Origin of the sequence: Pseudoruegeria aquimaris (genome assembly GCF_900172235.1) — a bacterium.
GTDB lineage: Bacteria > Pseudomonadota > Alphaproteobacteria > Rhodobacterales > Rhodobacteraceae > Pseudoruegeria > Pseudoruegeria aquimaris.
In genome coordinates, this window is record NZ_FWFQ01000020.1 from 1 (window position 1) to 54,473 (window position 54,473).

The window sequence follows — 54,473 nt, forward strand, 5'->3', positions numbered from 1 at the left end:
ACAGCGGCGAGATCACCGCCCATTCCGCATCGCTCACATCGTGTCTGCCCGTCATGCTCACCTCCGTTTCCGAAAGTGAATCATCACACCGCCAAAAACGGAATCCCGTTTATGAGTTCACGACCTAGGCGCGCCCAGCCTTCCAGGCCTCGAAACGCTTCAGCGCATCCGGGTCCGTGGGCGGGTAGAGCCCGATCACGGCCCGCCCCGCGAGCACCTCCTGAAGCACGAACTCTTCGAACAGTTCCATGCCGATCGCCTCTTCCGAGATCTCGTCGGCGAGGTGGCGCGGGATCACCATCACCCCGTCACCATCGCCCACGACGATATCGCCCGGGTAGACGGCCACGCCGCCGCAGCCGACCGGCAGGTTGATGTCGATCGCGTGGTGCTTGGTCAGGTTCGTCGGGGCCGAAGGCTTGGCGGCGAAGACGGGCATCGACAGCGCCGCCGCGCCTGCGGCATCGCGCACGCCGCCGTCGCTCACCACCCCGGCCGCGCCACGCACCTGAAGGCGGGTGAGCAGGATCGAACCGGCGGAGGCGGCGGAGGCGTCCTGGCGGCAATCCATCACCAGCACATGGCCTTCGGGGCAGGTCTCCACGGCGACGCGCTGCGGATGGTCCGGCTCGCGGAAGGCTTCGATCGGATCGGTGTCCTCGCGGGCGGGAATGTAGCGCAGGGTGAAGGCCGGGCCGACCATGCGCGGCTTGCCCGCGCCCAGCGCCGAGACCCCCTGCACGTAGCAGTTCCGGTATCCTCGCTTGTAGAGAAGCGTGGCGATGGAAGCCGTGCTGGCGGCTTTCAAACGGTCAAGCGTTTCGGGATGCAGCGGCACCTCGCTGGCGGGTTTCGGATCGGCCATGTCACACACTCCGGAATGGGAACAGCAAAGAGGAACGGCGGCGCGAGGCCCAGGTTTCGCGCCGCCGCCTAACGCCCGGAGGGAGACCGGGCGTCGGACAACCGGGGCATCCCCCGGTTAGAGGAAATCATCCCGACGCGGGGTGAAACAGTCGATCAGCGTGCCCGGCTCGAGGCAGACGCAACCGTGGATCTGGTTCGGCGGGATGACGAAGCTGTCGCCCGGCCCCACTTCGCGCTCTTCCTCGCCGAGGAAGAACCGGAAGCGGCCACTCTCCACGTAGGTGGATTGCACGTGGGGGTGATTGTGCTTGGCGCCCTCGGCGCCTTCCGCCTCGAAGCGGAAGGCCACCACCATCAGTTCCGGGCGCTCCGAAAGCACCTGCCGGCTGACGTTCTCACCCGTGGGCACGACTGGAAATTCGCTCATGGTCTCCGTCTCCGCCTCAGCTGAACAGCATGCCGCCGTTGATGTCGACGTTCGTGCCCGTCATGAACGCCGAGTCGTCGGTGGCGAGGAAGGTCACGAGGTTGGCGATGTCCTGCGGGGTGCCCTGGCGCTTCACCGGGGAGGCCGCCTCGACGTTGCGGCGCACTTCATCCTTGGTGAAGATGTTGTGGAAATCGGTGTCGATCATGCCGGGGCAGAGCGCATTCACGCGGATCTTGGGGCCCAGTTCCTTGGCCAGCCCGCGGGTCATCGTCATCACCGCGCCCTTGGACGTGGCGTAGGCCACGGCGCCCGGCCCGCCGCCGTCGCGGCCCGCCTGGCTGGCGATGTTGACGATGGCGCCTTCCTTCATGTGGGCAAGGCAGGCCTTGATCATCATGAAGGTGGAGGTGAGGTTGAGATCCATGACCGCGTTCCAATGCGCGAGCGGCATCTCGGCGATGGTCTTGCGCTCGATCAGGCCGCCGGAGTTGTTCACCAGCACGTCGATGCCGCCGAAGGCGGCGACGGTGGCATCCACCAGCGCCTGAACGCCTTCCGGCTTCGTCAGATCGCCCTGCACGGCGATGGCCTTGCCGCCCGCCGCCTCGATGGCGGCCACGGTGGCATCGGCCCCCTTGCTGGAGGCGAAGTAGTTGATCGCCACGTTGGCGCCCTCGGCCGCGAGCGCCTTGGCGCAGGCGCTGCCGATGTCGCGCCCGCCGCCGGTGACGATGGCTGTTTTTCCTGCAAGTTTCATTCGATTTCCTTCCTTGAGATCGGGGCGGGCCGGGGCGTCAGATGCCGGTGGCCGCAAGCTTCTTGATGACCACCTTGAAGGCGTTGTCATCGGAGTCGGTGAAATAGAGATCGCAGTCGTAGCCCTGGTCATCCATGAAGCTGAACACGCGGCGCGGCGCCGACAGCGGATAGGGCACGAGCAGCGTCGCGATGCGGTGGCGCGTGGCCTCGGGATAGGAGGCGATCAGCCGGGTGCTGACGGGCAGCCCCTCGTATTCGGCCGGATCGACGCCAGGAAAGCCGGTTTCCTGCGAAAGCTGCGGCTTGCCGGCCTCCGACCAGATCACCTCGCCGTAGAAGCCGGCGCGCTCGCCCTGGTAGCGGAAGGTGCTTTCGCCCAGCTTCATCGGCGCGTTGGCGTGCAGCAGCCATTGCAGGGAGACAGGCGTTTCGGCGTCCACGCTGTCCACGAAGACGAAATACTGCCGGTTGACGAAATAGACTTCCCGCGTGGCCAGCGTCACCTCGGGGCTGAGGGTGCGGTAGGCGGCGGTGGCATCGCCCTTGATGTAGATGTGATCGCCCCGATCCTCGGCCACCTCGATGCGGCCCGTGGAGCGCATGGCTTCGGCCTTGTCGCGGCCCGCATACTGGCCCTTGCCGTTGATCAGGATCGCGTTCTTGGATTGGGTCTGCCGCCGCCAGACCTGGTGCATGGTGGAGTTGAAGGCCACGTAATGCCCGGACTGGATGGCCAGATCCTCACCGAAGGCCGCGAGGCAGAAGGCGTTCTGATCCCCGTGGCTGTGGCTGATGGAGCCGAAGGGCGAGGATTTGAACACGAATTGAACATGCTCGTCGGGGCTCTGCATCCGGTGCTGGATCGCGGCCCAGCCGATGCCCCGGAACCAGCGGAGGCTATCCTCGTCGGAGGGCGGCGTGGCCTCGATGATGGGGAAATCGCTCCGGTAGAGCATTTCGTCGAAACGGAAATCCCACCAGCCCCAGTTGTAGAAGGCCATCTCCGTGCCGGGGTTGGTGCGCTTGATCTCGTCGTAATACCACTGGTAGGCGCCGTTGCCGGTGACGCCGGCGAACTGGCGCAGGTTGTAGCCCAGTTTCACTGCGGGAAGATCGCCCATGGTGCTGTCGTCGCCGAAGGTGGCGCGGCGGGTGTCGGGCGCCTTGGTGTAGAGCGGCATGTCCCCCGTCTTCTGGAAGAAGGGGCGCTTGTAGATGTCGATGCCGGCCCAGCCCCTCAGCAGGTTGGCGGCGTCGATCAGGTAGGCCATGCCCGTCATCCAGTAATGCGGACCTTCCGCCCAGCCGCCGTCCGCATCGCCCCAGGGCGAATAGACGGTGAAGAGGAATTCCACCGCGTAGTTCAACCACTCCTCGGCTTCCTCGGCCTCGTCCAGAAGCGCGATGGCCGCCGGCACGATCACCGCGGAGACCGCACGCACCGCGTGGCTGTCGAAGGGGAACAGGTGGATGCGGGCGTGCTTGATGATGTGATCGGCCGTTTCGCGGGTGCGGATCAGAAGCGCTTCGCGCACCGTGGCGCGCTCGTCCTCGGACAGCACGTCGAACAGCCAGTCATAGCCCCAGGCCAATGCGAGGTTCACCCGGAAGGCCCATTCGTCGGTGTAGCTGCGGGAGGTGGTGCCGGCGGGATCCCATGCGGCCGCGGCCAGCAGCCACTCCTTGGCGCGGGCGATCATGGCCTCGTCTTCGGTGACCTTGCCGCCGATGGCGAGATGCCGGATCGCGTAGAGAAGCTCCTGGCAATCGATGTAGGTTTGCCGCCAGACATTGGCGACGCGCTTGTGGCCGGGGTAGCCCGCGGGCTCGGCCATGATCTCGCGCTCCATCCAGGGCAGGACGGATTTGGCATAGAATTCATCCCAGGCACAGTGGCTGGCGTCTTCGGCGACCGCCGCCTTGAAGCCCTCGAGCCGGTCGGGCGAGAGCCAGAGCCGCGGGTGGGCGCGGGTGCCCTTCGCAAACCGTTCGGACCGGCTCGCCAGCGGCGTTTCCGGCAAGCCTTCGGCCACGGTGAAACTGCGCGTTTCACTCCACTCGGTGACCGGCGCCCCGCTTTCGGGATCGCAGACGGCATAGGCCCAATGGTAGGCGCCCGGCGCAAGCGGGGCATCGGGCGTGAAGAAATTCAGATCGACCGGCCCGAACAGCTTGGTTTTCTTCGCCGGGAAGGTGGGATCGGAGGAGATCCGCAGCACGTAGGTGGCCTCATCCTCGATGACGGGCAGCCAGGAAAACCGTGGCGGGTTCTCGGCGATGACGGTTTCGGCCGTGGGGCCATACTGCATCGTCAGGCGGCCGGCGCGGGGTTGATCGAGTGCGGGCTGCTGGGTGTCGGGCATCGGGGCGGGTGTCCTGTGGGCGCTGGAGATCTGGAATGTGCTCGGGAGGGGAAGGGCCGGCCTTCGCAGGCCCTTCCCGATGGTTGTGCGCGGGCGGTCAGCCCTTGCCGTACTGGCGCTTGTAGGCCGAGTTCATGGCGTCCAGAACTTCCTGGAAGCCCATCTTGTTGAGCGTGGCGATGTAGTCGTCCCAATCGGCTTCCACGTCACCGTTGCCCAGCACCCAGCCCTGCTGGCGTTCCAGCATGTAGGTGCGGATGGATTCCCAGTACTTGTCGTAGACCTTCTGCTCGTCTTCGTTGAGCGCCACGCCGAGGAACTGGTCGATCAGGTAGTCGCCCTGGTCATAGAGCGCGATGCCTTCCAGCGCGTATTTGTTGGACCACTGGCGTTCGTATTCGTAGTCCTGGTGGTAGCCGCGCGCCTGGAGCTGGGCGCCCACTTCGTAGAGCTGGTTGTTGACCGGCTTGCCGTTGGTGAGCAGTTCCTCGGTGAATTTCGGCTTGCCGTCCACCATCGTGTACTGCTGGCCTTCCACGCCGAAGTTGGCGAGGCGGCGGCCTTCCTCGGTGAACCAGAAGTCGAAATACTTGATCGTCTCGACCGGGTGCTTGTTGGTGTAGCCGATGGCCCAGCCGTCCGGCTTGATCGGGATCCGGCGGTGCTCCTCGATGCGCTTGCCCGAGATCGAGGCCGGCGGCGCCATGGCCTTGAACTGGAAGCCGGGCACCTTGTCGGCGAGGCTGTCGTTGTAGCCGGAGGTGGAGGCGAACCAGTCGTGGGTCGCGCCGCCGAGGTTCTCGGAGAGCAGATATTCACGCGCGGAGGAGCCGCGGGTGAAGACTTCGGGGTCGATCAGCCCTTCGGCATACCAGCGCGCGAGGTTCTTGATGCCTTCGCGGTAGCCTTCCCCGGCGTAGGGGTGCTTCAGCTCACCGTTGTCCACGTAGAAATCGTGGTAGGTGTCGGAGCCGGACGAGCGGCCGTCCCACAGGGTGACGAGGCGGATCAGCTCCGGCCATTGGCGCGCGAAGTAGGGGATTTCATCCTTCAGGCCGTTGCCGTTGGGATCGCCGTCGCGGAAGGCGATGAGCACTTGTTCGAATTCTTCCACCGTCTGCGGCACTTCGAGGCCCAGCGCGTCCAGCCAGTCGTAGCGGATGAAATAGGCGCGGCCGTATTTGCCGTCCGGCAGGTAGGGAATGTAGTAGATCTCGCCGTTGGCGGCCTGGATCGCCGAGCGGATCTCGGGGCGCTCGTCGAGGAAGGCCTTCAGGTTCGGGGCGTGCTCTTCGATCAGATCGTTCAAGCCGATGAAGGCGCCTTCGGGGCCGTATTGGTTCACGAAATCCTTCAGGCGGCTGGAGCCCACGATGTCGGGCACGTTGCCCGTGGCCAGCATCAGGTTCAGCGCCTCGGTCTTGCCGGTGTTCTCGTCGGTGCGTGTGTTTGCGCCCACCGTGGCGTCGCGCAGGTGGATGCCCGTCCATTCGCTGGCCACCTTCTCGACCGGCCAGTCCTCGTTGTAGCGCGGATAGCGGGCGTGGTTCATCTGGATGGTCAGGGTCAGCGGCTCGTCCACGATCCGCAGGTGGCCGTCGGCGAGCGCCAGCCCGGTGATCGCGGTGCCGGCCAGCAGCACCGAGGCAAGTGTCAGTTTTCGCATGTTTTCCTCCCAGTTGCGAATGTTGGTTATTCTTTGACGCCGCCGAGAAGGATGCCCTTCTCGAAATAGCGCTGGATGAAGGGGTAGACGATCAGGATCGGGATGATGGAGCAGACGATGATCGCGGCCGTCACCGTTTCCACGCTGTAGGCGGCATCCACCAGCGACGCGCCGAACTCGTTGTCGTCGGAGAGCGTCACGATGGTGTGGCGCAGATAGACCTGCAGCGGGATCTTCTCTTCGTCCTGGAGCAGAACCATGGCCCAGAAGAAGCCGTTCCAGCGCGACACGATGCAGAAGAGCGAGACCGTGGCGATGGCGGGCTTGGAGAGCGGCACGTAGACCTTCCAGAGCACCTGGAACTCGCTTGCCCCGTCCATCCGCGCGGCTTCCTCGAAGCTTTGCGGAATGCCTTCGAAGAAGTTGCGCAGCAGGATGATGTTGAAGCCGTTCACCGCGAAGCCGATGATGATGCCGAAGTAGCTGTCCAGCAGCCCCAGGTCCCGCATGTTCAGGAAGAAGGGGATCATCCCGGCGTTGAACCACATGGTGAAGGCCACCAGCAGGTTCCAGAACCGCCGCCCCTTGAGCTGCGGCCGCGACAGCGCATAGGCGCCGGGGATGATGATGACGAGGCTCATCAGCGTGCCGCCGATGGTGTAGATGAAGGTGTTCTTGTAGCTGATCCAGAACATCGGCTGGCTCAGCACGTGCTTGTAGGCCTCCAGCGTCGCCCCCACTGGGGTGAGCACCACGTTGCCCGCGCGGGCCTCGAAGCCGGAGCTGAAGGACACCGCCGCGATGTAGATGAACGGATAGAGCGTGGAGATCGCGAACATGCCGATGAGGATCATGTTCAGGACCACGAACAGCTTGTCGCCGCGGCTGTAGAGGTTGAAGTTCGTCATGTGCTTTCCCCTCTCACCACAGCGACGTGCGCGAGTAGCGCTTGGAGATGCTGTTGGCGCCGATCACGAGGACGAAGGCGACAACCGCGTTGAACAGGCCCGCAGCCGCCGCCAGATCGTACTGGCCGCCCTGGATGCCCTGGCGATAGATGAAGGTGTTCACCACGTCGGCGGTCTCGTAGGTGGCCGGCTGGTAGAGCAGGATCACCATCTCGAAGCTGACTTCCATGATGTTGCCGATGCGGATGATCAGCATGATGATGATCGTCGGCAGGATGCTGGGAATGGTGATCTTCCACATCATCTGCCAGCGGCTCGCGCCATCCACCACCGCGCTTTCGTAGAGCGTCGGCGAGACGCCGGCGATGGCGGCGAGATAGACGATGGACTGGAAGCCCGCCTCCTGCCAGATGCCGGTGCCGATGAAGATCGGGCGGAACCATTCGGGTTTCGTCAGGAAGTAGATGGGCTCCACCCCGAACCAGCCCAGCATCGTGTTGACGATGCCCGCCGAGGGCGAGAAGGCCGTGATCACGATCCCGGCGATGATCACCGACGAGATGAAATGCGGCAGGTAGACGATCGTCTGGGCCGTCTTCTTGAACATCTTGTGCAGGATCTCGTTGAACATCAGCGCCAGCAGGATCGGCACCGGAAAGCCGAACAGCAGCGTGTAGAAGCTGATGATCACCGTGTTCCGCAGCGCCCGGATGAACTGATCGTTGGAGAACAGCGTCTCGAAATGCTCGAAGCCGACCCAGGGGCTGCCCTGGATGCCGCGGAAGATGGAGTAATCCTTGAAGGCGATCTGCAGGCCGTACATCGGCTTGTAGAGGAAGACGAGAAGCCAGATCACCATGGGCAGCAGCATCGCGTAGAGCTGCCACTCGCGTTTGAAATGCGCCACCACGGCCTGGGCGCGCGTGGGCTTGGCGTAGCCCGGCGCCCGCTGCGCGGGCTCGGCCGGAACGCCCGTCTGCTCGGGAATGTCCGTCATTGGTCGTGCACCTGTCCGGCCAGAGCCTTGCCGCTGTCGGCATCGAAGATGCGCACCAGATGCGGCGGAATGGTGAAGCGGGCCTTGCCGTCCATGGCGAGGCTGCGGCCGATGGTTTCGGCCCGGATCACGAAAGGTTTCTCACCCAGCGTGGCGTGAACGAGCGCTTCGGAGCCCAGCGTCTCCACGAGATCGACATCCACTGCCACCCCGGCCCCGTCCTCGGTGGTGAGTGTCACGAATTCCGGGCGGATGCCGAGGGTCACGATGCGGCCGGATTGTCCGCGCAGCTCCGGAAGATCGGCGATCTCGAGGCTCTGCCCACCGAATTCGGCGCGCGGGCCGGTGTCGCCGGCCACGACCTTGGCCGTCACCATGTTCATCGGCGGCGAACCGAGGAAGCCGGCCACGAAGGTGTTGGCGGGATTGAGAAACAGATCCATCGGCGAGCCGATCTGCTCGATCCGGCCGTCGTTCATAACCACGATCCGGTCGGCCAGCGTCATCGCCTCCACCTGGTCGTGGGTCACGTAGATCGAGGTGGCGCCGAGCCGCTTGTGCAGGCGCTTGATCTCGGCGCGCATCTGCGTGCGCAGCTTCGCATCGAGGTTGGACAGCGGCTCATCGAAGAGGAAGACCTTGGGCTGGCGCACGATGGCCCGCCCCATGGCGACCCGCTGGCGCTGGCCGCCGGACAGATCCGCCGGGCGGCGCTCAAGATACTCGGTGAGGCCGAGGATCCCGCTGACTTCCTTCACCGCCGCGGCGATCTCGTCCTTCCGGGTCTTGCGGATGCGCAGACCGAAGGCGATGTTGTCGGCGACGTTCAGGTGCGGGTAGAGCGCGTAGTTCTGGAACACCATCGCCACGTCCCGATCCTTGGGCGCGATGCTGTTCATCACGGTACCGTCGATGGTGAGCGTGCCGTCGGAAATCTCCTCCAGCCCCGCGATCATGCGAAGCGTCGTGGATTTGCCGCAACCAGAGGGCCCCACGAGCACCACGAATTCGCCCGGAGTGACCTCCAGATCGATTCCATGAACAACCTGAAGCCCTCCATAGGCTTTCACGATGTGATCCAGGCGAACACCGGACATTCCATTCTCCTCCCTGCGGCCCGCAACCGGCCGCGTGCTGATTGCCCCTAGGCTTGACGAAAAAAAGCGATACGTCAATACTTGTATACAAGAAAGAATACTACGATGGTATGCAAGTGGCCGAGACATCTTGAGAGTCTTCGGAAAATCAGGCCACAACCTCACCGGCTCCGGGGGGTGGAACGCCACGGGCCCTAGGGTTAAGTGGTGAGCGGAAAGGGAAGGAACATGGCGAACGCAGGAACGGCTCAGAAGGCGCGCAGCAGCGTGGATCGAATCGTGGAGCGGCTCTACGACGACATCCGCCACATGCGCCTGCTGCCGGGGACGCGCATCTCCGAGACGGACATCGCCGCGCAGTTCGGCGTCTCGCGCCAACCGGTGCGCGATGCCTTCAATCGCCTTGCCAACATGGATCTGATCATCGTGCGCCCGAAGAAGGCGACCGAGGTCAAGAAATTTTCCGTTGCTGCCATCGAGCGCTCCCGCTTCGTGCGGGCCTCCGTCGAGAAGGAAGTGCTGCGGCTGGCGGCGCAACGCTGCACGGAAGCCGATGGTTTCCTGCTCGATTCGTGCATATCCCTGCAACACAAGGCGATGTCCGAAGGCGACAACGCGGGTTTCACGCAGCTCGACTACGAGTTCCACAAGACCCTCTGCGATATTGCGCGCGTGCCATATGCCTTCGACGTCATTCGCGGTGAGAAGGAAAAGGTGGACAGGCTCTGCATGCTCCAGCTCTCCAAGGAGAACCGGATGCCGCAACTTGTGGAAGATCACGAAGCCATCGCAGAGGCGGTGAAGGCCGGCGATCCGGAGGCCGCCGCCGCGGCCGGCGCCACCCACCTGTCACGCCTCGACGACACCATCGCGGCGATCCGAATCACGAGCGCCGCCTACTTCGACGACAGCGAAGACTGACCCCTCTCCACCCGCCCAAATGATCGAGAAGACACCAGCAAGGCCGCCCCCTCCGGGCGGCTTTTCTGCTGTCTACCAAGCACCCCCCCAAGGCCGCGCAGGCGGCGGCTCCAGGCCGAAAAAGTTGATGTTCAGGTGGAAATTTTTCTTGTATGCAAGTTTGGATACAAGCATGATGCCGCCTAGCGAAGCTCTGCCCGACAGGCTCCGCTGCCTTGCTGAACCTGCGCCATCGAGGAGGAGGTGCCAGAGCCGCACGGCCGCCATCGGCCGGGGCAATGAACTTTTTTCTTGGCGCATACTTGGATACTAGCATACTACAATAGCCGGCGCGACGGGGCCGATCAGATCCCGCTTCGCCGGAACGTCATCACCGGGAGGAAAACGATGAACGTATTTACCAAGATCAAACTGACCGCGACGGCGGCCACGCTTTCCCTGACATGCGCCGCGACGGGCGCTCTCGCGCTCGACATGCGCGGCTGGAACATCCACGTGGAGGACTACCCCGTCTCCATCGCCATGGAATCCTTCATCGCCGAAGTGGCCGAGAAGACCGGCGGCGAAGTGACCGGCAAGATCTACCACAACGGCGTGCTGGGCTCGCAGCCCGACGCCATCGAGCAGGTGCGCCTCGGGGTCATCGACTTCGGCGAATTCAGCCTCGGGCCGATGGGTCAGTCCGTGCCGGAGACCAACGTCGTCTCGCTGCCCTTCATCTTCCCCTCCATCCCGGAGATGTACAAGATGATGGACGGCGAAGTGGGCGAGGCCATCGGCAAGGGCATGATCGCCAAGGGCATCGTGCCGCTGGGCTGGTATGACGCCGGCGCGCGCTCCTTCTACAACTCGGTGCGCCCGATCAACACGCCCGCCGACGTGGAAGGCCTGAAGGTGCGCGTGATGAGCAACGACCTCTTCGTGAAGATGGTGGAAGCCATGGACGGCAACGCCACCCCGATGGCCTTTGCCGAGGTCTACCAGTCGATCAAGACCGGCGTCGTGGACGGCGCGGAGAACAACCCGCCCTCCTACGAGTCCACCAACCACTACGAAGTGGCGAAATACTACTCGCTCACCGAGCACCTGATCATCCCGGAATGCCTCTGCATGAGCCTGAAGACCTGGGAGAAGCTCACCCCCGAGCAGCAGGAGATCGTGATGGCCGCGGGCCGCAAGAGCGCCGAACTGCAGCGCAAGCTGTGGCAGGAGCGCGAAGCGGCGAGCCTTGAGAAGGTTCAGGCCGGCGGCACGATCATCAACACGATCGCCGACAAGGCCCCGTTCCAGGCTGCGATGGCCCCGGTCTACGAAGCCTTCCTGGCCGAGAACCCGGATCTGAAGCCGATCGTCGACCTGATCCAGGGCAACTGATCCGCTTTCACTTCGTGGCGAAGCCCGGCAGCGGGCTCCGCCTTTCCCGTTCCCCTTCACCTGGAGATCGCGCGTGACCGCTGAACCGCTTTTCGTGCGCCGGATCGAGCGCCTGCTCGACCTGATCTGCTCCCTCTGCACCCTCGTCGCCTCGCTGGCGCTGGTGCTGCTGATCGTCACCTTCGGCTGGCTCGTCTTCGGGCGCTACGTTCTGAACGTGACCCCGACCTGGGTCGAGCAGCTGGCGCTGCTGCTGATCTGCTACATCGCCTTTCTCGGCGCCGCGGCCGGCGTCCATGAAGACAGCCACATCGGCGTGAGCCTCTTTCGCGACATGCTCCCCGCCCCTGCCCAGAAGCTGCTCTTGATACTGATCGACCTCGCACTCGCCGGCTTCGGCGCCGTGATGCTGGTGGCCGGGATCAGCCTCATGCAGTTCGGCGCCGACACGATGCTGCCGATGCTGAACATCCCCGAGAGCGTGCGCACGCTGGCGATCACCTCGCTGGGCGGGCTGCTCATCCTGTTTGCCGGCACCCGCGGCCTTCTGCGCATCTTCCGCTTCCGCGCCTGGGCGCCGGACCACTCCATCAAGGAAACCTGAGCGTGGGACTTCTCATTCTTCTCGGCACCTTCGCCGTCGGCGTCGTGATCGGCGCCCCCGTCGCCTTCGCCATGGGCATCGCCGCAGCCGCGGCCTTCTGGTTCGAGGGCTTTCCGATGCTGATCACCTTCCAGCGGGCCACTGCCGGCGTGTCGGTGTTTTCGCTGCTGGCGATTCCCTTCTTCGTCTTCGCCGGCGAGATCATGCTCCACGGCGGCATCGCCAAGCGGCTCGTCACGCTCGCCAGCGCGCTGGTCGGGCACCTGAAGGGCGGGCTGGCGATGGTCAACATCTTCTCGTCCATGCTGTTCGGCGGCATTTCCGGCTCCGCCGTGGCCGACATCTCGGCGCTGGGTTCGCTTCTCGTGCCGGTGATGAAGGAACGCGGCTACCGGCCGGATTTCGCGGTGAACGTCACGGTCACCAGCTCGATCGCCGGGATCGTGATCCCGCCCAGCCACAACATGATCATCTTCGCCGTGGCGGCCGGGGGCGGCATCAGCGTCTCCAAGCTGTTCCTGGCGGGCGTTCTGCCCGGTGTCCTGATGTGCTGCGCGCTGGCCGTGGCGGCCTGGATCCTGTCGATCAAGCACAACTACCCGGCGGAGCCCTTCCCCGGCTGGGCCGTGGTGGGCCGCGCCGCGCTCGACGCGGTGCCGGGCTTCTTCACCGCCGTGATCATCGTGGGCGGCACGCTTTCGGGCATCTTCACCGTCACCGAATCCGGTGCCTTCGGCGCGATCTACGCTGTGCTTCTGACGAAGTTCTACTACCGCAGCCTGCCCTACGCGGCGTTCCGGGCGGCGGTGATCGGCGCGGTGAAAACCACCGCCATGGTGATGATCCTGATCGCCTTCGCCAGTTCCTTCGCCTATCTCCTCGCGCTCTACCAGGTGCCCGAGAAGCTCAGCCGCGGGCTGGTGACGATCTCCGACAACCCGATCATGATCCTGCTGATGATCAACGTGATCCTGCTGATCCTCGGCATGATCATGGACATGGCGGCGCTGATCCTGATCTGCACGCCGATCTTCCTGCCGATCGCCAAGGGGCTGGGCATGGATCCGACGCAGTTCGGGATCATGATGCTGATCAACCTCGGCATCGGGCTGTGCACCCCGCCGGTAGGCACCTGCCTGTTCGTTGGCTGCGCGGTTGGCAAAATCAAGATCGAGGAAGCGCTGAAGTCCATCTGGCCCTTCTACCTCGCCATCCTCGCCGCTCTCGTGCTCGTCACCTACGTTCCGGCGGTCTCGCTGTGGCTGCCGTCGATCCTTGAGTAGCGGCGGGCCGGCCGGCCCCGCAACGACCTGGCAGGGCCTTCTGGCCCTGACATGGCCCATGACCCTGCGGGCGATGATGTTGCACGGCATCGTCGTCATCGATGCCTACCTCGTATCGGCGCTCGGTGAAGCAGCGCTTGCGGCGATGGGGCTGGCGAGCGCCATCGCCGGCCTGCTGCTGGGGGCACAGGCCGCTTTCGCCAATGCCGGACAGATCCTCGTGGCGCAGGCGTTCGGCTCCGGCCGCGCGCTTGCGCAGCAGACGGTCTTCCGCACCAACCTCCTGATCAGCGCAGGCGTCTGCCTGCTCGGGCTCACCATCGTGAGCCTCGTTGCCGGCCCGGTTCTTCGGGCCTCCGGCCAATCCGAAGCGATCCAGGGCGCGGCCCAAACCTACCTGACCATTTTCGCGCTGGTGGTGATCGCCGAAGCCCTCGGCCAGAGCCTCTCGGCGCATTTCACCGGCTGCGGGCGCACGCGCATCCCCTTCTACAGCTACCTGCTGACCCTGCCCGTCAACGTGGCCGTCAGCTACGCGCTGATCCACGGGATCGGCCCCCTGCCCGCCCTCGGCCTCGCCGGGGCCGCCTGGGGCAGCGCGGTGGCGGCGCTGCTGCGCGCCGGCTACCTCGCGGCCTTCGCTTTGGGCGACCTGCGCAGGTGGCCACGCGGCGCCGGATACGAAGGCGGAAGCCTTCGCCGCGCCCTGACGCGCAACCTCGCCTTCTCCAGCCCCGTGGCGGCAACCTTCTTCAGCGCGCAGGCCTCGGCCAGCGTCTGCATGCTGATCTACGCGCGCTACGACCTCTACCAGTTCGCCGCCCTCACGTTGATCCTGCCGTGGATCCACGTGGCAGGCACCTTCGGCATGTCCTGGGCGCAGGCGACGGGGGTGACGGTGGCGCAGCTGCTGGGGCAGGGCATTCGCGGAGAGCGGCTGTCGGCCTTTCTGCGGGTGGCCTTCCGGGGCGCGATGATCGCCGCCTGCCTCGTGGCCACCGCCTACGGCGTCATCGTCCTGTCCGCCGGATGGATCTACGGCGATCTCCAGCCGCAAACCCGCGCGGCGCTTCTGAGCTTTCTGCCGGTGCTGCTGCTTCTGCCATGGCCCAAGAACTCCAACGCGATCTGCGGCAACTCCCTGCGCGCCGGTGGCGAGACCGTCTACGTCATGGCGCTGTTTCTGTGGTCCCAATGGCTGTTCAAGGTGCCACTGACGGCGCTCGTCGTGCTGGTGCTTCAGTGGCCCGCCGGCTGGGCGCTAGCCATTCTGCTCGGCGAGGAACTGGTGAAATTCGCGCCCTTCCACCTGCGCCTCAAACGCGGACGCTGGCGCGACCCCGACAGGGCGGGGGCCGGTTGACACCATGCACGCCACCGCGTTCATATCTGCCAAGCAAACACCGGGCGAAAGAGGAACGACCATGCCGACGGCACTTCGGACGCCCCATTCGCACCCGGCCACCCAAAGCGCCGCCGGGCGGCTGCCGGCCCTCGACATCGCCCGCACCCTCGCGATCATCGCCATGGTCATCTTCCACTTCGCCCGCGATCTGGAGATATTCGGCCTCGCGCCGCCGGGCATGACGCTCCAGGGCGGCTGGGTGCTTGCGTCGCGGCTGATCGCAGGCAGCTTCCTCGTGCTCTCGGGCATCAGCCTCGTGCTGGCCCACGGCGCGGGGATCCGCTGGCCGGCCTTCCGCGCCCGCGCCCTGCGCATCGGCGCGGCGGCAGCCCTCGTGAGCCTGGCCACGCTGATCGCGGTGCCGTCGGATTTCATCTATTTCGGCATCCTGCACGCCATCCTCGCCGCCAGCCTGCTCGGCGTCTGGCTCGCCCCGCGCCCGCCGCTGCACGCCGCGCTTGCCGCTGTGGCCGTGATCCTGCTCTGGCTCTGGGTCGGCAAGAGCCTCGAATTGCCCCAGGCGCTCAGCTTCACGGGCCTTCTGGCCTTTCCCCGGCCTACGCTGGATTTCATCCCGCTTCTTCCGTGGCTTGCGCCCTTCTTTGCCGGCATGGCAGCCGCGAAATGGCTGCGCATCGCCGACTGGCCGCGCCGCGCGCCCGGCGCGCTCGGCCATGCTCTGGCCTGGCCCGGCCGCCACGCGCTGGCGATCTACCTGCTGCACCAACCCATCCTCGTGGCCGCGCTCTGGATCGCGATCCAGCTGTTTCTGCGGCCCTGACCTTTTGCACGACCGGAGTTCCCGATGCCTTCCAGCAAACGCCCCATCCGAAAGATCGCCTGCGTCGGCGAGGTGATGATCGAACTGATCGCCTCCGCCGACGGCACCGCCCGCCTCGGCGTCGCCGGAGACACGTTCAACACGGCCGTCTACCTTGCGCGAGGGCTGCGCGGCACCGGCGCGCGGGTCTCCTACGTCACCGCGCTCGGGCAGGATCCCTACTCGGGCCGCATCCTTTCGGCGATCGAGAGCCACGGCATCGGCACCGAGGCGATCGAGCGGCGCGCCGACATGATGCCGGGTCTCTACGCGATCGACACCGACGAACACGGTGAGCGTTCCTTCAGCTACTGGCGCTCCGCCTCGGCTGCGCGCACGCTCTTCTCCGAGCCCTGCACCGTGCCGCTCGCGCGGCTGGACGAGTTCGATCTCGTGCTGCTCTCGGGCATCTCCATGGCCATCCTGCCGCCGGAAGTCCGTGCGGCGATCCTCGACTGGGCGGAGCGCTTCTCGGCGGCCGGCGGAACGCTGGCCTATGACAGCAACCATCGCCCCCGCCTATGGGAAGATGCCGACACCGCCCGCGCGGTGAACGCAGCCATGTGGGCGCGGGCCGACATCGCGCTGCCTTCGGTGGACGACGAAATGGCGCTCTACGGCGATGCCGACGCCGACGCGGTGGTGGCCCGGCTGAAGGGCTACGGCGTGTCGCGCGGGGCGCTCAAGCGCGGTGCCGAAGGCCCGCTCGATCTGGCGAGCGGCGCAACCCCTGAAGGGCTTCCGCAAGTTGAGCGGGTGATCGACAGCACCGCCGCAGGCGACAGTTTCAACGCCGGCTTCCTCGCCGCCGTCGCCAAGGGGCGCAGCGATCTGGAAGCCGCCCATGACGGCCATTGCCTCGCGGCGAAGGTGATCTGCCACCGCGGCGCGATCATCCCCGAAGAGGCCTGACTTCCGCTCGACACCGACCGGCGCCCCGACACGGGCTTCCGCTTGGTCACCCTTCGGAGCCGGTCGAAATCCCTTGCCTGCGGGCTGCCGTTGCACAACCGTGCAACAGCAGCCGCAGACAAAGGGGGGGAGTGGCATGTCCATGAAACGCAGGGAACAGCCGCAGGCAGGCCACACCGGCCTGATGGAGGCCGCCTTCGATCACCCCATGAACCGCGCCTTCTTCCCAGATCAGGGCCCGAAGCGCTGCCTCGAACAACTGGTCCGCCGGGCGCTGAGGGCCCCGGCCACGGTGTCGGGCGGCGTCCGGATCTGGGCCGGAGACATCCAAGTGGCGCCACGCGCGCCGGTGAAGAAGACCTTTTGCCGACACGGCCACCGCGCCGCCCTCGGCACCCTTCAGGGGGTGATCGAAGCGCTGCTGCGCGCCGAAGGCCAAAGGCCCGGCGCGGCCGAGCTGCGCCGCCACGCCGCCGCCTGCAACGCGCTGCTCGACGGCCTCTGGCTCGAAGGCGCCATGCTGCCCGACCACCTGCCGCAGGAAGAGATCACAGCCATCGCCCTGCGGTCCATCCAGGGCATTCTCGGCCTGCCGGCCGCATCGGACGCCCCGTGAAGGCGCGGCGGCGGGGCATCCGCCTGCTCCCCATCGGCGCGCGAGACGTGGCCACCCAGGCGGGGGGAGCGGTATGAGAACGCTCGGCGAGGAACTGGTGGCGGCACTTCAGGCGCGTGGGGTGGACACGGTGTTCGGCATCCCCGGCGTGCACACGATCGAGTTGTACCGCGGGCTGGCCGCGGGCGGCCTGCGCCACGTCACGCCGCGCCACGAACAGGGCGCCGGTTTCATGGCCGACGGCTATGCCCGCGTGTCGGGAAAGCCCGGTGTGGCCTTCGTGATCACCGGCCCCGGCCTGACCAATGCGCTCACCCCGCTGGCGCAGGCCCGCGCCGACAGCGTGCCGGTGCTCACCGTCTCCGGCGTGAACCGGCAGGAGACGCTGGGCCGCGATCTCGGCTGCCTCCACGAGTTGCCGGACCAGCTCGCGATGATGCGCACGCTCACAGCAAATGCCCGGCGGCTGGGCCGGGCCGAAGACCTGGGCGATGTCATCGCGGACACCTTTGAAACGCTGCGATCCGCCCCCGGCCCGGCCCATATCGAGGTTCCGATGGATGCGATGGCGCTGCCCTGCGCCCCCGCGCCGCCCTTCGCGGACCATAGCGCGGAAGCCGATCCGCAGTGCGTTCGGAGGATTTGCGCGCGGCTTGCGGCAGCCCGGCGCCCCGTGATCCTCGCCGGCGGCGGCGCGCGGCACCTTGCTGCGCCCCTGCGGGCCCTGGCCGAGAGGCTGGACGCACCGGTGGTGCAAACCGCGAATGCGCGCGGCACGATGCACGGCCACCGGCTGGGCGTGCCCGCGAGCCCCAGTCTGCCCAGCGTGCGCAGCCTGCTGGCCGAGGCCGATCTCGTGCTGGCGCTCGGCACCGAACTGGGCCCGACCGACTACGACATGTATGCCCTCGGCGGGCTGCCCGGGATGCCTGGCCTGATCCACGTGGATCTGAACCCGGCCCACCTTGCGCGCGGCGGTGCCGAACTGGCCGTCACCGCCGATCTGACCGCGCTTCTGCCCGCTCTCGCGGCCGCCGCCCCCAGACTGTCCACCGATGGATCGGAGCGGGCGCAGGCCACCCGACTCGCCGCGCGCGCGGAACTGGATCGCATGGGGCCGGGATACGGCACGCTTCTGGCTCAGCTCGAAGCGCTGCGGAGCGCCTTCCCCAACGCCGTCATGGCCGGGGATTCCACGCAGGCGATCTACGCAGGCAACCTCTACTACGATCACGACCGCCCCGGCGGCTGGTTCAACGGCTCCACCGGCTTCGGCGCGCTCGGCTACGCGATCCCGGCCGCCATCGGCGCCGCACTGGCCGCGCCCGGCACCCCGGTGCTTGCGCTCGTGGGCGACGGCGGTGCGCAATTCACCCTGCCCGAAATCGCCGTGGCGCGGGAGCACGACCTGCCGATCCTCTTCGTGATCTGGAACAACGCCGCCTACGGCGAGATCGCCCGCGCGATGGAGGATGCGGGCTTCCCCGCCACCGGCTGCCACCCGACTCCGCCCGATTTCGCCGCCATCGCCGCCGCCTACGGGCTGCCTCACCACGCGGCCACGGCCGAATCCCTCGCCACGACGCTCGCCGCCATGCCGCCGCTGGATGGCCCCGCCCTGCTGGAGATCGCGCTCCCCCGGTAGGCGCAGGCGGCAAGCCGCCATCCCCCGCGCGCGGCTCGACACCGCCGTGATCGGCCTGAAGGCACACAGATTGTGGCCAGCTCACGCCGCGGCACCAAATCCGCCGGTTGCGGAACGGGCGCCATTGGGTCTATCACCGGTGCGTCCGGAACGGCATTTCTGGCCGTGAACTATCGGGGACGAAACACGTGACATCCAATCCCAACGCGCCCGCAGGCCAAGCCACAGGCCATGGCCCGGAGCGTTCCCTCCTGCGGGCCTGGTGGGCCGCGTTGATCCTGTCCGCGATCCTGTTCAGCCTGTATCCGCAGGTGGATCTCGCCGTATCCTCGACCTTCCACACCGAAGCCGGCTTCCGCATCGCGCAATCGCCCGCCTACGCCCGGGCGCGCTCCGCGATGGAGCATCTCTACTACGCCGCCGCCCTCGGCAGCCTCGTCGGATTTCTGCTTTCGCTGTGGCGCGGCACCATCCTGCGCAGCCCGCGCCGGATCTGGGGCACGCTTACGGCGGTCTGGCTGCTGGGCCCCGGACTGATCGTGAACGGGATCCTGAAGGAATATTGGGGCCGCGCGCGCCCCGCGCATCTCGCCGAGTTCGGCGGAACGGCGGAATTCACCCCGGCGCTTCTGCCGGCCGATCAATGCGCCCGCAACTGCTCTTTCGTCTCGGGCGAAGCCGCGGGCGCCGCGGCCTTCGGCGTGACCCTCTGGCTGCTCTCGGCACCCATCGGCTCCGCGCCTCTGCGCTTCGCGCTGCGTGGCGTCGCCGTGGCGATCGTCATCGTGGGCGCGCTGCTGCGCGTGATCGCAGGGCGGCATTTCTTGTCGGACGTGATCTTCGCCGTCATAATCGTCACCGGCCTTGCCCTCGTGCTTCTTCACCTGACCGGGCGCCCGAAAAAGGAGACAGCCGATGCCGCAGGCTGAGACCAAAGCGCCGGCGTTTTCCGTCGTGATCCCGGCCCTCAACGAGGCCGAGTCCATCGCCGGCCTGCTGCAGCGCATCGACGCCGCGCTCGAAGGGCGCAGCTACGAGATCATCGTCGTGGACGACGGCTCCGAGGACGACACCGGCGCGCAGGTGCAGGCCGGCCCGGCCCATTGGCGGCTGCTGAGCCACGATGCCCGCGGCGGGCAATCCGCAGCGATCCATTCCGGCGTCGCGGCGGCCCGCGCGCCGCTGATCGTGACGCTGGACGCCGATGGCCAGAACCCGCCGGAAGAGATCCCGAAACTGCTTGCGGCCTGGGAGGCGCGCGCCGCCGATCCGGCACTCGGCCTCATCGCCGGGCAGAGGGTGAAACGGCAGGACACGCTGGCCAAACGCTGGGCCTCCCGCGCCGCCAACACCATCCGCAGCGCCGCCCTGAAGGACGGCACGCGGGACACCGGCTGCGGGCTCAAGATCTTCCGCAAGGACGTCTTCCTCGAACTGCCGTTCTTCAACCACATGCACCGCTACCTGCCCGCCCTCGTGGCGCGGGCCGGCTATGAGGTGGGCCATGTGGACGTGGCCCACGCCCACCGCGAGGCGGGAGCATCGAAATACACCAACCTGCAGCGCGCCCTTGTGGGCGCCGTGGATCTGCTGGGCGTGATGTGGCTGCTGCGCCGCCGGAAGGCGGCCCGTGCCACCGAGATCACCCGCGCAGACCGGGAAGAGACCAAATCATGACGTTCTTCTACCAGTTCCTCGGAGTCGAAACGACGGCCGAGCTGCTCTGGGTGCTGTTCGGCCTCGGCGGCCAGCTCCTGTTCACCGCGCGCTTTCTGGTGCAGTGGATCGCCTCGGAACGCGCCGGCCGCTCCACCGTGCCGATCGCCTTCTGGTATTTCTCCATCGCCGGCGGGATCGTCCTGCTGAGCTACGCGATCCACCGTGCCGATCCGGTGTTCATCCTCGGCCAGAGCATGGGCGTGTTCATCTACGCCCGGAACCTCTGGCTGATCCGCCGCGAAAGACTTGCCGCCGAATGAGCCGCCCGATCTCCGCCCTCTTCGCCGTCGTCCTGGCCGTCACCGCCGCGCGCCTGCTGCTGCTGGCCCTGACTCCGACGGACCTGTTCTTCGACGAAGCGCAATACTGGGCGTGGAGCCGGCAGTTCGACTTCGGCTATTTCTCCAAACCGCCCCTGATCGCCTGGGTGATCGGCTTCTCGACGTGGCTCGGCGGAAGCGATGCGCCCTTCTGGGTCCGCGCCCCGGCACCGGTCCTGCACGGGATCACCGCACTCATCCTCGGGCTCTGGATGGGCCGCATCCACAAGCCGGCCGCGCCCTGGGTCGCGGCGCTCTACCTCGCCATGCCGGTGCTGGCGATCGGCTCCTGGATGTTCTCCACCGATACGATCATGGCCCCCTTCCTCGCCGGCGCGCTCTGGGCGTGGTGGGCTTACCTCGACAGCCGGCGCCTGCCGCTGGCGCTGCTCGCCGGCCTGCTGGCGGGCTGTGCGATCATGGGCAAATACGCCGGCGTCTATTTCTGGGTCACCGTCGCCGTTGCGGCCTTCTTCCCGGCCCTGCGGCCCCGCCTCTCAGGCGTGGCCGTCGCCGCCGCCGCCTGCCTCGCCGTGATCTCGCCCAACCTGATCTGGAACCTCACCCACGGGCTCGTCACCTTCCAGCATACCGCCCACAACGCGCAGGCCGGCAGCGGCATCGCGATGAACTGGGCCGGGCTTGCCGAGTTCCTGGCCTCGCAGACCATGGTGATCGGCCCGCTGTTCTTCATCGTCTGGATCGCGCTGCTCTGGCGGGCGAAGGAGCCGATCGAGCGCTACCTGCTCGCCGCCTCCATCCCGGTGCTTCTGATCATCACCTGGCAATCCTGGGCCGCCGAGGCCAATGCCAACTGGGCCTTCGCCGCCTACCCGCCGGCGGCGGCCCTCGTGGGGCTCGCCCTCGTGCGGCAGGGCCGGTTGCGCTACTTCCGGTATGGCCTCGCGTTCAACCTTGCGCTGGTCCTCGCCTTCTCGGTGCTGCTCGTGGCGCCTTCGCTGGCCCCCCGCCTCACCGACCGCTACACCGGCCGGGCCGAGCTGATGAACGAGATCATCGCCCGGGCCGATGGCCGCCCGATCGCCGTGGTGGAGCGCCAGATCCTCGCGGATCTCACCTACACCGCCGCACAGGCCGCAGACGCCCCCCCGATCTACGCGATGGACTGGGACGGCCCGCCGCGCCACTGGTATGACATGGTCGCCCCGCGCCCCGAGAACACCGCCGTTCTCTACGTCTCCAAGGATCCGGACTTCGCCTGCAACGGCCATCCGCTTGCCCCTGAAGGCGAACTCCGCCCGGAAGGCGGCGCCTACAAGGGCCGAACCCTGACGCTCTTCGCCCTGCCCGCCGATTGCCGCTGAGTTCAGGCGACCAGCGACCAATGGTTGGCGAGCCGCTTGCACTTCGTTGTTCCTGAGTTGGTTGCGGCCCCGAAGGGCGAAACCGCCCCTGACGACATCCAAGCCGAAATGCCTGCCGTCGCATTGAAGGGACCAGGCAATGCATAGCACTTCTCTTGCGGAAGGGGTGGTGCCCGGGGGCGGAATCGAACCACCGACACGAGGATTTTCAATCCACTGCTCTACCCCTGAGCTACCCGGGCACGGGTGAACGCTTGCGTTCGGGTGGCGCTCTTCTAGACGCGCCCGCGGGGACTGTCCAGAGGCGAAATGCAGTTTTTTCAGTGCAGGTTGCGACCGGGTTCGTTTTCTTCGTCGGAGGCGGTTTCGGGCTCGTCTTCGGCGGCGGCCGGAATGCTGTAGCTTTCGGAGAGCCAACGGCCCAGATCGACGTCGGCGCAGCGTTTGGAGCAGAACGGCCGGTAGGCCCGGGCGCTCTCTTTCTTGCAGATCGGACAACTCATCGGCACAGCTCCGGATCGAGCGGCAGCCGCTCGCGTTTGCGCTGCAGTTCATAGAGCCCCATGCCGGTGAACCCCACCAGCGCCGTCTCGATTCCGTCGGCCCGGAACGCGGCGCGCAGCTGCTGCTCCAGCGGGCGGCGGTCTTTCTTGGGGAAGGGCGCGAGATCCAGAACGATCTGCCCGCCCAGCCCGCGGCAGCGAAGCTGGCGCGGCAGGGCGCGGATGGCTTCGAGGTTGGCCTTGAGGCCAGCGGCGGGCGTCGTGTCCGCGCCGGTGTTCACATCCACCGCCACCAGCGCACGGGTGGGCTCGACGAACATCGTCGCTCCACCCGGCAGATCGACCCGCGGCGAGGCCAGCGCCGCGACGGCTTCATGGGCATCGAAGCGATCCAGACCGCCGGCCGCGGTTTCCACGTGATCGGGCTCGGGCCAGTCACGCCAGGCCAGCATGTGGGGCGAGGGGCCATCGAGCAGAAGTTCTGGCGCGTCGCCCTCGGCATCGGCCAGAATCGCCTCCGCCGTGGCCCGCATGGAGGCGATGTCTTCCGCGATGTCGGCTTCCGGGCCGGTGGCGGCCGCGGTGCGCAGAATCAGCCCGTGGGGGCTGCCGTCCATCATCTCGTCGGCGAGGGCCTGAAGCTCCACCCTGCGTTCTTCGTCGCGGATCGCGCGGGAGATGTTGAGCCCCGGGGCATCGGGCGTGACGATGGCGTAGCGGCTCTTGAACAGAACCCTCTGGGTGACGGGGACGGCCTTGCCCGGCTCGGCGTAGCCGGTGACCTGAACGAGAATGGCCTGCCCGGCGGCAAGGCCCTTGGCCTGGCGCAGGAAGCCCGTGCCTTCGGGAAGGCGCACCATCACGCCCCCCTGCCCTTTCATGGGGCGCTCCACGATCGCGCGATAGATCGCGCCGGGCAGCGCCAACCCGGCGTCGGCCGGGGCGAAGAGGAAATCCTCCAGCCGGCCGTCCACGAGCCGCGCGGCCACCTCGCGGCCCTTCAGGTGGTCAAGGATGACGACACTGCCTTTCATGGCACTAGGCCTCGCTTTGCGTGTAGAGGGGATATCCGGCCGCCTGCAACAGGTTGGCCGTCTCGGCCACGGGCAGCCCAACGACGGCCGTGAAGGAGCCGCTGATCCACGGGATGAAGGCGCCCGCAGGGCCCTGGATCCCGTAGCCACCGGCTTTTCCGCGCCAGTCGCCGGAGGCGAGATAGGCGTTCAACTCGACATCGGACAGGCGCTTCATCTTCACCGCCGTCACCACGTCCTTCTGCCAGATGCGATCCCCGCGACGCAGGGCCACTGCGGTGATCACCTGGTGGCGGCGGCCGGCCAGTTTGACGAGGAACTCCGCAGCCTGCTTTTCATCTTCGGGCTTGCCGAGGATGCGGCGCCCGAGGGCGACGGTGGTATCGGCACAGAGGACGAGCTCGTCCTCCGCGAGTTCCACGGCGAGGGCCTTCTCCCGCGCCAGCCGGACGCAGTAGGGGCGAGGCAGTTCGCCGGGCAGAGGCGTTTCGTCGATGTCGGGGGGGCGGATCGAATCGGGCACGAGTCCGATCTGCGCCAGAAGCTCTTTCCGGCGCGGACTTCCAGAGCCCAGAACAAGCCGCATTGGCTTACTTGAAGCGATAGTTGATGCGACCTTTGGTGAGGTCATACGGCGTCATCGCGACCTGAACCTTGTCGCCCGCGAGCACGCGGATGCGGTTCTTGCGCATCTTGCCTGCCATATGCGCGATGATCTCATGGCCGTTCTCAAGCTCGACCCGGAATGTCGCATTTGGCAGGAGTTCCCTAACGACGCCCGGAAATTCGAGTTCTTCTTCCTTGGCCATGTGCACTCCTGAAATTGCACCCGCGGATTGCGGGCGCCCGTTAAATGCGCCGAAAGTCGCTGTGTTTCAAGGGGGCGCGGCACCGAATTGCAGAAAAGTGACGTGGGGGACGCGCCCTTGCTGCTCCGGCCAGTGGGAAAAGTTGCGCACCTGCCCCGCGCGCCGCACGTTGCGCACGGCCTCCAGGTCCACCTCGGCGTAGGTCCAGCCCGCCCGATCCATCGGCCCCTGCGTGATCACCCCATCGGGGGGAAACCCGTGATCCGGCGGGCCGTAGACCGCCGGCGCACCGTGGTTTTCATCCACCGCCGGGCACCAGTCCACCGCTCCGACCGTCACCGCCTGCACCACGATCATCTGGTTTTCCAGCGCGCGTGCCATGCAGCCGATGCGCACGCGGTGGTAGCCCATCGGGGCATCGGTGCAGGAGGGCACCAGCAGGATCTCGGCCCCGGCCTCGGCAAGGGCGCGCGCCAGCAGGGGAAACTCGCTGTCATAGCAGATCAGGATGCCGATTCGGCCCAGCGCGGTATCCACGATGGCCGGCCCTTCGCCGGGCCGCAGGCTCCAGCTTTCACGCTCGTATTGCGTCATGATCTGCTTGTCGGCATGGGCCTTCGCGCCGTCGGGGCGGTAGAAGCCGGCCCGATTGACATGGGTGCCGTGGCCGCCGTCCACCGGCGCGGAGGGGCCGAGGATGTGCACGCCATGTTCCCGTGCCAGACCGGAAAAGAGCGCGTCGGCCAGATCCCAGCGGGCGGCGGCAGCCTCGGTGCAGGCGGCCTGATCGCCCCGCACCGCCGGCCCCGCGAGGCTGGCCCATTCCATGCCGCCGTATTCCGGAAACACCAGCAGATCGGCCCCGTCCCCGGCGGCCTCCGCCACCCAGCGGCGGGCCTTTTCGGCCATCGCGTCAGGCCTGTCGAACCAGTCGATGGGATAGGCGGCGGTGGCGATCTTCACAGGGTGCGGCTCCATAGCTGCATCGGTTTCTCCGTCTGCCCGTCGTCGCCGATGTCCGTCCAGCTGTAGTGCGCGAAGGCCCCTTCGATCGGCGCATAGCCCCGCTTGCGCCAGAAACCGTCCAGCGGGCGGTAGCCCCGCGGTCGGGCGGGGTGATCCTCGGGGCGCACCACGGCGCAGAAGACGGCGTGCCTGCGCCCCAGCGCCCGCGCGTGGGCCTCGCGCGCATCGAAGAACGCATGGCCCAGCCCCTGCCCGCGAAACTCCGGCAACAGGACGGATTCGGCACAGTAGAAGCAGGTTTCAGGCGCGAGGCCGGCGGCGGCCAGCGGGGCGGCAAATTCCACCGCGTGATCCTCCATCGGCGTGCCCGTGGCCGCACCCACGACGCGCCCCTCCGAAATCGCGGCGACGACGACCGCGCCGGGGCTGGTTTCGTAGGTCGCGAGATAGCGGCGTTCGTAATCCTCGCTGCCGTCGTAGAGATAGGGAAATTCCGCAAATACGGTGATCCGCAGGCGCGCGAGGTCCGGCAAGGCATCGCGCAGGGCCGCGCCTTTCAGGATGCGGATCTCCGTCATCCTTTCCCGGCTCCGATCAGGGCCGCAAACCGCGTGCGGACCCGCTCCCGGATCTGGTCTCGGGTCTGGCGGTAGGCCGCGAGCTTCGCCTCCCGCGTTTCACCGAGGCCGGTGGGATCGAGCACCGGCCAGTATTCCACCTCGAGATGGGCGTAGCGCGTCAGTTCCAGCGCCATGCGCTGGCTGGCGGGGGACAGGGCCACGATGAGATCGTAGCCCGAGAGATCGTCCCCCCAGGCCTGCATCTCCTCGAAGGAGCGCGAGCGGTGGCGCGCGATCTCCACGCCGATCTCCTCGCAGACGGCGATGGCGAAGCCGTCGATCTCGAGGTCGTTCCGCACCCCGGCGGACTGCACGTAGATCGCCTGCCCGCAGAGCGCCTTGGTGATCCCTTCGGCCATCGGAGAGCGGACGGCGTTGTGATCGCAGCAGAAGAGAACGGAAGAAGGGATCTGCACGTCCCCCATGATCAGCGCCCGAAGTGCAGCACGCAGATCAGCGTGAACAAGCGGCGGGCGGTGTCGATGTCCACCTCCGCCTTGCCTTCGAGCCGCTCCTGAAGCACGCGGGCGCCTTCGTTGTGGATCCCGCGCCGGGCCATGTCGATGGCTTCGATCTGGCTGGGCGGAAGCTTCTTCACCGCGTCGAAGTAGCTTTTGCAGATCTGGAAGTAATCCTTCACCACCTGCCGGAACGGCCCGAGCGACATGTGGAAATCAACCACCTTCTCGCCCGCTTCGGTGGTGATCTCGAACACGAGGCGCCGCTCGCGGATCGCCAGCACGAGCCCGTAGGGCCCGGCGGGCACCTCCTGCCCCTCCCGGCCCGGAAGCGCGAAGCTGTTGTCTTCCAGCAGGTCGAAGATGGCGACCTTGCGCTCCTGTTCGATCTCGGGCGTGGGGGCCGGAAGGCCCGCGTCGTCGATCTCGACCCGGACAAGCTTGCTCATCGCCCTACCCTTCGTTCAGCGCATCGAGCCGCGCCCGGACGCTCAACCCGTGCGCTTCGAGGCTTTCGGAGATCGCCAACCGCTCCGCCGCCGGACCGATGGCGGCCAAGGCGCGGGGCGTCATGCGCGAAAGCGTCGTGCGTTTCATGAAATCCAGCACCGAAAGGCCGGAAGAGAAGCGCGCCGAACGCGCCGTGGGCAGCACGTGGTTCGGCCCGCCCACGTAATCGCCGATGGCCTCGGGCGTATAGGCTCCGATGAAGATCGCCCCCGCGTGGGTGATCTTGTCGGCATAGCTTTCGGCATCGGCAACGCAGAGCTCCAGATGCTCCGGCGCGATGCGGTCGGAAAGCTGCGCGGCCACGTCGAGATCCGGCACGGTGATGACCGCACCGAAATCCCGCCAGCTCGCGCCGGCGATGGCGCGGCGTTCGAGCGTTTCGAGGCGCTTCTCCACCGCGGCGGCCACGGCCTTGCCGAAATCGGCATCGTCGGTGATGAAGATGGACTGGGCGCTTTCGTCGTGCTCGGCCTGGCTCAGCAGGTCCACCGCGATCCAGTCCGGGTCGTTGTCCTTGTCGGCGATCACGAGGATCTCGCTCGGCCCGGCGATCATGTCGATCCCGACCTTGCCGAAGACACGTCGCTTGGCGGCGGCCACGAAGGCATTGCCGGGGCCGGTGATCTTGTCCACCGGGGCGATGGTTTCGGTGCCGTAGGCCAGCGCGGCCACGGCCTGCGCACCCCCGATGCGGTAGATTTCGTCCACCCCGGCGATCTGCGCGGCCAGCAGCACCAGCGGGTTGGTGACGCCATCGGGCGTGGGCACGACGATGGCCAGCCGCTCCACTCCGGCCACCTTGGCGGGAATGGCGTTCATCAGCACCGAAGACGGGTAGGACGCCAGCCCGCCCGGCACGTAGAGCCCGGCGGCCGAAACCGGCCCCCAGCGCCAGCCCAGCGTCGCGCCGGACGCATCCTCCCACTGGGCATCCTCGGGCAGCTGACGCTGGTGGTAGGCGCGGATCCGCTCCGCGGCCAGTTCCAGCGCGGCGCGCTCCTCGGGCGAGACCTTGGCGCATTCCGCCGCGATCTCCTCGGGAGTGAAGGCCAGCGTGTCGGGGGTGAGCGCGAGCCGGTCGAACTTCTCGGTGAGTTCGATCACCGCCGCATCCCCGCGGGTGCGGACATCGGCGATGATCTCGGCCACCACGGAATCCACATCCGGCGAATCCTCCCGCTTGGTGGTCAGGAAGGCAGCGAAATCGGCCTCGAAAGAGGCATCGGAAGCATTCAGGAACAGGGGCACTGGATCAATCCGGGTGGTGGGGCGCGGCCCGCGAGGGCGCGATGTAAGGGCGCGTGACATCCTTCAGCGTGGCTTCGAGGCATTCGACATGAAGCCGGATCGCGCCATCGCCGGCAAGCGTCAGCTCCACGAAGCCCTCGGCGTCCTCGCCCGGCGTCCAGTCGATCGACAGCAGCGAAAGAACCGTGTCGGCATCGCCGCGCCGGACACCCTGGCTCTGCACGCTGAGAACCGAATCGAACGCCAGCACCGATTGCACGCGCTCGTAGGGGCGGCGGCGCTTCTCGGCGTTGGGCTGATCCTCCCAGCGGAACCGGTTCAGAAGCAGCGCGAAGCGGCGCTCCTTCGGCTGCCACGTCATCTCGGAGGCCGGGAAGACCGCGTCCTGCGTCAGGGTGGCCAGAACCTGCAGATCCTCGGCATCCAGCGCCTTCAGGTGCAGCGGCGCTTCTCCGCCGTCTTCGAAACGGGCATCTTCCTGCATCAGCCGGATATCCTTTCGATCAGCGCCCCGCAGGCGCGCAGTTTCTCTTCCACTCGTTCGTAGCCGCGATCAAGGTGATACACGCGGGACACCACGGTCTCGCCTTCCGCGGCCAGGCCGGCGAGGATCAGCGAAACCGAGGCCCGCAGATCCGTGGCCATCACCGGCGCGCCCTTCAGGCGCTCCACGCCGGTGACCGTGGCATGGCCGCCGTGCACGTCGATCCTGGCCCCCATGCGGATCAGCTCCGGGGCATGCATGAAGCGGTTCTCGAAGATCTTTTCTTCCAGCACGCTTGTGCCGTCGGCGGTGCAGAGCAGCGCCATCATCTGCGCCTGCAGGTCGGTCGGGAAGCCGGGGAAGGGCTCGGTCGTCACGTCCACCGCCTTCACGCGATCCCCGCGGCGGGAGACCTTCAGGCCGCGCTCGGTTTCCTCGATGTTCACGCCGGCGGCGTCGAGCTTCTCGCAGAAGGCACCGACGAGATCGATCCGCCCGCCCAGGAGCTCCACCTCGCCGCCGGTGATGACCGGCGCCAGCATGTAGGTGCCCAGTTCGATGCGGTCCGTCACCACCGGGTGAGTCGCGCCGTGCAGACGGTCCACGCCCTGGATGGTGATGGTCGAGGTGCCCTCGCCTTCGATCTGCGCGCCCATCTTCTTGAGGCAGTGCGCGAGATCCACGATCTCGGGCTCCCGCGCGGCATTGCGGATCTCGGTCGTGCCCTTGGCCAGCGTCGCCGCCATGAGCGCGTTCTCGGTGGCACCGACGGAGACGAAGGGGAATTCCACGATCCCGCCCTTCAGCCCGCCCGGCGCCTTGGCGTGCACGTAGCCTTCCTTCAGCTCCAGCTCTGCCCCCATGGCCTCCAGCGCCTTGAGGTGCAGATCCACCGGGCGCGCGCCGATGGCGCAGCCGCCGGGCAGGGACACCACCGCATGGCCGAAGCGCGCCAGCAGCGGGCCAAGAACGAGGATCGACGCGCGCATCTTGCGCACGATGTCATACTCGGCCTTCTGGTTGTTAACGTCATGGCTGGACAGCGCCAGCACCTGGCCGTCCTGCAGGCTGCTCACCTCGGATCCAAGCGATTGCAGCAGCGCCGTCATCGTCTTGATGTCGGAAAGCCGCGGCGCATTGGTCAGGGTCAGCGGCTCCTCGCTCAGCAGCGTGGCCGGCATGAGCGTGAGGCAGGCATTCTTCGCCCCCGCGATCGGAATGGTGCCATTGAGCGGGCCATTGCCCGTGACGACGATCGAATCCATGTGACTGCCCTACCTAGTCCGCCTTGTCCTGCGGGGAACCGGAAGCCTTCCGGGCCCGCGCCTGTGCCTTGCGCTTCTGCATGTTTGCCTTCAACGCCGCTTTGAGCCGCTCTTCACGGCTCTGCTTGGCGGCCGGTGCGGCCTTTTTTTGCGAAGGTTTTTCCATGCACTCTCTGTAGCGCAGCACCTGCGAGGGGTCCAGAGAGCGCAGGCCCCGCGCACCGGCGAAAACGCAACGGCTTTCACCGCTCCGCCGGCCGCGTGCGATTTCTTGCAAAAAGGCGCTTGCACCCCCTGCGGCGAACCATTAAAGACCCGCCTCACACGGCATGCTGCTGTAGCTCAGAGGTAGAGCACTCCCTTGGTAAGGGAGAGGTCGAGAGTTCAATTCTCTCCAGCAGCACCACTTCCCCTCCGAAGAATTGATACGGTACCGCGTCCCGGCGCTTGGTGAGCGGTTTGTCCGGTTTTGCCTGGAAGCAAGGCGCTCCCAAGGCGGGCGGAAGGCCTCAGGTCACCCGCGCGCGGACCTGGTATTTCGGATCCTGCCACAGCCCCTCGGTCATGACCTCGCCGATGATCTCCGCCGCGCGGACGACATCCGATTCCTCCAGGTAGAGCGGCGTGAAGCCGAAGCGCATGATGTCGGGCGTGCGGAAATCGCCGATGACCCCGCGCGCGATCAGGGCCTGCATCGCAGCGTATCCCTCGTCGAAGGCGAAGGAGACCTGCGAACCGCGGGCCTGCGGGTCGCGCGGCGAGGCCAGCCGCAGCTGCGGGCAACGGGATTCGACCTCTGTAATGAACCGTTCCGACAGGCGGATGGAGGCGGCGCGCAGATCGCCCATGTCCACCCCCTCCCAGGCATCCAGCGCGTGATCGAGGATCGCAAGCTGGACGATCGGCGGCGTGCCCACGCGCAGACGCTCCGTGCTCATCGCCGGGCGGTAACCCAGTTCCATCGCGAAGGGCGCATCATGGCCCAGCCAGCCCGCCAGCGCGGGCTGGACGTGATCGATGATGTCGGGGCGGGCGTAGATGAAGGCCGGGGCGCCGGGGCCGCCGTTGAGATACTTGTAGGAACAGCCCACCGCGAATTCCGCCTCGCTGGCGGCGATCTCCAGCGGCAGGGCGCCGGCGCTGTGGGCCAGATCCCAGATCATCACCGCGCCGGCGTCATGGGCGGCCCTGGTGATGGCCTCCATGTCGTGCAGGCGGCCGGTGCGGTAGTCCACGTGGGTCAGCATCACGACGGCCACTTCGTCGGTGATCGCATCGATGACTGCCTCGGGCTCGGCCAGACGCAGCTCGTGCCCCTTGCCGATGGTGCCGATCAGCCCCTGGGCCATGTAGAGATCGGAGGGGAAATTGCCCGTGTCCGACAGCACCACCCGCCGCCCGGGCGCCATGCGCAGCGCCGCCGCCAGCGCCTGGTAGACCTTGATCGACAGCGTATCCCCCGTGGCGACCGAACCGGCGGGCGCCCCGATGAGCCGGGCGATGCGATCGCCGACGCGGGCGGGCATGGCCATCCAGCCAGCGGTGTTCCACGCCTTGATGAGCTGCTGCCCCCACTCCTGCCGCAACACCTGGCCGACACGTGCCTCCGCGCCCCGCGGCAGCGGCCCGAGAGAATTGCCGTCGAGGTAGATCACGCCTTCGGGGAGATCGAAGAAATCCTTGCGCGGCAGGGCAGATGGCATCTTGGGGCTCCGGGTGTTTGTCTTGCCTGAGGGCAGTCTTGGCAAAACCGGCGCCGAGGGGCAAAACTTTCCTGCCTCCGGCGGGGATATTTGGGGAACAAAGTGGGCGCTACTCGGACCAGCGGGTGAGCGCGGCTTCGTCTTCGTCGCGGCTTTCCACCCATTGCGCGCCGTTCGCGGTGACTTCCTTCTTCCAGAAGGGGGCCCGCGATTTCAGGTAGTCCATCAGGAATTCGGCCGCGGCGAAGGCATCGACGCGGTGCGGCGCGGCCGTGGCGACCATCATGATCATGTCGCCCGGTTCGAGGACTCCGTGCCGGTGGATAACGAGCACATCCTTGAGCGCCCAGCGCTCCTGCGCCTGCCGCGCGATGGCCTCGATCGCCTTCTCCGTCATGCCCGGATAGTGCTCGATCTCCATCCGGTCCAGATCGCCGCGCGCCAGATCGCGCACGATGCCGGTGAAGGTGACCACGGCCCCCGCATCCTTGCGGCCTGCCGCGAAGGCATTGGCCTCGGCGCCGAAATCGAAGGCTGCGCTCTGGACACGGACCTTCATCTCAGCCGCCCGTCATCGGCGGGAAGAAGGCGACCTCGCGCACACCGGCGAGCGGGGCGTCGAAATCGGTGAGCTCCTGGTCCACCGCCACACGCAGGGCGGTGGTATCCGCGAAAGCCGCCGCGTAGCGCTCTTCGCGCGCCTTCAGCTCGTCCACTAGTTCCGCCACCGTGGCGGCCTCGGTTTCGACCTTCTCCTTCGGCAGGCCGATGCGTTCGCGCACCCAGGCAAAATACATCACGTCGATCATTGGTGTTCTCCGTCCTGCAGGAAGGGTAGCGCCTTCGAGAAATAATCCCAGCCCGTGATCGCGGTCAGCACGGCGGCGAGCCAGAGCAGGGCGATGCCGAGATAGGCCGTGGCCTGCACCGCCGTGACCTTCCAGCCGATGCCCAGCGTGTCGGGCGAGGAGCCTTCCAGGACGGCGGTGACGGTGGCCTCGTCCATGCCGAAGGTCTGCATGCCGAGGTAGTGTTCGAACAGGGCGCGGGCGAAGAGCACCGATATCGCCACCATCTGCACGGTGGTCTTCCATTTCGCGAGTTTCGTGACCTTGAGCAGCTTGGCCTCCGCGCCGAGGAACTCCCGCAGGCCGGAGACGAAGACCTCGCGGAACACGATGAGCACGCAGGGCACGAGCACCAGCCAGTTCAGCCCGGAAAGCGCTGCCAGCACCATGATGGCGATGACGACCATCGCCTTGTCGGCGATCGGATCCAGCATGGCGCCGAAGCGGCTTTCCTGCTTCCAGGCGCGGGCGAGGTAGCCGTCCACCCAATCGGTGAGCGAGGCGCCGATGAAGAGCAGGAGCGCGATCCATTCGGCGTAGGGCGCGGAAAGGCCGAGGAAAACGAGCCCCAGCGCGGGGGCGGCCAGCAGGCGCAGGACGGTCAGGATGTTGGGCAGGTTCCAGGTCATGGGCAAAGCTTTAGCGCGTCAGGACTTCTCATGGAAGAAGTCATAGATGGTTTCGGCCAGCGCATCGGAGACCCCCTCCACGGCCTTCAGATCCGACAACCCGGCGCGGCTCACCGCCTTGGCCGAACCGAAGTGCGCCAGAAGCGCGCGCTTGCGGGTGGGGCCGACGCCGGGGATGTCATCCAGCGGCGTGGCGGAAACGGCCTTGGCGCGCTTCGCGCGATGGGTGCCGATGGCGAAGCGGTGGGCTTCGTCGCGCAGGCGCTGGATGAAATAGAGCACCGGATCGTTGTGGCGAAGCGCGAAGGGGCGCGCACCGGGGCGGTGGAATTCCTCCTTGCCGGCGTCGCGGTCCACGCCCTTGGCCACGCCCACCATCGGCACGTCCTCCACGCCCAGTTCCGCCATGATCCCGGCCACGGCTGAGACCTGCCCGGCGCCGCCGTCGATCAGCAAGAGATCGGGCCAGGTGCCGGAGGTGCGGTCCGGATCCTCCTTCAGCAGGCGCTTGAAACGGCGGGTGAGCACCTCTTTCATCATCCCGAAGTCATCGCCGGGCGTCAGGTCATCGCCCCTGATGTTGAACTTGCGATACTGGTTCTTCAGAAAGCCTTCCGGCCCGGCGACGATCATCGCGCCGACGGCATTGGTGCCCTGGATGTGGGAGTTGTCGTAGACCTCGATGCGCCGGGGCGGGCCGTCGAGGCCGAAGGCCTCCGCAAGCCCTTTCAGAAGTTTCCCCTGCGTTGCGGTCTCGCTCATCTTGCGGGCGAGGCTTTCGCGGGCGTTGCGCAGCGCGCCGGCCACCAGTTCGGCCTTCTCGCCACGTTGCGGCACCATGATCTCGACCTTGCGGCCGGCCTTCTCCGAAAGGGCTTCGGCCAGCAGTTCCCGATCCTCGATGTCGTCGGAGAGCAGGATCTGCCGCGGCGGCGTCTTGCCGTCGTAGAACTGGCCGAGGAAGGCCTGCAGCACCTCGGGCGCCTCCGCGCCGGCGCCGGTGGCCGGGTAGTAATCCTTGTTGCCCCAGTTCTGGTTGGCCCGGATGAAGAAGACCTGCACGCAGGCCTGGCCGCTTTCCATGTGCAGGGCCACGATGTCGGCCTCGGCGACGCCGCGCGGGTTGATGCCCTGCGCCGTCTGGACCTGCGTCAGCGCCTGGATGCGGTCGCGCAGCGCGGCGGCGCGCTCGAATTCCATCGCATCCGAGGCTGCCTGCATCTGGGCGGCCAGTTCCTCCTGCACCCGGGTGCTGCGGCCTTGCAGGAAGCGCTCGGCATCCTTGACGAGCGCACCGTAATCCTTCTCCGAGATCAGCCCCACGCAGGGGCCGGCGCAGCGCTTGATCTGGTAGAGCAGGCAGGGGCGCGTGCGGCTCTCGAAGGTGGCATCGGTGCAGTTGCGCAGCAGGAAGACCTTCTGGAGCTGGTTGAGAGTGCGGTTTACCGCCCCGGCCGAGGCGAAGGGCCCATAGTACTCGCCCTTCTCCGCCTTGCGGCCCCGGTGTTTCTTGATCTGGGGGAAGGCGTGGTTCTTGGAAACGAGGATGTTGGGAAAGCTTTTGTCGTCCCGCAGCAGCACGTTGTACTTGGGCTTGAGCTGCTTGATCAGGTTCTGCTCCAGCAGCAGCGCCTCGGTTTCCGTGCGCGTGGTGAGGAACATCATCGAGGCGGTTTCGCTGATCATCCGCAGGATCCGCCCGCTGTGGCCGTGGGGGTTGGCGTAGTTGGATACCCGCTTGCGCAGCGCGCGCGCCTTGCCCACGTAGAGCACCCGCCCCTGCGCATCCAGCATGCGGTAGACGCCGGGAGAATTGTCCAATGTCTTGAGCAGGCTGTGGATCAGCGCGTGGCCGGTGAGCGGCCGTTCTTCGGATAGCTCGTCGCTCATGCTGCACCTGCCCGTGATTCTTGCCCGGGCTGCAATTTAATCACGCCCCCGGCAAGAGGGAAGCTTTCCACGGAATCTGGGGATAACTCTGGTGACAAGTTACTGAGCGGCGCGAAAAACCCAATATTTCCTGCCAATTCTTTGAGATGCTGAAAAAATAGGCAGCTCCCCATCTATTTGATTTTTATGCAAATTTTTTACTATCACTTGCAACTGCCTGAAAACATTAAGATTTTCTAACAGTTCTGTAACAGCCCCGTGATCGGTGCAAAACTTTCGCCGCCGGCAGGCCTACGCAGGCGCGTTTCCCCCTGTTTCAGCCCCTATTCGGGCCCCTGCACGTCAGGCGTGCGCCAAGCCAGATGCTGCCCGCCATCGGTGCAGATGAGCTGCCCCGTGACCCCCGGCGCATCGAGGAAATACCCGAGCGCGCCCGTCACGTCTTCGGGATTGGAGCCCCGCCCGAGCACCGTGGCCGCACGCTGGTTTGCGAAATGCGCCTCGCTCTGGCGCGCGCCCTTCAGCGTCGGCCCCGGGCCGATCGCGTTGACCCGGACATCGGGCGCCAGCGCGCGCGCGGCCGTCTGGGTAAAGGCCCACAAGCCCATCTTGGCGATGGTGTAGGTCATGAATTCCGGCGTCAGCTTGCGGACCCGTTGATCCAGCATGTTGACCACGAGGGAAGAGGCCAGCGGCTCGCCGCGTTCATCCCGCCCCGCCGCGGGGGCCTGCGCGGCAAGCGCCTGCGTCAGCACGAAGGGCGCGCGCAGGTTGCTCTGCAGGTGGCGATCCCAGCTTTCGCGGGTGGCGGTGTGGATGTTGTCGTAGTCGAAGACGCTGGCGTTGTTCACGAGGCAGGTCACCGGCCCTTCGAAGGCCGCCACGACGCGGGGAAACAGACCGTCGATGCCTTCATCCTGCACCAGATCGGCCTGGAATGCCTCCGCCCTGCGACCCATGGCGCGGATCTCGCCGACCACTTCGAGCGCTTCGGCTTCCGATCCCTGGTAGTGGACGGCCACGTCGAACCCCCGCTTCGCCAGGTAGAGCGCCATCGCCCGGCCCAACCGCCGTGCCGCACCCGTCACCAATGCCGTCTGCGCCATGCCCAATCCTCCAAGGTTTTGCGGCGGGGTCAGATGAATACGAACCGCCCCACGTAGGCAAGGTATAGTGCCGTCAGCAGAAATCCCCAGCCGCGTGTGATGTCGATCCTGCAGAAAACGAAAGGCGCCAGCAGCACCGAGGCGCCGAGCATGACCCAGAGATCGAAATGCAGCAGGCCCCGCGCCACCGGCAGCGGGCCGACGAGCGAGGTGATCCCCATGATCGCGAGCAGGTTGAACATGTTGGAGCCGATGACGTTGCCCAGCGCCACGTCCGCCTGCCTGCGCAGCGCCGCCATCACGGTGGTGGCAAGCTCCGGCAACGAGGTGCCCAGCGCCACCAGCGTCAGCCCGATGACCGTCTCCGGCACGCCGAAGGTGCGGGCGAGGTTTTCCGCCCCTTCCACGAGGAGTTCGGCCCCCAGCGGCAGGCCGATGAGGCCGAGCACGATGTAGATCGTGATCTTGGTGCCGGACATCTCCGGGTCCGCGCCCTCGACCTCTTCTTCATCCTCCGAGAGCGCGCAGCCCGAACCGTTCGCCCGATGGCTCATCGCCGCGCGGAAGGTGTCGCCGAGAATCAGGCCGAGGCCCGCCAGCAGGATGAGCCCGTGCCACCATGTCAGCGGCCCGAGGAAACAGAGCGCGATGAACACGAGGCTCGCGGCGATCATGAACAGGTAGTTGCGGCGGGAGTCGCATTCACTGGTATGCATCGGCGCCAGAAGCGCCGGCAGGCCCAGAACGAGCAGGATGTTGGCCGTGTTGGAGCCGATCACGTTGCCCAGCGCAATGCCGGGCACGTCTTCCAGCACGGCGCCCACCGAGATCAACAATTCCGGCGCCGAGGTGCCGAAAGCCACGATGGTGAGGCTCACGATGAGCGCGGGAACGCCCAGCCTCAGACTGAGATTCACTGCCCCACGCACCAGAGCATCTCCCCCCAGCAGGAGAATGACGAGGCCTACGGCCACATATAGCCAATCCATTACTTACGCCTTTCCATGGCCACAACCGCACGGGCCGCGCCCCAGTTTGTACCGGCCGCAACCTGGGCATCTGCGGCTGGCGAGTTTGTTCTGCCCCGGAAACCGGAGCTTGCCGAACATGGCGAGGATCACCATGCCGATCAGGAAGAATGTGACGATCTTGACCACGGCCTAGAGCCCGAAGCGTGCGAAATGCGCACGTTCCTCGATGCCGTCAAGGGCATCGGTTGCGATCTGTGCGCCGAAGCGGCGCAGCAACGGCCGCTTGGGGCCGTAGGTCAGGAATTTCACCTTGTCTCCGAAACGTTCCTTCATCTTCGGGGCCAGATGGCCGATGCCATCGATCAGCCCCAGTTCCACGGCCTTGCGGCCGAGCCAGACTTCGCCGGTGAACAGATCCACGCCTTCCGGCAGCTTGCCGCCCCGGCGCGCGATGATCTGGGCCTTGAAGGTGTCGTGCAGCTGTTCCAGCAGGGCGTTCAGCCGGGCCACGTCCTTCGGGTCTTCCGGGCGGAAGGGGTCGAGCATCGATTTGTTCTCGCCGGCGGTGTGCACGCGCCGGTCGATCCCCTGCCGCTTCATCCAGACATCCAGCCCGAACCCCGCCGAAATGACGCCGATGGAACCCACGATGGAGCTTTCATCCGCCCAAATCTCATCGGCCGCGGAAGCGATCCAGTAGCCGCCGGAGGCGGCCACGTCTTCCACGAAAGCGATGGCGGGGATGCCGTGTTCTTCAGAGAGCCTGCGGATGCGCGCTCCGATCAGGGAGCTTTGCACCGGCGATCCGCCGGGCGAGTTGAGCACCAGCGCCACGGCCTTGGGCCTGCCCTTCCGGAAGGCGCGTTCGAGCACCGGGCCGATGGTCTCGTCATTCAGGGACGCACCGCGCCCGTTGGCGGAGATCACGCCGGCAAGGCGAACGACCGCAACCTTCGGCGGGGATTTGAACGAGGGGATCCAGCACTTCATGGAGGCTCATGTAGAGCCGCCCCCTGCCCACAACAAGGAGGGGGCGAAAATGCTGTGCCACTGTTGCGGCTCTGCCCAAGGGCGAAGCCCCCTTGAAAACAAGGGGGCCAGGCGGCCTTGGGCGCCTACGCCGCGCTCAGTAGACGAGCGTGCCTTCGATCGCGCGCTTCCAGGCCTTGTATTTGCGGCTGCGCACACCACCGGGCATTTCCGGCGTGAACCGCTTCTCCCGCGCCCATGTGGCCCCGAAGCCCGCCTGATCGGGGTAGACCCCGGCATTCTTGCCCGCGATCCAGGCCACGCCCAGCGCCGTGGTTTCAAGGATCGTCGGGCGGTCCACCGTGGCGTCCAGGATGTCGGCGAGGAACTGCATCGTCCAATCGCTGGCCGACATGCCGCCGTCCACCCGCAGAACCTTCCCGAGGCCGGCATCGCCGCTGTCGGCCCGCATGGCTTCGAGCAGGTCACGCGTCTGGTATCCCACGCTTTCCAGCGTGGCACGGGCGAATTCCGCCGGGCCGGTGTTGCGCGTGAGCCCGAAGATGGCGCCGCGGCTGTCGGCGTTCCAGTAGGGGGCGCCGAGACCGGTGAAGGCCGGCACGAGGATCACCTCCTGGCTGTCGTCGGCGTTTTCCGCCAGCGGGGCGGTATCGGCGGCGCTCTCGATCACCTTCAGCCCGTCGCGCAGCCATTGCACGGCCGCGCCGGCGATGAAGATCGAGCCTTCCAGCGCGTAGGTCGGCTTGCCGCCGAATTGATAGGCGATGGTGCCCAGCATCCGGTGCTTGCTTTCCACCAGCGTATCGCCCGTGTTCAGAAGGGCGAAGCAGCCGGTGCCGTAGGTGGATTTCATCATCCCCGGCTCGAAACAGGCCTGCCCCACGGTGGCCGCCTGCTGATCGCCCGCCACGCCCAGAATGCGCACCGGGGCACCCAGGATCTCGGGCAGGGTCTCGCCGAAATCGCCGTCGGTGTCGCGCACTTCGGGCAGCATCGACATCGGCACGCCGAGGGCGGCGCAGATCTCGTCGTCCCAGCGGCCTTCGCGGATGTTGTAGAGCATCGTGCGCGCGGCGTTGGTGGCGTCGGTGGCATGGACGGTCCCGCCGGTGAGCTTCCAGATCAGGTAGCAGTCCACCGTGCCGAACAGCAGCTCGCCCGCCTCGGCCTTCGCCCGCGCACCCTCGACGTTTTCGAGGATCCAGCGCACCTTGGTGGCCGAGAAATAGGGATCGAGCAGCAGGCCCGTCTTGTGCGTCACCATCGGCTCGTGCCCGGCCTCTCGCATCTCGGCGCAATAGGCCGAGGTGCGGCGATCCTGCCAGACGATTGCGTTGTAGACGGGCTCACCTGTGGCCTTGTCCCAGACAACGGTGGTTTCGCGCTGGTTGGTAATGCCGATGGCGGCGATATCGCCGGCCGAAGCGCCCTGCTTCTCCAGAACCGCCCGCGCGGTGCGCTGCACCGTCTCCCACAGGTCCGAGGGCGCATGTTCGACCCAGCCCGACTGCGGGAAATGCTGGGTGAACTCCTCCTGCGCCACGGCGGCGATCTTCATCTCGCCGTCAAACAGGATCGCGCGCGAGGACGTGGTGCCCTGATCGATCGCCATTACATAGGTCATGAAACCTCCCCCGATGTCATTCGTTTCCCTGCACCTTCGGCGTTGCGCCTCGGGTGATCAAGCCTTCCCCGCCAGCTGCGCGGCCATCCACGCCTCCACGGCGGCGGCTTCCTCGGCGGACAGCCTCAGGCCCAGCTTGCCGCGCCGCCAGAGCACGTCCTCTGCGGTGCGGGCGTATTCCTTTTCCATCAGCCAGCGCAGTTCGGCCTCGGTGAGCGTCGCACCGAAATCGCGGCCCAGATCGCCGGCCTCCCGTGCGGAGCCGAGGATGGCGCGGGTTTCGGTGCCGTAGGCCTTCACCATCCGGCGCAGCCACGCCGGGGTGAGGAAGGGATATTCCGCCGCGAGATCGGCGTGCAGCTTGCCAAGATCCCCATAGGCAAAATCGCCGCCGGGCAGAGGCACGCCGGCCGTCCAGTCGCCCTTGTCGTTGCCGAGGCGGGGCGCGAGCTTGGCCATCGCGGCCTCGGCGAGCTTGCGGTAGGTGGTGATCTTGCCCCCGAACACGTTCAGGAGCGGCGCGCCGGGCGCCTCGTCCATCGAGAGCACGTATTCCCGCGTCGCCGCCGTGGCGGAGCTGGCGCCGTCATCATAGAGCGGGCGCACGCCGGAGTAGGTCCAGACGATCTGGTCGGTGGTGATCGGCTGCTTGAAATACTTCGACGCGAAGGCGCAGAGATACGCCTGCTCCTCGGGCGTGCAGACGGGCTTGGCGTCCAGATCCTCGTGGTCGGCGTCGGTGGTGCCGATCAGGGTGAAATCCTCTTCGTAGGGAATGGCGAAGATGATGCGCCCGTCTTCTCCTTGAAAGAAGTAGCAGCGGTCGTGATCGTAGAGCTTGGGCACCACGATGTGCGAGCCCCGCACGAGCCGGATGCTTTCGCCGGTGTTGCGGCGCAGCTTGCCCGTCATCACGTCCTCTACCCACGGCCCGCCGGCATTCACGATGGCGCGCGCCCGGTATTCGGCCTCTTCGCCGGTCTCGGTGTTCCGGGTGCGGATCTTCCAGAGATCGCCTTCCCGCTCCGCCGAAAGCATCTTGGTGCGCGGCAGGATCTCGGCCCCGCGCGCCTCGGCGTCGCGGGCGTTCAGGATCACGAGGCGGGCGTCCTGCACCCAGCAATCGGAGTATTCCCAGGCGGTGGAGAACTTTGGCTGCAGCGGCGCGCCTGCCGGGTCGGTCTCGAGGTTCACCTTCCGCGTGGCGGGCAGGATCTTGCGGCCGCCCATCGTGTCATACATCGCCAGCCCCAGCCGGATCAGCCATGCCGGGCGGCGGCCCTTCATCCACGGCATCACCGTGGAGAGCAGGCGCGAGGTGGGCGTGTCGCTCTCGAACCGCATATCCGGCGAGTAGGGAAGAACGAAGCGCATCGGCCAGCTGATGTGCGGCATTGCCGTGAGCAGGACTTCGCGCTCGATCAGCGCTTCGCGCACGAGCCGGAACTCGAAGAATTCGAGGTAGCGCAGCCCGCCGTGGAACAGCTTGGTGGAGGCCGAGGACGTGGCCGAGGCCAGATCGTTCATCTCGACGAGCCGCACCGAAAGCCCGCGGCCGGCCGCATCCCGCGCGATGCCGCAGCCGTTGATGCCGCCCCCGATGATGAAGAGGTCCGTCGTCTCGCTCATGATCCGCGCTCCTGCCGCAAAGGAAGATGCGCGCATCATTACTATGTTCGCTTTTGCGCGTAAACGAAGAATTTAGCGCCTAATCGAAAATCAACACAGGGCGAGATCAACAGAGAGCAAGATCAACACAGGGCAGCGGCCATCACGTCGCGCACGCGCTCGGCATTGCTGGCGGCGAGGCTTCCATCCGCGTTCCAGAGCGAGTTTTCAAAGCCCACCCGGGCTTTCCCGCCCAGCCGCATGGCGGCGCGCAGGCAGGCGGTCTCCTGAGGGCCGAAGGCGCAGAGCGCCCAGTCCGGCGCAATCCCGTGCCGGGCGAAGGCGGCGGTGAAGCCGGCGATCGCCGCCGGGTCGCTGCCGGCCGCGCCGGTGTAGCGGCCCAGAACGCAGATCAGTTGCAGGGCGGGATCCCGGAACAGCCCGGCGGGCAGGATGCGGGCCAGCAGGTCCAGCTCCGCCGGATCGTAGAGGATGTGCTGCACCGCGATTCCCGCCTCGTGGCAGGTCACGTAGAAAGCCGGCGCCGCCCGCGCCGCCTCTCCCACCGTCATCTCGGCGATGGACACCGAAACGGCCCGCGCTCCGCTTTCGAGCGCCACGCGCCGCTGGTGATCCGCACGGTAGCGGCCCGCAGCCTCGGTTGTGATCTGCACAAAGAAGCCCGGCATCGCCGCCTCGAATGCGGCGAGCGCCTCCCGGTAGGCCCCCGCATCCAGCAGGTGACGCCCTTCGGCATCGCGCAGATGCAGGTGCAGCCCGTCGGCCCCGGCCTCACGGCAGGCGCGGGCCTCGGCCATGATCTCATCCAGCGTGATCGGCAGGGCCGGATGATCGGCCTTGCCGCGCCGCGCCCCCGTGGGCGCAACCATCAATCTTGGCAACATGGTTTCAGAGCACCGCTTTCAGGGCCGTTTCGAGCTTGCCGACGACCTCGCCCACATGCGCGGACTCCATGATGAAGGGCGGGGCCAGCAGGATGTGGTCGCCCGTCCGCCCGTCGATGGTGCCGCCCATCGGGTAGCAGATGAGCCCCGCATCGAATGCCGCGGCCTTGATCTTCTTGTTCAGCCCCAGCCTGGGATCGAACGGCGCCTTGGTGGCACGGTCCTCCACCAGTTCCAGCCCGAGGAACAGGCCGCGCCCGCGGATGTCGCCCACGTGGGGATGCTGGCCGAAGCGCGCTTCGAGCGCGGCCTTCAGTTCGGCCCCGCGCGCAGCGCATTGCGCCACCAGCCCGCCGTCGGTGAGCTTCGTCACCACCGCCAGCGCCGCGGCGCAGGCGGTGGGGTGCGCCATGTAGGTGTGCCCGTGCTGGAAGAAGCCCGAACCATCGCGGATCGCCGCGAAGATCGTATTCGAGCAGAGCATGGCACCGATCGGTTGGTAGCCGGCCCCAAGCCCCTTGGCGATGGCCAGGATGTCGGGCCGCACGCCCTCCTGCTCGCAGGCGAAGAGCGTGCCGGTGCGCCCCATGCCGCACATCACCTCGTCGAGGATCAGCAGCACGCCATGGGCATCGCAGATCTCGCGCACGCGCTTGAAATAGCCCTCGACCGGCGGCACAGCGCCTGCCGTGGCCCCCACCACGGGCTCGGCAACGAAGGCCATGACCGTTTCCGGCCCCAGCCGCTGAATCTCGGCCTCAAGCTCGTTGGCCACGCGCTGGCCGTAGTCAAAGGCGCTCTCGCCTTCTTCCCGGCCCCGGTATTCATAGCAGGGCGAGATATGGGTGGTGTTGATCATCAGCGGCGCGAAGGGCGCCCGCCGCCACATGTTGCCGCCCGTCGCCAGCGCGCCGAGCGTGTTGCCGTGATAGCTCTGCCGCCGCGCGATGATGTTCACGCGCTCCGGTTGGCCGATCTCCAGGAAATACTGCCGCGCCAGCTTCAGCGCCGCCTCCATCGCCTCCGATCCGCCCGAGACGAGATAGACGTGCTCGATGCCCTCCGGCGCGTGTTCGACCAGCTTGTCGGCCAGCGCCTCGGCGGGCCGGGACGTGAAGAAACCGGTGTGGGCGAAGGCCACCTGGTCCAGCTGCGCCTTGATGGCCGCCGTAACGTCCGGATCGGAATGCCCGAGGCAGGAGACGGCCGCGCCGCCGGATCCGTCGAAATAGCTTTTCCCCGAATCATCGATGAGATAAACGCCCTCGCCGTGGGAAATCACCGGCAGGGAGGCTTTGCAGCTGCGTCCGAAAACATGGGACATATCAGGATCCTACTCCCAGAACCCCTGTAAACATGTGCAACGGCAGGGGCATCCGCGGGTCAAGTATGAAACAGATGTTTCAAATGTTGACAATCCTTAAAACACCTGAAACGTTCAGTTTCAATTTCAGGGGGGCTAGATGCAAAGCCGGATTTCGATCGAGGAAGCCATTGCGGCGGAATACAGCGGCCTGAGTGCGAAGCTTCGTGCCGCGGCCGATTTCGTGGCGGCCAACCCGATCGATGTCTCCACCCGCTCGCTGCGCTCGATCTCCCATTCCTCCGGCGTCTCGCCGGCCACTTTCTCGCGGCTGGCCCGGGCGCTGGGGTTCGAGACCTACGAAGACATGCGCGAACTGACGCGCTCGGCGATCGGGCGCAAGTCCGCCAGTTTCTCGCAGAAGGCCGGCCGGATCGTCGCCAACGCGGAAACCGGGAAACAGCCGCCCTTCCTGGAGCGCCAGGCCGCCGCCTGCATCGCCAACATCTCCGCATTGCCCAAACTGATCGATCCCCAGCGGCTGGACGCCGCCGTCGAGGCCCTGCACGCCGCCCGCAACGTCGTGGTCTACGGTGCCTACGGCTCCACCGGCATCATCGAATACCTCAGCTACATGGCCAATTTCGTGACCCCGAACTGGAGCATGGCCGGGCGGATGGGCGCCTCCGTCAGCACGACGCTCACCCACCTCACCGAACAGGACGCGGTGATCATCCTCACCAAGCCCCCGTTCGCGCGCCGCTCGATCCTCACCGCCGAAATGGCGCGGGAGAAAGGCGCCTACGTCATCGTCATCACCGACACGCATACTTGCCCTGCCGTCAAATATGCGTCTAACACCTTCATTATTCCCACTGACAGCCCGCAGTTTTTCTCTTCCTATGCCGCAACGCTCGTTCTGCTCGAAACGATGATCGGCATGCTCGTGGAGCGCTCAGGACAAGAGGCCGAAACGCGGATCAAGACAGTGGAATCCGGCAATCGCCGTCTCGAAGATTTTTGGGACGGAGATGAAGAAGAGTAACAATTGAGACATCGAACCAAGGGAGTGTACAGATGTTCAACAAACTGAAACTCACGGTCGCGGCTGCTGCCGTCGGCATGATGGCTGCCCCGGCCGCCTACGCGGAGGAGTTCATCACCATCGGCACCGGTGGCGTGACCGGCGTCTACTACCCGACGGGCGGCGCCATCTGCCGCCTCGTGAACAAGGGCCGCAAGGAGCACGGCATCCGCTGCTCCGTCGAATCCACCGGCGGCTCCGTCTACAACATCAACACCATCCGCGAAGGCGAGCTGGAATTCGGCGTCGCCCAGTCCGACTGGCAGTACCACGCCTACAACGGCACCTCGAAGTTCTCCGAGCAGGGCCCGTTCAAGGATCTGCGCGCGGTCTTCTCCGTGCACCCGGAGCCCTTCACCGTGGTGGCCCGCGCCGATTCCGGCATCAAGAACTTCAAGGATCTCGTGGGCAAGCGCGTGAACATCGGCAACCCCGGTTCCGGCCAGCGCGGCACCATGGAAGTGGTGATGGAGAAGATGGGCTGGGACACCTCCACCTTCGAACTGGCCACCGAGTTGAAGGCCGCCGAGCAATCCGCCGCCCTCTGCGACAACCAGATCGACGCGATGGTCTACACCGTTGGCCACCCCTCCGGCTCCATCCAGGAAGCCACCACCGCCTGTGACTCCGTGCTGGTGAACGTGGAAGGCCCGGAAATCAAGGAACTGGTGGACGCCAACTCCTACTACCGCTACGCCACCATCGTCGGCGGGCTGTATCGCGGCAACCCCGACGACACCAAGACCTTCGGTGTCGGCGCTACGCTCGTGACCTCCACCGCCGTCTCCGACGAGGCCGTCTACGCCGTGGTGTCTGCCGTCTTCGAGAACTTCGAAGACTTCAAGAAGCTGCACCCGGCCTTCGCGAACCTCGACCCCAAGGAAATGGCAACGGCCGGCCTCTCCGCCCCGCTGCACCCGGGTGCCGAGAAATACTACCGCGAAAAGGGCTGGATCGAGTAATCCACGCCTGACACCGGGCGGAGCGGCACCCCGCTCCGCCCTCATTTTCCAGGGACAAGGCATCGCGCACGACGATGTACAGGCGGATCGACGGGCCGAAACAGGCACCGCGGACCGCAACCGATCAGGGAGCAAGGGACATGTCGGACAACCCTCAAGGCGGCCGCCAGCTTTCGGAAGAAGAGCTGCAGGAACTCGTCGCCGCAACCGACTCAGGCGCGCGCAATCCGGCTGGCGCCGTGGGGATGATGATGGCGGTCGTGGCCGTCACGTGGTCCCTCTTCCAGGTGATCCTGGCCTCGCCGCTGGCCAATTACATCCTGCCCGGCGATCTGATCAACAACTCGCGCCAGATCCACCTGGCCTTCTCGATCTTCCTGGCCTTCATGGCCTACCCGATGTTCAAATCCTCGCCGCGCGACTACATCCCGTTGCAGGATTGGATCTTCGCCTTCCTCGGCGTGTTCACCGCGCTCTACGGCTACATCTTCTACGACAAGATCGTCGCCTCCGGCGGGCTGGCCGACGACATGGACAAATGGTTCGCGTTGATCGGCCTGATCCTGCTGTTCGAGGCCGCCCGCCGCGCGCTCGGCCCGGCGATGGCGGTCATCGCCACGATCTTCCTGCTCTACGTCTTCTTCGGTTCCTCCAGTTGGGTGCCCGACGTCATCCAGTGGAAGGGCGCTTCCCTGAAGAAGGCTATGAGCCACATGTGGATCACCTCTGAAGGGGTGTTCGGGATCGCCCTCGGCGTTTCCACCAAGTTCGTCTTCCTCTTCGTGCTCTTCGGCGCCATGCTCGACAAGGCGGGCGCGGGCAACTACTTCATCAAGATGGCCTTCGGGGCGCTTGGCCACCTGCGGGGCGGCCCGGCGAAGGCCGCCGTGGTGGGCTCCGCCGCCACCGGCCTGATCTCCGGCTCCTCCATCGCCAACGTCGTCACCACCGGCACCTTCACGATCCCGCTCATGAAGCGCGTCGGCTTCTCCTCCGAGCAGGCCGGCTCCGTCGAGGTGGCCTCTTCCGTGAACGGCCAGATCATGCCACCCGTCATGGGCGCCGCCGCCTTCCTGATGGTGGAATACGTGGGCATCTCCTACGTCGAGGTGATCACGCACGCCTTCCTGCCCGCCGTGATCTCCTACATCGCGCTGGTCTACATCGTGCACCTCGAAGCCGTGAAGCGGAACATGCCGACGATCGGCAACAAGGTCGTCTCCATGGGGCGCACCATCGGCGGCATGGCCGTGTTCTTCGCCGGCTTCGCCCTGCTCTGCTACGGCGTGCAATACCCCGTCAAATTCATCGTCTCGCTCTTTCCGGAAGGCGCGGGCTGGGTCATGGCGGCGCTGGTGTTCGTCGCCTACGTGGCGCTGCTCTGGCTGGCCGCCGGCGTCGAGGACCTCGTGCCCGACGATCCCAACGCGCAGGTCGTGGAACTGCCGGACGTGGCAAGGATCTACAAATCCGGCCTCTACTACCTGCTGCCGATCGTGGTGCTCGTCTACTTCCTGATGATCGAGCAGAAATCTCCGGGCCTCTCGGCCTTCTGGGCCACGGCGCTGCTCTTCGTGATCCTTCTCACCCAGCGCCCGCTGAAAACCATCTTCCGGGGCGAAAGCGAAACCGCCAATGCCTTCATTGAAGGCGTGCGGGATCTGATCGCGGGCCTGATCGACGGCGCGCGCAACATGATCGGGATCGGCCTTGCCACGGCGACGGCCGGGGTGATCGTGGGCACGGTGACGCTGACCGGCATCGGCCAGGTGATGGCCGACCTCGTGGAGTTCATCTCAGGCGGCAACCTCGTGGCGATGCTCTTCTGCGTGGCACTGCTCTCGCTCGTGCTGGGCATGGGCCTGCCGACGACGGCCAACTACATCGTCGTCTCGTCGCTGATGGCGGGCGTCGTGGTGCAGCTGGGCGCGCAGTCGGGGCTGATCGTGCCGCTGATCGCCGTGCACCTCTTCGTCTTCTACTTCGGAATCATGGCGGACGTGACACCACCCGTGGGGCTTGCGAGTTTCGCGGCGGCCGCCGTCTCGGGCGGGGATGCGATCAAGACGGGCTTCATCGCCTTCTTCTACTCCCTGCGCACCGTGGCCCTGCCCTTCATGTTCATCTTCAACACCGATCTGCTGTTGATCGACGTGACATGGATGCAGGGGATCCTCGTGTTCATCATCGCCACCATCGCGATCCTCGTCTTCACGGCGGGCACGATGGGCTACTTCCTGACCCGCTCGCGGATCTACGAAAGCGTCGCGCTCGTGCTGATCGCCTTCGTGCTGTTCCGCCCGGATTTCGTGATGAACCGCATCCAGCCGCCCTTCCAGGACATCGCACCGGTGGAACTGGTGCAGGCGGCCGGCGAAGCCGAGGCGGGCGACAGCCTGCGCCTCGTCGTCTCGGGGCCGGATTTCGATACCGGCAACCCCAAGGATCTCACCATCGTGGCCACGATCGGCGGGGAAGAGAGCGGCGAAGCGCGGCTTGAGGCCCAGGGCCTCGTGGTGATGGCAGAGGGCGATCAGCTGCTGCTGGAAGAGCCCTTCCCCGGCACCCCGTTCTTCGAGCAGATGGGCAGCTTCGACTTCTACGGAGATTCGCCCGTGGTGATCTCTTCGGTGCAGGCCGAAGCGCACCAGCTGCCCAAGGAAATCATCTTCATTCCGGCGCTGTTCCTGCTGGGGCTGATCATGCTCCTGCAGCGGGGCCGCGCCGCTCGGGAAGGAGCCCCGGCATGAGCAAATCCATCCTCTGCGCCATCGACATGAACCGCCCGGAAGCGGAAGTGCCGGTGCTCGAAACCGCCGCCCGGCTTGCCACCCTCGACGGGGCCCGGCTGGACGTGATCACCGTCCTGCCCGACTACGGCTCCTCGCTCGTGGGCTCCTTCTTCCAGAAGGGCTACCACGAGAAGGCCGTGGCCCAGACGAAAGAGGCCCTGCACCGTTTCACCGCCGAGATCATCGGCGAAGAGATGGATGCGGGCGTCCGGCACCTCGTTTCCACCGGCAAGGCCTACGAGCACATCCTCGATGCGGCGAAGAAGGCCGACAGCGATCTGATCGTGATCGGCGCGCATCAACCGGAACTGCAGGACTACCTGCTCGGCCCCAACGCCGCGCGGGTCGTGCGCCACGCGAAATGCTCGGTCTACGTCGTGCGGACCTGACCGCCGAACACCGATGCCAAGATCGCCCGTCAGCCGGAAACGGCTGGCGGGTTTTTCTTTGCGGGCACAAGAGCCTCGCTGCCGGGATGCGATCGCCGGAAACGGGCAACGGCATATTTCCGTCTCTTTTACTCAGCTCTATTGACTCAACCTAGTATTTTTGTCAGGTTTGAGCGCATCAGCCAACCCAGCCACAAGGTGGGCCAGCCCGAGACCCGAACAGGACAGCAGGACAGCCGATGCTCATCCCCTTTCCCCAGCCCGAAAACCAACGGGACAACGGCTCCGAGCGCCAGGGCGCATCGGCCAGCCGCGATGACATCCTTTCCCTCGTTCTGCAGTTCGCCCTACCCGGCGATTTCAGCGCCGAGCGCCTGATGGACCGTTTCGACACCGGAGTGACCCGCAAATGATGCATGACCGCCCCAAGCTTTTCGCCTCCGCCCGCGCGGCAAACAGCGAAACCGAGATTCCCCTGCACGACGTGCGCCAGATCGTCGGCGAAGGGTCTCTGGCCCACATCAAGCTCAACGATCAGGTCTACACCCTGCGCATCACGCGGCAGGGCAAGCTGATCCTGACGAAATGAGCGCGCCGGCCCGTTTCCGCGGCGCCGCCCCGGTGGGGGTGCTGGAGGACCTGGCCCTGCCGGAAGCCTTCCTCGTGCGCCTGATGCGGCAATGGGCGGACAGCCCCGCCCAGCGCCGTCAGGCACAGCGCGACCTGACGATCGCGCTCGGCTTCGATGCCGGCGCCCATGCCGCCGAGGCGCTGCGCGCGTTCCAGCGCTGCCTGGCGCGCCATGCCCGCCGCCCGTTGATGCAGCACGGGCTGTCCTGCCAGTGCCTCGGGGCCGATGAATGCGCGCTGAGCCATCTGGTTGCCGCCGCCGCGGCCGGAGACCGCCAGGACAGCCGGCTCTTTACCTCGCTCCTCGTCAGCGGCTCCGCCGTGACCGAACTGATGGATCTCGCCGAGACCCTCGGCAGGGCCCTGCGGGCCCAGGCCGTTCCCGAGCCTTCCTATCGCCCCTCCGGCCATCGCCCCACGTCCACCCTCCACTGACACGCCGGCACCCACAGCCACCGCCATGATCATCTGCCACTGCCAGAACATCACCCACGACGACATCGACGCCGCCATCAACTGGATGCGCGCCGCCGACCGCGAAACCGTGATCACGCCGGGCAAGATCTACCGGGCCCTGGGAAAATCCCCCGATTGCGGCGGCTGCATGCCACTTTTCCTGTCTCACATGCGAAAGAATGCTAATTGTGAGGTTCCAGCCATTTTGCGCGGGATGAATCCTGCGAGCAGCAAAGGAATTGAAGATGAAAGGCGATACGAAGGTTATTGAGTATCTCAACAAGGCCCTGCGCAGCGAGCTGACGGCGGTCAGCCAATACTGGCTTCACTACCGGCTGCAAGAGGACTGGGGCCTCGGACACATGGCGAAGAAATCCCGCGAGGAGAGCATCGAGGAGATGCACCACGCGGACAAGCTGATCGCCCGGATCCTGATGCTGGAAGGCCACCCGAACCTGCAGAAGCTCGATCCGCTGCGCATCGGCCAGACGCCGAAGGAAACGCTGGAATGCGATCTGGCCGCCGAGCACGAGGCCCGCGCGCTTTATTCCGAGGCGCGCGCCTACTGCAACTCGGTGGGCGATTTCATCTCGCAGAAGCTGTTCGAGGAGCTTCTGGGCGATGAGGAAGGCCATATCGATTTCCTCGAAACCCAGCTCGATCTGCACGAACGCGTCGGCGCGGAACGCTACGCGATGCTGAACGCCTCGAAGATGGACGAGGCCGAGTAGGCCTGCCTATTTCGATTTGCCGAGATGCTTGAGCAATGCCGCCAGGAGCGGCATTGCCAACCCGCTGGCCGCCCCGAGCGGATCACGCCCGATGCGGCGCAGATCGCCCACCACCGCCAGCACCTCCTCCTGCGCCAGTTCGAGTTCGGCCTCCAGATCGGCCACCGCCATGTCGCGCACTTCCGCCACCGCGGCCACGTCGCCTTCCGCGTCCTCGCGCCCGGCGAGCAGGGCCAGTACGCCGGCGACGGCGAAATTGCCCAGCGCCACGAGGAAGGCCGCCAGCGGCGCCCCGAGGCTCGCGGCCAGCGCCTGGTAGGCCGCCACGTTCAGCATCACCAGCCCGAGAACGGCGACGAGCCCGGCAAAAGCGATGAAAACGATCTGCCGGCGCGCCACAGCGAGGCGGCGGCGGGCGATGAGGCTTTCGCAGCGCAGGATGATGGTGAGATTGCGCACCACGCGTTTCATCGGGCCTCCTCCTATCGCCGTGCCAGCAGCAGGCCGAGGCAGAAGGCCCCGACGACGGTCAGGACCGGCCGGTTGGCGCTCAGATCCTCGATTTCCTTGACGAACTCCTTCAGCAGGGCTTCGCCGTCATGCATCAGGTGCTCCGCGAGCCCCTCCTCCGAGGCCTCTTCTTTCGGAGCCGCCGCTTCGGCGATCTTCTCCTTCGCCGAAGCAAGTTCAGCACGCAGTTTTTCGAGTTCAGCTTCCAGTTCCGCTTTGGTCGGCATGGCCGCCCCCCGTGTTTGACACTGGAAATCCTAGAGGACCAAGGCGGAAAATCAACGCCCTAGCTCCTGTCGAACACCCGTGCGCCGCTGGCGGCAAGCTCCTGATCTTCCACGTACCCCTTGGCGAGAATGGCCGAGACCACCTCGGCTTCGTGCTTGCGGTAGCGGGCCAACACACCATCGGACAGGATGATCCGCCGCACACCGTCCAGCGACAGTTCAGCGAGGACCTCAGCGGTGAGCCCCTCGTCATCGACCCGCAGCACGTCCGGCGCGGCCTCCTGAAGCAACGCCGCCAGCGCGCTGGCCGAAGCCTTCGGATCGCCGGAGGCAAACAGCGCGCGATCATCGATCGTGAGCCGGTCGTCTCCGCCGAAGCCGTTTTCCTGCGCCACCTCGCGCGCGATCTCGCAGAGATCGGCGCGGCTCTCCTGGGCCCGGACGGCCACCGTCGGGAAACTCTTGCAGATGTGCACCGGGATGAACCCGATCCCGGAGCCGAGGTTGAGCACGGCCCGCGCGTCTTCCGGGATCAGCCGCGGGATCCAGCGCGCCGCGCGGCGGTCGAACTTGCCGGCCGCCGCGGCCTCCAGCGCATCCGGGTTCATCACCCGCGCATCGACCGGCAGCACCACGTCATGGTTCGCGACGCGCTCGATCGGGATCTCCACGCTGCGGTCGATCGGGAAGGGCGCATAGAGCGGTTCGGCCGGGCCGCGATCCAGCACGCCGGCCTCCCTGTCGGCGGCGCGCTTCTCCTTGGCCTTCTTGCCCGCCTTCGCCTCCACGTCGCTCATCAGAGCGGCGATCTTGGCCGGGTCGCGGGCCTTGGGCGGCTTGGCCGACACCTGCGTGATCGGGATCTTGCTGGCCTCCGCAAGGCCGGCGACCATCTCCTTGTAGGCGTCGGTTTCGCGATACTCCGCGAGCTTGGCCTCCACGCGTTCGAGCGCGGCGAAATGCAGCCTGTTCAACACCGGATCCTTCAGGAGTTCCGCCATGATGGCGGCGCGTTTCTCGCGGTAGCGCAGGATCGTGGTGTCCCTGGTTTCGTTGCGGTTCTGCAGCGCCCAGTAGTCGCTGTTGTACTTGTCTTTCTTGTTGTTCACGTTGCCGCGCAGCTTGCGCACGGCGTAGGCATCCACGGATTTCACCGCGTAGTGGTTCATCTGCGCCCACTCGTAGCCCACGGTGCGCCGGATGGAGCGCCAGCCGCGGAACTTGAAATACTCCTCCATCGGCTTGCCCGAACCGTTGAGCCATTTCACCGTGTCCGGGAAGCCGGTTTCCAGGTGCTTGTTCTTGATCGACGGCCGGTGGATGCCGAGCTTCCAATACTCGGGATCGAACTTGAACAGCGTCTTCACGCCCCAGCCCTTGTTCCAGTTGGCCGGCGCCGCGTAGAGGTATTGCTCGGTGACGGGATCGCGGCTCCACTCCACCACGTGGCCGGAACCGAAGGTGCGCCACGTGATGACGATGCCGTTGGCATCCCCCGCGGCGGTGATCATGTCGTCCAGCGTGCCGTCGCCGTAGCGGATGCAGAGAAACTCGTCCGCATCGAAGACGAGCACCCAGTCCGCCGCCTGCACCACGGGCTCCTGCTGCGCATATTTCAGCGCCGAGGGCTGGGGCTTGATGCCTTCGGGGATGTCGTTGCGGCGGTGATAGCCCAGACCCAGCTCTTCGAGCCGGATCAGCATCTCGTCGGTGCCGTCGGTGCAATCGTTGGTGTAGACGAGGATGTCGGTGAAGCCCACGGCCATGTGATGGGCGAACCACTCCAGCAGGTAGGGGGCTTCGTCCTTCATCATCGACACCGCCAGAACGGTGCCGTGCGGGCTCTTGTGCTTCTTCAGATCGATCGTTCCGATCCTCTGTTCCAACACCTAGCGCAGCGCCTTCTTCGGCTCGATCCCGACCTGCTCGCACATCCTGTAGACGTAGCTGCCCGGAAGCGGCTCGTGCTTCTCCCACCACGGTTTGGTGCCGTTGGTGTAGAGGTGGACCGAAAGCGTGTTTTCCGTGAAATGGCCTTCCACGCGGCCGTAGGGATCATAGAAGATGTCGTTGAGCTGGAAAGGCACCGGGTAGAGCACGTCCACCGGCAGGGCGCGCTCGAAATCGCCCGTCTGCTTGGCGAACCAGGTGAAGGCCTGCGGGCCGAAGGCCGTGCGCTCCGCCTTGTAGATGCGCGCCGCGTGGCTCATCGTGTCCGGCAGGCGATCGTATTTCTTGCGCTGGTTCTTGTTCCACCAGGCCGGGTAGTCCGGCAGGTTGTCGTAGTAGTCCAGAAGCTGATCCATCAGTTCGCAGTTCTGGGGCAGGCCGACGACGCCGCAGTTGAGATTGCCCGAAAGCCCGTGCCCGCCGAAGACCCACTCCATCTCGTCCGGGAAGGGGCGGTGGCAGAAGGCATCGCAATCGATCCAGATCGCCCCCGTCTTGCGGATCATCTTGTAGCGGAAGACGTTGGACAGGAAGGAAGCCGAGGTGTCTTCCACCAGCGCCATGTCGATCTCCATGATCTCGCTGGCCGGGCGGATCTCCACGCCTTCGGGTGCGTTCTGCACGTCGTGGGTGCAGTAGAGCGTGGTGGGATGGCCCTGGATCACGTGGGATTTCAGGCACAGCTGGTTCAGGTAATGGAGCTTCTCGCCAATCCACAGCGATGCGACGGGCCGCCGTTCGGTCATCGGAAATACCTCGTAATGGAACTGCTCTTTCGCCAACGGATAGAGAGCGCGGAGCCACATGGCAACATGGTTTGCCGCCTGCCCGCCCCTGCGCCGCCGATCGTGGCGGGCGGGGCACGGGCGAAGGGCGGGCACGCGCACCTAGCCGCTTTGGCGGTTTACAGCCGCGCCACCACGCCCATAATCCGGGCAGGACAGCAGATCGGAGCACCCATTGGACACCCCCGGCGCGCAAGCGGCCAGAACGGCCGGCTTCTTCATGATGGACGGCACGCGCTACGAGCCGATGGCCATCTACCTCGCCGCTTCGCTGCGCCACCACCACGGGGATGCGCTGGCGCTCTATGCCTATGTTCCGGCCCAGAAGCGGGCCGAAGTGACGCCTCTCACGGAAAAGACGCTTGCCGATCTGAAGGTGGAGATCCGCGATCTGCCCCAACCGGATCTGGACGGCGGGATCTGGAAGGAGCCCTACCCTCACGGAAACAAGA

The 54,473-nt window shown here is 66.2% G+C and carries 60 protein-coding genes and 2 tRNA genes (1 of these 62 running past the window's edge); 24 read left to right on the forward strand and 38 right to left on the reverse strand.

Annotation, left to right across the window (positions count from 1 at the left end):
* Positions 1-124 precede the first annotated feature (124 nt).
* The 8 genes from PSA7680_RS13440 to PSA7680_RS13475 all read right to left on the reverse strand — a co-directional run bounded on the left by PSA7680_RS13440 (position 125) and on the right by PSA7680_RS13475 (position 9,087).
* Positions 125-865 (reverse strand): ribonuclease activity regulator RraA, encoded by a 741-nt coding sequence (locus PSA7680_RS13440; protein ID WP_085869238.1) that lies wholly within the window; start codon positions 863-865, stop codon positions 125-127.
* A 117-nt stretch (positions 866-982) separates the two neighbouring features.
* Complete coding sequence (locus tag PSA7680_RS13445) at positions 983-1,294, reverse strand: cupin domain-containing protein (protein WP_085869239.1); 312 nt, start codon at positions 1,292-1,294, stop codon at positions 983-985.
* A gap of 16 nt (positions 1,295-1,310) precedes the next feature.
* The gene (locus tag PSA7680_RS13450) at positions 1,311-2,054 is read right to left on the reverse strand and encodes an SDR family NAD(P)-dependent oxidoreductase (RefSeq protein ID WP_085869240.1); all 744 of its coding nucleotides are present in this window, start codon (positions 2,052-2,054) and stop codon (positions 1,311-1,313) included.
* A 37-nt stretch (positions 2,055-2,091) separates the two neighbouring features.
* Positions 2,092-4,419 carry a DUF4962 domain-containing protein gene (locus tag PSA7680_RS13455; protein ID WP_085869241.1) on the reverse strand — a complete coding sequence of 776 codons (2,328 nt, stop codon included), beginning with the start codon at positions 4,417-4,419 and terminating at the stop codon, positions 2,092-2,094.
* A gap of 97 nt (positions 4,420-4,516) precedes the next feature.
* Complete coding sequence (locus PSA7680_RS13460) at positions 4,517-6,085, reverse strand: type 2 periplasmic-binding domain-containing protein (RefSeq protein WP_085869242.1); 1,569 nt, start codon at positions 6,083-6,085, stop codon at positions 4,517-4,519.
* Positions 6,086-6,111: 26 nt separating this feature from the next.
* Positions 6,112-6,993 carry a carbohydrate ABC transporter permease gene (locus tag PSA7680_RS13465; protein WP_085869243.1) on the reverse strand — a complete coding sequence of 294 codons (882 nt, stop codon included), beginning with the start codon at positions 6,991-6,993 and terminating at the stop codon, positions 6,112-6,114.
* Positions 6,994-7,006: 13 nt separating this feature from the next.
* Entirely contained in the window at positions 7,007-7,990 is a 984-nt protein-coding gene (locus tag PSA7680_RS13470) for an ABC transporter permease (RefSeq protein WP_085869244.1), read from the reverse strand.
* A complete protein-coding gene (locus tag PSA7680_RS13475) occupies positions 7,987-9,087 on the reverse strand; it encodes an ABC transporter ATP-binding protein (protein WP_085869245.1) in 1,101 nt (366 codons plus the stop codon). Before PSA7680_RS13475 ends, PSA7680_RS13470 begins: the two co-directional genes overlap by 4 nt.
* A 228-nt stretch (positions 9,088-9,315) precedes the next feature.
* Between PSA7680_RS13475 and PSA7680_RS13480 the strand changes: the two genes are divergently transcribed.
* The 13 genes from PSA7680_RS13480 to PSA7680_RS13540 all read left to right on the forward strand — a co-directional run bounded on the left by PSA7680_RS13480 (position 9,316) and on the right by PSA7680_RS13540 (position 22,031).
* Entirely contained in the window at positions 9,316-10,008 is a 693-nt protein-coding gene (locus tag PSA7680_RS13480; RefSeq protein ID WP_085869246.1) for a GntR family transcriptional regulator, read from the forward strand.
* Positions 10,009-10,395: 387 nt separating this feature from the next.
* Positions 10,396-11,382 (forward strand): TRAP transporter substrate-binding protein, encoded by a 987-nt coding sequence (locus PSA7680_RS13485; RefSeq protein ID WP_085869247.1) that lies wholly within the window; start codon positions 10,396-10,398, stop codon positions 11,380-11,382.
* A gap of 73 nt (positions 11,383-11,455) precedes the next feature.
* The gene (locus PSA7680_RS13490; RefSeq protein WP_245824637.1) at positions 11,456-11,986 is read left to right on the forward strand and encodes a TRAP transporter small permease; all 531 of its coding nucleotides are present in this window, start codon (positions 11,456-11,458) and stop codon (positions 11,984-11,986) included.
* A 2-nt stretch (positions 11,987-11,988) separates the two neighbouring features.
* The gene (locus PSA7680_RS13495) at positions 11,989-13,269 is read left to right on the forward strand and encodes a TRAP transporter large permease (protein ID WP_085869248.1); all 1,281 of its coding nucleotides are present in this window, start codon (positions 11,989-11,991) and stop codon (positions 13,267-13,269) included.
* A 58-nt stretch (positions 13,270-13,327) separates the two neighbouring features.
* Positions 13,328-14,632, forward strand: a complete 1,305-nt coding sequence (locus PSA7680_RS13500) for an MATE family efflux transporter (RefSeq protein WP_085869249.1) — start codon at positions 13,328-13,330, stop codon at positions 14,630-14,632.
* Positions 14,633-14,693: 61 nt separating this feature from the next.
* Positions 14,694-15,455, forward strand: a complete 762-nt coding sequence (locus PSA7680_RS13505) for a heparan-alpha-glucosaminide N-acetyltransferase (protein WP_085869250.1) — start codon at positions 14,694-14,696, stop codon at positions 15,453-15,455.
* Between the two features lie 24 nt (positions 15,456-15,479).
* Positions 15,480-16,406: a sugar kinase gene (locus PSA7680_RS13510; protein ID WP_245824639.1), complete on the forward strand. Its 927-nt coding sequence runs from the start codon at positions 15,480-15,482 to the stop codon at positions 16,404-16,406.
* A gap of 142 nt (positions 16,407-16,548) precedes the next feature.
* Positions 16,549-17,022: a TetR family transcriptional regulator C-terminal domain-containing protein gene (locus PSA7680_RS13515; protein WP_176244142.1), complete on the forward strand. Its 474-nt coding sequence runs from the start codon at positions 16,549-16,551 to the stop codon at positions 17,020-17,022.
* A 73-nt stretch (positions 17,023-17,095) separates the two neighbouring features.
* Positions 17,096-18,667 carry a 5-guanidino-2-oxopentanoate decarboxylase gene (locus PSA7680_RS13520; protein WP_085869252.1) on the forward strand — a complete coding sequence of 524 codons (1,572 nt, stop codon included), beginning with the start codon at positions 17,096-17,098 and terminating at the stop codon, positions 18,665-18,667.
* 188 nt (positions 18,668-18,855) lie between these two features.
* Positions 18,856-19,596, forward strand: a complete 741-nt coding sequence (locus PSA7680_RS13525) for a phosphatase PAP2 family protein (RefSeq protein ID WP_139838658.1) — start codon at positions 18,856-18,858, stop codon at positions 19,594-19,596.
* Complete coding sequence (locus PSA7680_RS13530) at positions 19,583-20,344, forward strand: glycosyltransferase family 2 protein (protein WP_085869254.1); 762 nt, start codon at positions 19,583-19,585, stop codon at positions 20,342-20,344. The genes PSA7680_RS13525 and PSA7680_RS13530 overlap by 14 nt, the downstream gene beginning before the upstream one ends.
* Entirely contained in the window at positions 20,341-20,646 is a 306-nt protein-coding gene (locus tag PSA7680_RS13535; RefSeq protein WP_085869255.1) for a lipid-A-disaccharide synthase N-terminal domain-containing protein, read from the forward strand. The genes PSA7680_RS13530 and PSA7680_RS13535 overlap by 4 nt, the downstream gene beginning before the upstream one ends.
* On the forward strand, positions 20,643-22,031 hold the full coding sequence (locus PSA7680_RS13540) for an ArnT family glycosyltransferase (RefSeq protein ID WP_085869256.1): 1,389 nt from the start codon (positions 20,643-20,645) through the stop codon (positions 22,029-22,031). Before PSA7680_RS13535 ends, PSA7680_RS13540 begins: the two co-directional genes overlap by 4 nt.
* Positions 22,032-22,198: 167 nt before the next feature.
* Here the strand turns inward: PSA7680_RS13540 and PSA7680_RS13545 are convergent.
* The 13 genes from PSA7680_RS13545 to PSA7680_RS18735 form a co-directional block, all read right to left on the reverse strand.
* A tRNA-Phe gene (locus PSA7680_RS13545) sits at positions 22,199-22,273 on the reverse strand.
* Between the two features lie 78 nt (positions 22,274-22,351).
* Entirely contained in the window at positions 22,352-22,534 is a 183-nt protein-coding gene (locus tag PSA7680_RS13550) for a DNA gyrase inhibitor YacG (protein WP_085869257.1), read from the reverse strand.
* A complete protein-coding gene (locus PSA7680_RS13555; protein WP_085869258.1) occupies positions 22,531-23,568 on the reverse strand; it encodes a ribonuclease E/G in 1,038 nt (345 codons plus the stop codon). Before PSA7680_RS13555 ends, PSA7680_RS13550 begins: the two co-directional genes overlap by 4 nt.
* 4 nt (positions 23,569-23,572) lie before the next feature.
* Positions 23,573-24,154: a Maf family protein gene (locus PSA7680_RS13560; RefSeq protein WP_085869259.1), complete on the reverse strand. Its 582-nt coding sequence runs from the start codon at positions 24,152-24,154 to the stop codon at positions 23,573-23,575.
* 4 nt (positions 24,155-24,158) lie between these two features.
* Entirely contained in the window at positions 24,159-24,377 is a 219-nt protein-coding gene (gene infA / locus PSA7680_RS13565; protein WP_039004513.1) for a translation initiation factor IF-1, read from the reverse strand.
* A 66-nt stretch (positions 24,378-24,443) separates the two neighbouring features.
* On the reverse strand, positions 24,444-25,340 hold the full coding sequence (locus PSA7680_RS13570; RefSeq protein WP_085869296.1) for a carbon-nitrogen hydrolase family protein: 897 nt from the start codon (positions 25,338-25,340) through the stop codon (positions 24,444-24,446).
* Positions 25,337-25,921 carry a GNAT family N-acetyltransferase gene (locus PSA7680_RS13575; protein ID WP_085869260.1) on the reverse strand — a complete coding sequence of 195 codons (585 nt, stop codon included), beginning with the start codon at positions 25,919-25,921 and terminating at the stop codon, positions 25,337-25,339. The genes PSA7680_RS13570 and PSA7680_RS13575 overlap by 4 nt, the downstream gene beginning before the upstream one ends.
* Positions 25,918-26,388, reverse strand: a complete 471-nt coding sequence (locus tag PSA7680_RS13580; protein ID WP_085869261.1) for an arsenate-mycothiol transferase ArsC — start codon at positions 26,386-26,388, stop codon at positions 25,918-25,920. Before PSA7680_RS13580 ends, PSA7680_RS13575 begins: the two co-directional genes overlap by 4 nt.
* Positions 26,389-26,390: 2 nt before the next feature.
* Positions 26,391-26,870, reverse strand: a complete 480-nt coding sequence (locus PSA7680_RS13585; RefSeq protein ID WP_085869262.1) for a UPF0262 family protein — start codon at positions 26,868-26,870, stop codon at positions 26,391-26,393.
* A 4-nt stretch (positions 26,871-26,874) separates the two neighbouring features.
* Positions 26,875-28,179: a histidinol dehydrogenase gene (gene hisD, locus PSA7680_RS13590; protein WP_085869263.1), complete on the reverse strand. Its 1,305-nt coding sequence runs from the start codon at positions 28,177-28,179 to the stop codon at positions 26,875-26,877.
* Positions 28,180-28,183: 4 nt separating this feature from the next.
* Entirely contained in the window at positions 28,184-28,663 is a 480-nt protein-coding gene (locus tag PSA7680_RS13595; protein ID WP_085869264.1) for a DUF2948 family protein, read from the reverse strand.
* A complete protein-coding gene (murA, locus tag PSA7680_RS13600) occupies positions 28,663-29,928 on the reverse strand; it encodes a UDP-N-acetylglucosamine 1-carboxyvinyltransferase (protein WP_085869265.1) in 1,266 nt (421 codons plus the stop codon). Before murA ends, PSA7680_RS13595 begins: the two co-directional genes overlap by 1 nt.
* A gap of 13 nt (positions 29,929-29,941) precedes the next feature.
* The gene (locus PSA7680_RS18735; RefSeq protein ID WP_176244143.1) at positions 29,942-30,094 is read right to left on the reverse strand and encodes a hypothetical protein; all 153 of its coding nucleotides are present in this window, start codon (positions 30,092-30,094) and stop codon (positions 29,942-29,944) included.
* Between the two features lie 165 nt (positions 30,095-30,259).
* On the opposite strand from PSA7680_RS18735, the gene PSA7680_RS13610 reads away from it, so the two are divergent.
* A tRNA-Thr gene (locus PSA7680_RS13610) sits at positions 30,260-30,334 on the forward strand.
* 103 nt (positions 30,335-30,437) lie between these two features.
* On the opposite strand, the gene kynU is transcribed toward PSA7680_RS13610, so the two are convergent.
* The 13 genes from kynU to PSA7680_RS13670 all read right to left on the reverse strand — a co-directional run bounded on the left by kynU (position 30,438) and on the right by PSA7680_RS13670 (position 43,526).
* Positions 30,438-31,631 carry a kynureninase gene (gene kynU, locus PSA7680_RS13615; protein WP_085869267.1) on the reverse strand — a complete coding sequence of 398 codons (1,194 nt, stop codon included), beginning with the start codon at positions 31,629-31,631 and terminating at the stop codon, positions 30,438-30,440.
* 109 nt (positions 31,632-31,740) lie between these two features.
* Positions 31,741-32,190, reverse strand: a complete 450-nt coding sequence (locus tag PSA7680_RS13620) for a molybdenum cofactor biosynthesis protein MoaE (RefSeq protein WP_085869268.1) — start codon at positions 32,188-32,190, stop codon at positions 31,741-31,743.
* 1 nt (position 32,191) lies between these two features.
* Positions 32,192-32,440, reverse strand: coding sequence for a molybdopterin converting factor subunit 1 (gene moaD / locus PSA7680_RS13625; RefSeq protein WP_139838659.1), 249 nt, complete (start codon positions 32,438-32,440; stop codon positions 32,192-32,194).
* The gene (pgsA, locus tag PSA7680_RS13630) at positions 32,437-33,108 is read right to left on the reverse strand and encodes a CDP-diacylglycerol--glycerol-3-phosphate 3-phosphatidyltransferase (RefSeq protein WP_085869269.1); all 672 of its coding nucleotides are present in this window, start codon (positions 33,106-33,108) and stop codon (positions 32,437-32,439) included. Before pgsA ends, moaD begins: the two co-directional genes overlap by 4 nt.
* Positions 33,109-33,126: 18 nt before the next feature.
* Positions 33,127-34,998 carry an excinuclease ABC subunit UvrC gene (gene uvrC, locus PSA7680_RS13635; protein WP_085869270.1) on the reverse strand — a complete coding sequence of 624 codons (1,872 nt, stop codon included), beginning with the start codon at positions 34,996-34,998 and terminating at the stop codon, positions 33,127-33,129.
* 323 nt (positions 34,999-35,321) lie between these two features.
* A complete protein-coding gene (locus tag PSA7680_RS13640) occupies positions 35,322-36,104 on the reverse strand; it encodes an SDR family oxidoreductase (RefSeq protein WP_085869271.1) in 783 nt (260 codons plus the stop codon).
* A gap of 29 nt (positions 36,105-36,133) precedes the next feature.
* Complete coding sequence (locus PSA7680_RS13645) at positions 36,134-37,093, reverse strand: calcium/sodium antiporter (RefSeq protein ID WP_085869272.1); 960 nt, start codon at positions 37,091-37,093, stop codon at positions 36,134-36,136.
* 3 nt (positions 37,094-37,096) lie between these two features.
* Entirely contained in the window at positions 37,097-37,261 is a 165-nt protein-coding gene (locus PSA7680_RS18740; RefSeq protein ID WP_176244141.1) for a hypothetical protein, read from the reverse strand.
* 3 nt (positions 37,262-37,264) lie between these two features.
* A complete protein-coding gene (locus PSA7680_RS13650) occupies positions 37,265-38,065 on the reverse strand; it encodes a S49 family peptidase (protein WP_085869273.1) in 801 nt (266 codons plus the stop codon).
* A gap of 136 nt (positions 38,066-38,201) precedes the next feature.
* The gene (gene glpK / locus PSA7680_RS13655) at positions 38,202-39,689 is read right to left on the reverse strand and encodes a glycerol kinase GlpK (protein ID WP_085869274.1); all 1,488 of its coding nucleotides are present in this window, start codon (positions 39,687-39,689) and stop codon (positions 38,202-38,204) included.
* Between the two features lie 57 nt (positions 39,690-39,746).
* On the reverse strand, positions 39,747-41,318 hold the full coding sequence (glpD, locus tag PSA7680_RS13660; protein WP_085869275.1) for a glycerol-3-phosphate dehydrogenase: 1,572 nt from the start codon (positions 41,316-41,318) through the stop codon (positions 39,747-39,749).
* Between the two features lie 122 nt (positions 41,319-41,440).
* Positions 41,441-42,187, reverse strand: coding sequence for a beta-keto acid cleavage family enzyme (locus PSA7680_RS13665; protein ID WP_085869276.1), 747 nt, complete (start codon positions 42,185-42,187; stop codon positions 41,441-41,443).
* Positions 42,188-42,206: 19 nt separating this feature from the next.
* On the reverse strand, positions 42,207-43,526 hold the full coding sequence (locus PSA7680_RS13670) for an aspartate aminotransferase family protein (protein WP_085869277.1): 1,320 nt from the start codon (positions 43,524-43,526) through the stop codon (positions 42,207-42,209).
* Between the two features lie 139 nt (positions 43,527-43,665).
* On the opposite strand from PSA7680_RS13670, the gene PSA7680_RS13675 reads away from it, so the two are divergent.
* From PSA7680_RS13675 to bfr, 9 genes are all read left to right on the forward strand, one after another.
* Positions 43,666-44,550, forward strand: coding sequence for a MurR/RpiR family transcriptional regulator (locus PSA7680_RS13675; protein ID WP_085869278.1), 885 nt, complete (start codon positions 43,666-43,668; stop codon positions 44,548-44,550).
* Positions 44,551-44,582: 32 nt separating this feature from the next.
* A complete protein-coding gene (locus PSA7680_RS13680) occupies positions 44,583-45,551 on the forward strand; it encodes a TAXI family TRAP transporter solute-binding subunit (RefSeq protein ID WP_085869279.1) in 969 nt (322 codons plus the stop codon).
* 140 nt (positions 45,552-45,691) lie between these two features.
* Positions 45,692-48,301: a TRAP transporter permease gene (locus tag PSA7680_RS13685; RefSeq protein ID WP_085869280.1), complete on the forward strand. Its 2,610-nt coding sequence runs from the start codon at positions 45,692-45,694 to the stop codon at positions 48,299-48,301.
* Complete coding sequence (locus PSA7680_RS13690) at positions 48,298-48,732, forward strand: universal stress protein (RefSeq protein ID WP_085869281.1); 435 nt, start codon at positions 48,298-48,300, stop codon at positions 48,730-48,732. Before PSA7680_RS13685 ends, PSA7680_RS13690 begins: the two co-directional genes overlap by 4 nt.
* A gap of 239 nt (positions 48,733-48,971) precedes the next feature.
* Complete coding sequence (locus PSA7680_RS18745) at positions 48,972-49,145, forward strand: hypothetical protein (protein ID WP_176244144.1); 174 nt, start codon at positions 48,972-48,974, stop codon at positions 49,143-49,145.
* Entirely contained in the window at positions 49,142-49,321 is a 180-nt protein-coding gene (hemP, locus tag PSA7680_RS13695; RefSeq protein ID WP_245824641.1) for a hemin uptake protein HemP, read from the forward strand. Before PSA7680_RS18745 ends, hemP begins: the two co-directional genes overlap by 4 nt.
* On the forward strand, positions 49,318-49,797 hold the full coding sequence (locus PSA7680_RS13700) for a hypothetical protein (RefSeq protein ID WP_085869283.1): 480 nt from the start codon (positions 49,318-49,320) through the stop codon (positions 49,795-49,797). Before hemP ends, PSA7680_RS13700 begins: the two co-directional genes overlap by 4 nt.
* 25 nt (positions 49,798-49,822) lie before the next feature.
* Positions 49,823-50,089, forward strand: a complete 267-nt coding sequence (locus tag PSA7680_RS13705) for a (2Fe-2S)-binding protein (protein WP_085869284.1) — start codon at positions 49,823-49,825, stop codon at positions 50,087-50,089.
* Positions 50,064-50,549: a bacterioferritin gene (gene bfr, locus PSA7680_RS13710; protein WP_085869285.1), complete on the forward strand. Its 486-nt coding sequence runs from the start codon at positions 50,064-50,066 to the stop codon at positions 50,547-50,549. Before PSA7680_RS13705 ends, bfr begins: the two co-directional genes overlap by 26 nt.
* Before the next feature lie 6 nt (positions 50,550-50,555).
* Here bfr and PSA7680_RS13715 read toward each other — a convergent pair whose 3' ends face one another.
* The 4 genes from PSA7680_RS13715 to PSA7680_RS13730 are packed head-to-tail and all read right to left on the reverse strand — an operon-like array spanning position 50,556 to position 54,042.
* A complete protein-coding gene (locus tag PSA7680_RS13715) occupies positions 50,556-51,020 on the reverse strand; it encodes a hypothetical protein (RefSeq protein ID WP_085869286.1) in 465 nt (154 codons plus the stop codon).
* 11 nt (positions 51,021-51,031) lie between these two features.
* Positions 51,032-51,286 (reverse strand): hypothetical protein, encoded by a 255-nt coding sequence (locus tag PSA7680_RS13720; protein WP_085869287.1) that lies wholly within the window; start codon positions 51,284-51,286, stop codon positions 51,032-51,034.
* 59 nt (positions 51,287-51,345) lie between these two features.
* Positions 51,346-53,175: a glycosyltransferase family 2 protein gene (locus PSA7680_RS13725; protein WP_245824643.1), complete on the reverse strand. Its 1,830-nt coding sequence runs from the start codon at positions 53,173-53,175 to the stop codon at positions 51,346-51,348.
* Positions 53,176-54,042, reverse strand: coding sequence for a hypothetical protein (locus PSA7680_RS13730; protein WP_245824645.1), 867 nt, complete (start codon positions 54,040-54,042; stop codon positions 53,176-53,178).
* Positions 54,043-54,196: 154 nt separating this feature from the next.
* Here PSA7680_RS13730 and PSA7680_RS13735 point away from each other — a divergent pair, with 154 nt between their 5' ends.
* Positions 54,197-54,473: the 5' portion of a GT-B fold glycosyltransferase domain-containing protein gene (locus PSA7680_RS13735; protein ID WP_085869288.1), read on the forward strand. It continues 683 nt past the right edge of the window; the window shows 277 of its 960 coding nt (coding positions 1-277); the start codon lies at positions 54,197-54,199; its stop codon lies beyond the right edge, outside the window.

Excerpts from the sequence above, each read along its gene's own strand:
- kynU (WP_085869267.1), bottom strand. The coding sequence starts at position 31,631 with ATGCCATCTGCCCTGCCGCGCAAGGATTTCTTCGATCTCCCCGAAGGC.
- murA (WP_085869265.1), bottom strand. The coding sequence starts at position 29,928 with ATGGATTCGATCGTCGTCACGGGCAATGGCCCGCTCAATGGCACCATT.
- PSA7680_RS13445 (WP_085869239.1), bottom strand. The coding sequence starts at position 1,294 with ATGAGCGAATTTCCAGTCGTGCCCACGGGTGAGAACGTCAGCCGGCAG.
- PSA7680_RS13720 (WP_085869287.1), bottom strand. The coding sequence starts at position 51,286 with ATGCCGACCAAAGCGGAACTGGAAGCTGAACTCGAAAAACTGCGTGCT.
- hemP (WP_245824641.1), top strand. The coding sequence starts at position 49,142 with ATGATGCATGACCGCCCCAAGCTTTTCGCCTCCGCCCGCGCGGCAAAC.
- PSA7680_RS13700 (WP_085869283.1), top strand. The coding sequence starts at position 49,318 with ATGAGCGCGCCGGCCCGTTTCCGCGGCGCCGCCCCGGTGGGGGTGCTG.
- PSA7680_RS13535 (WP_085869255.1), top strand. The coding sequence starts at position 20,341 with ATGACGTTCTTCTACCAGTTCCTCGGAGTCGAAACGACGGCCGAGCTG.
- PSA7680_RS13500 (WP_085869249.1), top strand. The coding sequence starts at position 13,328 with ATGACCCTGCGGGCGATGATGTTGCACGGCATCGTCGTCATCGATGCC.
- PSA7680_RS13515 (WP_176244142.1), top strand. The coding sequence starts at position 16,549 with ATGAAACGCAGGGAACAGCCGCAGGCAGGCCACACCGGCCTGATGGAG.
- PSA7680_RS13665 (WP_085869276.1), bottom strand. The coding sequence starts at position 42,187 with ATGGTTGCGCCCACGGGGGCGCGGCGCGGCAAGGCCGATCATCCGGCC.
- PSA7680_RS13675 (WP_085869278.1), top strand. The coding sequence starts at position 43,666 with ATGCAAAGCCGGATTTCGATCGAGGAAGCCATTGCGGCGGAATACAGC.
- bfr (WP_085869285.1), top strand. The coding sequence starts at position 50,064 with ATGAAAGGCGATACGAAGGTTATTGAGTATCTCAACAAGGCCCTGCGC.
- PSA7680_RS13585 (WP_085869262.1), bottom strand. The coding sequence starts at position 26,870 with ATGAGCAAGCTTGTCCGGGTCGAGATCGACGACGCGGGCCTTCCGGCC.
- PSA7680_RS13650 (WP_085869273.1), bottom strand. The coding sequence starts at position 38,065 with ATGAAGTGCTGGATCCCCTCGTTCAAATCCCCGCCGAAGGTTGCGGTC.
- glpK (WP_085869274.1), bottom strand. The coding sequence starts at position 39,689 with ATGACCTATGTAATGGCGATCGATCAGGGCACCACGTCCTCGCGCGCG.
- pgsA (WP_085869269.1), bottom strand. The coding sequence starts at position 33,108 with ATGACCTGGAACCTGCCCAACATCCTGACCGTCCTGCGCCTGCTGGCC.
- PSA7680_RS13460 (WP_085869242.1), bottom strand. The coding sequence starts at position 6,085 with ATGCGAAAACTGACACTTGCCTCGGTGCTGCTGGCCGGCACCGCGATC.
- PSA7680_RS13455 (WP_085869241.1), bottom strand. The coding sequence starts at position 4,419 with ATGCCCGACACCCAGCAGCCCGCACTCGATCAACCCCGCGCCGGCCGC.
- PSA7680_RS13645 (WP_085869272.1), bottom strand. The coding sequence starts at position 37,093 with ATGGATTGGCTATATGTGGCCGTAGGCCTCGTCATTCTCCTGCTGGGG.
- PSA7680_RS13520 (WP_085869252.1), top strand. The coding sequence starts at position 17,096 with ATGAGAACGCTCGGCGAGGAACTGGTGGCGGCACTTCAGGCGCGTGGG.
- PSA7680_RS13595 (WP_085869264.1), bottom strand. The coding sequence starts at position 28,663 with ATGCAGGAAGATGCCCGTTTCGAAGACGGCGGAGAAGCGCCGCTGCAC.
- infA (WP_039004513.1), bottom strand. The coding sequence starts at position 24,377 with ATGGCCAAGGAAGAAGAACTCGAATTTCCGGGCGTCGTTAGGGAACTC.
- PSA7680_RS13470 (WP_085869244.1), bottom strand. The coding sequence starts at position 7,990 with ATGACGGACATTCCCGAGCAGACGGGCGTTCCGGCCGAGCCCGCGCAG.
- PSA7680_RS13575 (WP_085869260.1), bottom strand. The coding sequence starts at position 25,921 with ATGACGGAGATCCGCATCCTGAAAGGCGCGGCCCTGCGCGATGCCTTG.
- PSA7680_RS13540 (WP_085869256.1), top strand. The coding sequence starts at position 20,643 with ATGAGCCGCCCGATCTCCGCCCTCTTCGCCGTCGTCCTGGCCGTCACC.
- PSA7680_RS13550 (WP_085869257.1), bottom strand. The coding sequence starts at position 22,534 with ATGAGTTGTCCGATCTGCAAGAAAGAGAGCGCCCGGGCCTACCGGCCG.
- PSA7680_RS13670 (WP_085869277.1), bottom strand. The coding sequence starts at position 43,526 with ATGTCCCATGTTTTCGGACGCAGCTGCAAAGCCTCCCTGCCGGTGATT.
- PSA7680_RS13560 (WP_085869259.1), bottom strand. The coding sequence starts at position 24,154 with ATGCGGCTTGTTCTGGGCTCTGGAAGTCCGCGCCGGAAAGAGCTTCTG.
- PSA7680_RS13685 (WP_085869280.1), top strand. The coding sequence starts at position 45,692 with ATGTCGGACAACCCTCAAGGCGGCCGCCAGCTTTCGGAAGAAGAGCTG.
- PSA7680_RS13640 (WP_085869271.1), bottom strand. The coding sequence starts at position 36,104 with ATGGCGCAGACGGCATTGGTGACGGGTGCGGCACGGCGGTTGGGCCGG.
- PSA7680_RS13510 (WP_245824639.1), top strand. The coding sequence starts at position 15,480 with ATGCCTTCCAGCAAACGCCCCATCCGAAAGATCGCCTGCGTCGGCGAG.
- PSA7680_RS13485 (WP_085869247.1), top strand. The coding sequence starts at position 10,396 with ATGAACGTATTTACCAAGATCAAACTGACCGCGACGGCGGCCACGCTT.
- PSA7680_RS13475 (WP_085869245.1), bottom strand. The coding sequence starts at position 9,087 with ATGTCCGGTGTTCGCCTGGATCACATCGTGAAAGCCTATGGAGGGCTT.
- PSA7680_RS13705 (WP_085869284.1), top strand. The coding sequence starts at position 49,823 with ATGATCATCTGCCACTGCCAGAACATCACCCACGACGACATCGACGCC.
- PSA7680_RS13530 (WP_085869254.1), top strand. The coding sequence starts at position 19,583 with ATGCCGCAGGCTGAGACCAAAGCGCCGGCGTTTTCCGTCGTGATCCCG.
- PSA7680_RS13580 (WP_085869261.1), bottom strand. The coding sequence starts at position 26,388 with ATGGGGGACGTGCAGATCCCTTCTTCCGTTCTCTTCTGCTGCGATCAC.
- PSA7680_RS18735 (WP_176244143.1), bottom strand. The coding sequence starts at position 30,094 with ATGGAAAAACCTTCGCAAAAAAAGGCCGCACCGGCCGCCAAGCAGAGC.
- PSA7680_RS13480 (WP_085869246.1), top strand. The coding sequence starts at position 9,316 with ATGGCGAACGCAGGAACGGCTCAGAAGGCGCGCAGCAGCGTGGATCGA.
- PSA7680_RS13465 (WP_085869243.1), bottom strand. The coding sequence starts at position 6,993 with ATGACGAACTTCAACCTCTACAGCCGCGGCGACAAGCTGTTCGTGGTC.
- PSA7680_RS13715 (WP_085869286.1), bottom strand. The coding sequence starts at position 51,020 with ATGAAACGCGTGGTGCGCAATCTCACCATCATCCTGCGCTGCGAAAGC.
- glpD (WP_085869275.1), bottom strand. The coding sequence starts at position 41,318 with ATGAGCGAGACGACGGACCTCTTCATCATCGGGGGCGGCATCAACGGC.
- PSA7680_RS13620 (WP_085869268.1), bottom strand. The coding sequence starts at position 32,190 with ATGAAGGTCCGTGTCCAGAGCGCAGCCTTCGATTTCGGCGCCGAGGCC.
- PSA7680_RS13505 (WP_085869250.1), top strand. The coding sequence starts at position 14,694 with ATGCCGACGGCACTTCGGACGCCCCATTCGCACCCGGCCACCCAAAGC.
- PSA7680_RS13555 (WP_085869258.1), bottom strand. The coding sequence starts at position 23,568 with ATGAAAGGCAGTGTCGTCATCCTTGACCACCTGAAGGGCCGCGAGGTG.
- PSA7680_RS13680 (WP_085869279.1), top strand. The coding sequence starts at position 44,583 with ATGTTCAACAAACTGAAACTCACGGTCGCGGCTGCTGCCGTCGGCATG.
- PSA7680_RS13690 (WP_085869281.1), top strand. The coding sequence starts at position 48,298 with ATGAGCAAATCCATCCTCTGCGCCATCGACATGAACCGCCCGGAAGCG.
- PSA7680_RS13730 (WP_245824645.1), bottom strand. The coding sequence starts at position 54,042 with ATGTGGCTCCGCGCTCTCTATCCGTTGGCGAAAGAGCAGTTCCATTAC.
- moaD (WP_139838659.1), bottom strand. The coding sequence starts at position 32,440 with ATGATCGACGTGATGTATTTTGCCTGGGTGCGCGAACGCATCGGCCTG.
- PSA7680_RS18745 (WP_176244144.1), top strand. The coding sequence starts at position 48,972 with ATGCTCATCCCCTTTCCCCAGCCCGAAAACCAACGGGACAACGGCTCC.
- PSA7680_RS13440 (WP_085869238.1), bottom strand. The coding sequence starts at position 865 with ATGGCCGATCCGAAACCCGCCAGCGAGGTGCCGCTGCATCCCGAAACG.
- uvrC (WP_085869270.1), bottom strand. The coding sequence starts at position 34,998 with ATGAGCGACGAGCTATCCGAAGAACGGCCGCTCACCGGCCACGCGCTG.
- PSA7680_RS13450 (WP_085869240.1), bottom strand. The coding sequence starts at position 2,054 with ATGAAACTTGCAGGAAAAACAGCCATCGTCACCGGCGGCGGGCGCGAC.